Annotated in this window: 52 protein-coding genes and 1 pseudogene (1 of these 53 running past the window's edge); 27 read left to right on the forward strand and 26 right to left on the reverse strand. The window is 73.3% G+C overall.

Going from position 1 to position 55,016, the window contains the following annotated elements; translation table 11 throughout:
• Positions 1-1,093: L-lactate permease (locus ACWEOZ_RS26105; protein ID WP_451913296.1), on the forward strand; the 1,093-nt coding region annotated here is incomplete at its 5' end.
• On the opposite strand, the gene ACWEOZ_RS26110 is transcribed toward ACWEOZ_RS26105, so the two are convergent.
• The 3 genes from ACWEOZ_RS26110 to ACWEOZ_RS26120 all read right to left on the reverse strand — a co-directional run bounded on the left by ACWEOZ_RS26110 (position 1,068) and on the right by ACWEOZ_RS26120 (position 4,936).
• Positions 1,068-1,736: an HAD family hydrolase gene (locus ACWEOZ_RS26110; protein WP_451913297.1), complete on the reverse strand. Its 669-nt coding sequence runs from the start codon at positions 1,734-1,736 to the stop codon at positions 1,068-1,070. The genes ACWEOZ_RS26105 and ACWEOZ_RS26110 overlap by 26 nt on opposite strands.
• A gap of 46 nt (positions 1,737-1,782) precedes the next feature.
• The gene (locus tag ACWEOZ_RS26115) at positions 1,783-2,922 is read right to left on the reverse strand and encodes an MFS transporter (protein ID WP_451913298.1); all 1,140 of its coding nucleotides are present in this window, start codon (positions 2,920-2,922) and stop codon (positions 1,783-1,785) included.
• A 157-nt stretch (positions 2,923-3,079) separates the two neighbouring features.
• Complete coding sequence (locus ACWEOZ_RS26120) at positions 3,080-4,936, reverse strand: sensor histidine kinase (RefSeq protein WP_451913299.1); 1,857 nt, start codon at positions 4,934-4,936, stop codon at positions 3,080-3,082.
• Between the two features lie 86 nt (positions 4,937-5,022).
• On the opposite strand from ACWEOZ_RS26120, the gene ACWEOZ_RS26125 reads away from it, so the two are divergent.
• A complete protein-coding gene (locus ACWEOZ_RS26125) occupies positions 5,023-5,496 on the forward strand; it encodes an aminoacyl-tRNA deacylase (RefSeq protein ID WP_451913300.1) in 474 nt (157 codons plus the stop codon).
• Positions 5,497-5,516: 20 nt separating this feature from the next.
• Here the strand turns inward: ACWEOZ_RS26125 and ACWEOZ_RS26130 are convergent, their stop codons facing one another.
• Complete coding sequence (locus ACWEOZ_RS26130; RefSeq protein WP_451913301.1) at positions 5,517-5,882, reverse strand: DUF4406 domain-containing protein; 366 nt, start codon at positions 5,880-5,882, stop codon at positions 5,517-5,519.
• Between the two features lie 56 nt (positions 5,883-5,938).
• Here ACWEOZ_RS26130 and ACWEOZ_RS26135 point away from each other — a divergent pair, with 56 nt between their 5' ends.
• The 4 genes from ACWEOZ_RS26135 to ACWEOZ_RS26150 all read left to right on the forward strand — a co-directional run bounded on the left by ACWEOZ_RS26135 (position 5,939) and on the right by ACWEOZ_RS26150 (position 9,249).
• On the forward strand, positions 5,939-6,694 hold the full coding sequence (locus ACWEOZ_RS26135; protein WP_451913302.1) for a DeoR/GlpR family DNA-binding transcription regulator: 756 nt from the start codon (positions 5,939-5,941) through the stop codon (positions 6,692-6,694).
• Positions 6,695-6,816: 122 nt separating this feature from the next.
• Positions 6,817-7,593, forward strand: coding sequence for an SAM-dependent methyltransferase (locus tag ACWEOZ_RS26140; RefSeq protein ID WP_451913409.1), 777 nt, complete (start codon positions 6,817-6,819; stop codon positions 7,591-7,593).
• 18 nt (positions 7,594-7,611) lie between these two features.
• Complete coding sequence (locus ACWEOZ_RS26145; protein WP_451913303.1) at positions 7,612-8,484, forward strand: helix-turn-helix domain-containing protein; 873 nt, start codon at positions 7,612-7,614, stop codon at positions 8,482-8,484.
• Positions 8,485-8,502: 18 nt separating this feature from the next.
• Positions 8,503-9,249 carry a TIGR03089 family protein gene (locus tag ACWEOZ_RS26150; protein WP_451913304.1) on the forward strand — a complete coding sequence of 249 codons (747 nt, stop codon included), beginning with the start codon at positions 8,503-8,505 and terminating at the stop codon, positions 9,247-9,249.
• Between the two features lie 3 nt (positions 9,250-9,252).
• Here ACWEOZ_RS26150 and ACWEOZ_RS26155 read toward each other — a convergent pair whose 3' ends face one another.
• Together ACWEOZ_RS26155 and ACWEOZ_RS26160 are read right to left on the reverse strand one after the other, a co-directional pair.
• Positions 9,253-10,017 (reverse strand): class I SAM-dependent methyltransferase, encoded by a 765-nt coding sequence (locus tag ACWEOZ_RS26155; RefSeq protein WP_451913305.1) that lies wholly within the window; start codon positions 10,015-10,017, stop codon positions 9,253-9,255.
• Between the two features lie 23 nt (positions 10,018-10,040).
• On the reverse strand, positions 10,041-12,290 hold the full coding sequence (locus ACWEOZ_RS26160) for a putative bifunctional diguanylate cyclase/phosphodiesterase (RefSeq protein ID WP_451913306.1): 2,250 nt from the start codon (positions 12,288-12,290) through the stop codon (positions 10,041-10,043).
• Between the two features lie 214 nt (positions 12,291-12,504).
• Between ACWEOZ_RS26160 and ACWEOZ_RS26165 the strand changes: the two genes are divergently transcribed.
• Together ACWEOZ_RS26165 and ACWEOZ_RS26170 are read left to right on the forward strand one after the other, a co-directional pair.
• Positions 12,505-14,556, forward strand: a complete 2,052-nt coding sequence (locus ACWEOZ_RS26165) for a peptidoglycan D,D-transpeptidase FtsI family protein (protein ID WP_451913307.1) — start codon at positions 12,505-12,507, stop codon at positions 14,554-14,556.
• A 71-nt stretch (positions 14,557-14,627) separates the two neighbouring features.
• Complete coding sequence (locus tag ACWEOZ_RS26170) at positions 14,628-15,638, forward strand: LacI family DNA-binding transcriptional regulator (protein WP_451913308.1); 1,011 nt, start codon at positions 14,628-14,630, stop codon at positions 15,636-15,638.
• Between the two features lie 17 nt (positions 15,639-15,655).
• Here the strand turns inward: ACWEOZ_RS26170 and ACWEOZ_RS26175 are convergent, their stop codons facing one another.
• Complete coding sequence (locus ACWEOZ_RS26175) at positions 15,656-17,068, reverse strand: serine/threonine-protein kinase (RefSeq protein ID WP_451913309.1); 1,413 nt, start codon at positions 17,066-17,068, stop codon at positions 15,656-15,658.
• A 123-nt stretch (positions 17,069-17,191) separates the two neighbouring features.
• Here ACWEOZ_RS26175 and ACWEOZ_RS26180 point away from each other — a divergent pair, with 123 nt between their 5' ends.
• Complete coding sequence (locus ACWEOZ_RS26180; RefSeq protein WP_451913310.1) at positions 17,192-18,151, forward strand: AraC family transcriptional regulator; 960 nt, start codon at positions 17,192-17,194, stop codon at positions 18,149-18,151.
• A gap of 7 nt (positions 18,152-18,158) precedes the next feature.
• Here ACWEOZ_RS26180 and ACWEOZ_RS26185 read toward each other — a convergent pair whose 3' ends face one another.
• Genes ACWEOZ_RS26185 through ACWEOZ_RS26195 form a run of 3 tightly spaced genes read right to left on the reverse strand, consistent with a single transcriptional unit; the run spans position 18,159 to position 21,560 of the window.
• Positions 18,159-19,523 carry a transaminase gene (locus ACWEOZ_RS26185; RefSeq protein ID WP_451913311.1) on the reverse strand — a complete coding sequence of 455 codons (1,365 nt, stop codon included), beginning with the start codon at positions 19,521-19,523 and terminating at the stop codon, positions 18,159-18,161.
• Positions 19,524-19,580: 57 nt separating this feature from the next.
• The gene (locus ACWEOZ_RS26190) at positions 19,581-20,603 is read right to left on the reverse strand and encodes a 5'-3' exonuclease (protein ID WP_451913312.1); all 1,023 of its coding nucleotides are present in this window, start codon (positions 20,601-20,603) and stop codon (positions 19,581-19,583) included.
• A 9-nt stretch (positions 20,604-20,612) separates the two neighbouring features.
• The gene (locus tag ACWEOZ_RS26195) at positions 20,613-21,560 is read right to left on the reverse strand and encodes a helix-turn-helix transcriptional regulator (protein ID WP_451913313.1); all 948 of its coding nucleotides are present in this window, start codon (positions 21,558-21,560) and stop codon (positions 20,613-20,615) included.
• Between the two features lie 88 nt (positions 21,561-21,648).
• Here ACWEOZ_RS26195 and ACWEOZ_RS26200 point away from each other — a divergent pair, with 88 nt between their 5' ends.
• From ACWEOZ_RS26200 to ACWEOZ_RS26210, 3 genes are all read left to right on the forward strand, one after another.
• Positions 21,649-22,077, forward strand: a complete 429-nt coding sequence (locus tag ACWEOZ_RS26200) for a VOC family protein (protein ID WP_451913314.1) — start codon at positions 21,649-21,651, stop codon at positions 22,075-22,077.
• A gap of 138 nt (positions 22,078-22,215) precedes the next feature.
• The gene (locus ACWEOZ_RS26205) at positions 22,216-22,386 is read left to right on the forward strand and encodes a hypothetical protein (protein WP_451913315.1); all 171 of its coding nucleotides are present in this window, start codon (positions 22,216-22,218) and stop codon (positions 22,384-22,386) included.
• A gap of 91 nt (positions 22,387-22,477) precedes the next feature.
• Positions 22,478-22,921: a nuclear transport factor 2 family protein gene (locus tag ACWEOZ_RS26210; protein WP_451913316.1), complete on the forward strand. Its 444-nt coding sequence runs from the start codon at positions 22,478-22,480 to the stop codon at positions 22,919-22,921.
• 34 nt (positions 22,922-22,955) lie between these two features.
• On the opposite strand, the gene ACWEOZ_RS26215 is transcribed toward ACWEOZ_RS26210, so the two are convergent.
• Positions 22,956-23,501 (reverse strand): DUF4232 domain-containing protein, encoded by a 546-nt coding sequence (locus tag ACWEOZ_RS26215; RefSeq protein WP_451913317.1) that lies wholly within the window; start codon positions 23,499-23,501, stop codon positions 22,956-22,958.
• A 105-nt stretch (positions 23,502-23,606) separates the two neighbouring features.
• A complete protein-coding gene (locus ACWEOZ_RS26220) occupies positions 23,607-24,317 on the reverse strand; it encodes a DinB family protein (protein WP_451913318.1) in 711 nt (236 codons plus the stop codon).
• Positions 24,318-24,670: 353 nt separating this feature from the next.
• On the opposite strand from ACWEOZ_RS26220, the gene ACWEOZ_RS26225 reads away from it, so the two are divergent.
• Both ACWEOZ_RS26225 and ACWEOZ_RS26230 read left to right on the forward strand, forming a co-directional pair.
• A complete protein-coding gene (locus ACWEOZ_RS26225) occupies positions 24,671-25,945 on the forward strand; it encodes an MFS transporter (RefSeq protein WP_451913319.1) in 1,275 nt (424 codons plus the stop codon).
• Positions 25,945-26,808 (forward strand): P1 family peptidase, encoded by an 864-nt coding sequence (locus ACWEOZ_RS26230; protein WP_451913320.1) that lies wholly within the window; start codon positions 25,945-25,947, stop codon positions 26,806-26,808. Before ACWEOZ_RS26225 ends, ACWEOZ_RS26230 begins: the two co-directional genes overlap by 1 nt.
• Positions 26,809-27,056: 248 nt before the next feature.
• Here ACWEOZ_RS26230 and ACWEOZ_RS26235 read toward each other — a convergent pair.
• The 3 genes and pseudogenes from ACWEOZ_RS26235 to ACWEOZ_RS26245 all read right to left on the reverse strand — a co-directional run.
• A pseudogene (locus ACWEOZ_RS26235) lies at positions 27,057-27,842 on the reverse strand (glycosyltransferase family 87 protein); the annotation flags it as partial.
• A 92-nt stretch (positions 27,843-27,934) separates the two neighbouring features.
• Positions 27,935-28,996, reverse strand: a complete 1,062-nt coding sequence (locus ACWEOZ_RS26240; RefSeq protein ID WP_451913321.1) for a hypothetical protein — start codon at positions 28,994-28,996, stop codon at positions 27,935-27,937.
• A complete protein-coding gene (locus ACWEOZ_RS26245; protein ID WP_451913322.1) occupies positions 28,993-29,550 on the reverse strand; it encodes an RNA polymerase sigma factor in 558 nt (185 codons plus the stop codon). The genes ACWEOZ_RS26240 and ACWEOZ_RS26245 overlap by 4 nt, the downstream gene beginning before the upstream one ends.
• Positions 29,551-29,708: 158 nt before the next feature.
• Here ACWEOZ_RS26245 and ACWEOZ_RS26250 point away from each other — a divergent pair, with 158 nt between their 5' ends.
• Positions 29,709-30,992, forward strand: coding sequence for a methyl-accepting chemotaxis protein (locus ACWEOZ_RS26250; protein WP_451913323.1), 1,284 nt, complete (start codon positions 29,709-29,711; stop codon positions 30,990-30,992).
• A 27-nt stretch (positions 30,993-31,019) separates the two neighbouring features.
• On the opposite strand, the gene ACWEOZ_RS26255 is transcribed toward ACWEOZ_RS26250, so the two are convergent.
• Entirely contained in the window at positions 31,020-32,090 is a 1,071-nt protein-coding gene (locus tag ACWEOZ_RS26255; protein ID WP_451913324.1) for a hypothetical protein, read from the reverse strand.
• Positions 32,091-32,332: 242 nt separating this feature from the next.
• On the opposite strand from ACWEOZ_RS26255, the gene ACWEOZ_RS26260 reads away from it, so the two are divergent.
• Positions 32,333-33,592: a vanadium-dependent haloperoxidase gene (locus ACWEOZ_RS26260; protein WP_451913325.1), complete on the forward strand. Its 1,260-nt coding sequence runs from the start codon at positions 32,333-32,335 to the stop codon at positions 33,590-33,592.
• On the opposite strand, the gene ACWEOZ_RS26265 is transcribed toward ACWEOZ_RS26260, so the two are convergent.
• Both ACWEOZ_RS26265 and ACWEOZ_RS26270 read right to left on the reverse strand, forming a co-directional pair.
• Complete coding sequence (locus tag ACWEOZ_RS26265) at positions 33,589-34,017, reverse strand: ester cyclase (RefSeq protein ID WP_451913326.1); 429 nt, start codon at positions 34,015-34,017, stop codon at positions 33,589-33,591. The two genes, ACWEOZ_RS26260 and ACWEOZ_RS26265, sit on opposite strands and share 4 nt — an antisense overlap.
• The gene (locus ACWEOZ_RS26270; RefSeq protein ID WP_451913327.1) at positions 34,014-34,508 is read right to left on the reverse strand and encodes a molybdenum cofactor biosysynthesis protein; all 495 of its coding nucleotides are present in this window, start codon (positions 34,506-34,508) and stop codon (positions 34,014-34,016) included. Before ACWEOZ_RS26270 ends, ACWEOZ_RS26265 begins: the two co-directional genes overlap by 4 nt.
• A gap of 81 nt (positions 34,509-34,589) precedes the next feature.
• Between ACWEOZ_RS26270 and ACWEOZ_RS26275 the strand changes: the two genes are divergently transcribed.
• A complete protein-coding gene (locus tag ACWEOZ_RS26275; protein ID WP_451913328.1) occupies positions 34,590-35,573 on the forward strand; it encodes a lamin tail domain-containing protein in 984 nt (327 codons plus the stop codon).
• Between the two features lie 24 nt (positions 35,574-35,597).
• Here the strand turns inward: ACWEOZ_RS26275 and ACWEOZ_RS26280 are convergent, their stop codons facing one another.
• From ACWEOZ_RS26280 to ACWEOZ_RS26290, 3 genes are all read right to left on the reverse strand, one after another.
• Complete coding sequence (locus tag ACWEOZ_RS26280) at positions 35,598-37,130, reverse strand: glycosyltransferase family 39 protein (RefSeq protein WP_451913329.1); 1,533 nt, start codon at positions 37,128-37,130, stop codon at positions 35,598-35,600.
• Positions 37,131-37,246: 116 nt separating this feature from the next.
• Positions 37,247-37,870, reverse strand: a complete 624-nt coding sequence (locus ACWEOZ_RS26285; protein ID WP_451913330.1) for a maleylpyruvate isomerase N-terminal domain-containing protein — start codon at positions 37,868-37,870, stop codon at positions 37,247-37,249.
• A 5-nt stretch (positions 37,871-37,875) separates the two neighbouring features.
• Complete coding sequence (locus ACWEOZ_RS26290; protein WP_451913331.1) at positions 37,876-38,211, reverse strand: STAS domain-containing protein; 336 nt, start codon at positions 38,209-38,211, stop codon at positions 37,876-37,878.
• A 104-nt stretch (positions 38,212-38,315) separates the two neighbouring features.
• On the opposite strand from ACWEOZ_RS26290, the gene ACWEOZ_RS26295 reads away from it, so the two are divergent.
• Positions 38,316-38,912 carry a dihydrofolate reductase family protein gene (locus ACWEOZ_RS26295; RefSeq protein WP_451913332.1) on the forward strand — a complete coding sequence of 199 codons (597 nt, stop codon included), beginning with the start codon at positions 38,316-38,318 and terminating at the stop codon, positions 38,910-38,912.
• On the opposite strand, the gene ACWEOZ_RS26300 is transcribed toward ACWEOZ_RS26295, so the two are convergent.
• Positions 38,902-40,335 carry a dihydrolipoyl dehydrogenase family protein gene (locus tag ACWEOZ_RS26300; RefSeq protein ID WP_451913333.1) on the reverse strand — a complete coding sequence of 478 codons (1,434 nt, stop codon included), beginning with the start codon at positions 40,333-40,335 and terminating at the stop codon, positions 38,902-38,904. The genes ACWEOZ_RS26295 and ACWEOZ_RS26300 overlap by 11 nt on opposite strands.
• A gap of 156 nt (positions 40,336-40,491) precedes the next feature.
• Between ACWEOZ_RS26300 and ACWEOZ_RS26305 the strand changes: the two genes are divergently transcribed.
• The gene (locus ACWEOZ_RS26305; protein WP_451913334.1) at positions 40,492-41,367 is read left to right on the forward strand and encodes a helix-turn-helix domain-containing protein; all 876 of its coding nucleotides are present in this window, start codon (positions 40,492-40,494) and stop codon (positions 41,365-41,367) included.
• 162 nt (positions 41,368-41,529) lie between these two features.
• A complete protein-coding gene (locus ACWEOZ_RS26310) occupies positions 41,530-41,778 on the forward strand; it encodes a hypothetical protein (RefSeq protein WP_451913335.1) in 249 nt (82 codons plus the stop codon).
• Positions 41,779-41,800: 22 nt separating this feature from the next.
• Here ACWEOZ_RS26310 and ACWEOZ_RS26315 read toward each other — a convergent pair whose 3' ends face one another.
• Positions 41,801-42,703 (reverse strand): ABC transporter substrate-binding protein, encoded by a 903-nt coding sequence (locus tag ACWEOZ_RS26315; RefSeq protein ID WP_451913336.1) that lies wholly within the window; start codon positions 42,701-42,703, stop codon positions 41,801-41,803.
• Entirely contained in the window at positions 42,700-44,733 is a 2,034-nt protein-coding gene (locus ACWEOZ_RS26320) for a putative bifunctional diguanylate cyclase/phosphodiesterase (protein ID WP_451913337.1), read from the reverse strand. The genes ACWEOZ_RS26315 and ACWEOZ_RS26320 overlap by 4 nt, the downstream gene beginning before the upstream one ends.
• Before the next feature lie 263 nt (positions 44,734-44,996).
• Between ACWEOZ_RS26320 and ACWEOZ_RS26325 the strand changes: the two genes are divergently transcribed.
• From ACWEOZ_RS26325 to ACWEOZ_RS26335, 3 genes are all read left to right on the forward strand, one after another.
• Entirely contained in the window at positions 44,997-46,616 is a 1,620-nt protein-coding gene (locus tag ACWEOZ_RS26325) for a flavin-containing monooxygenase (RefSeq protein WP_451913338.1), read from the forward strand.
• A 22-nt stretch (positions 46,617-46,638) separates the two neighbouring features.
• Positions 46,639-47,589 (forward strand): alpha/beta hydrolase, encoded by a 951-nt coding sequence (locus tag ACWEOZ_RS26330; RefSeq protein ID WP_451913339.1) that lies wholly within the window; start codon positions 46,639-46,641, stop codon positions 47,587-47,589.
• Positions 47,590-47,701: 112 nt separating this feature from the next.
• Positions 47,702-47,974, forward strand: a complete 273-nt coding sequence (locus ACWEOZ_RS26335) for a chaplin family protein (protein WP_451913340.1) — start codon at positions 47,702-47,704, stop codon at positions 47,972-47,974.
• 70 nt (positions 47,975-48,044) lie between these two features.
• On the opposite strand, the gene ACWEOZ_RS26340 is transcribed toward ACWEOZ_RS26335, so the two are convergent.
• On the reverse strand, positions 48,045-49,127 hold the full coding sequence (locus ACWEOZ_RS26340; RefSeq protein WP_451913341.1) for a hypothetical protein: 1,083 nt from the start codon (positions 49,125-49,127) through the stop codon (positions 48,045-48,047).
• A gap of 310 nt (positions 49,128-49,437) precedes the next feature.
• Here ACWEOZ_RS26340 and ACWEOZ_RS26345 point away from each other — a divergent pair, with 310 nt between their 5' ends.
• On the forward strand, positions 49,438-50,193 hold the full coding sequence (locus ACWEOZ_RS26345) for an AbfB domain-containing protein (RefSeq protein WP_451913342.1): 756 nt from the start codon (positions 49,438-49,440) through the stop codon (positions 50,191-50,193).
• A gap of 18 nt (positions 50,194-50,211) precedes the next feature.
• Here ACWEOZ_RS26345 and ACWEOZ_RS26350 read toward each other — a convergent pair whose 3' ends face one another.
• A complete protein-coding gene (locus ACWEOZ_RS26350) occupies positions 50,212-51,231 on the reverse strand; it encodes a LacI family DNA-binding transcriptional regulator (protein ID WP_451913343.1) in 1,020 nt (339 codons plus the stop codon).
• A gap of 137 nt (positions 51,232-51,368) precedes the next feature.
• Here ACWEOZ_RS26350 and ACWEOZ_RS26355 point away from each other — a divergent pair, with 137 nt between their 5' ends.
• The 3 genes in view from ACWEOZ_RS26355 to ACWEOZ_RS26365 are tightly spaced (each overlapping or abutting the next) and all read left to right on the forward strand, a layout consistent with a single transcriptional unit that may run on beyond the window.
• The gene (locus ACWEOZ_RS26355) at positions 51,369-53,351 is read left to right on the forward strand and encodes a beta-galactosidase (RefSeq protein WP_451913344.1); all 1,983 of its coding nucleotides are present in this window, start codon (positions 51,369-51,371) and stop codon (positions 53,349-53,351) included.
• The gene (locus ACWEOZ_RS26360) at positions 53,348-54,277 is read left to right on the forward strand and encodes a carbohydrate ABC transporter permease (protein WP_451913345.1); all 930 of its coding nucleotides are present in this window, start codon (positions 53,348-53,350) and stop codon (positions 54,275-54,277) included. Before ACWEOZ_RS26355 ends, ACWEOZ_RS26360 begins: the two co-directional genes overlap by 4 nt.
• Positions 54,274-55,016, forward strand: partial view of a carbohydrate ABC transporter permease gene (locus ACWEOZ_RS26365; RefSeq protein WP_451913346.1) — the 5' portion only. It continues 118 nt past the right edge of the window; the window shows 743 of its 861 coding nt (coding positions 1-743); it begins with the start codon at positions 54,274-54,276; its stop codon lies off the right edge, out of view. The genes ACWEOZ_RS26360 and ACWEOZ_RS26365 overlap by 4 nt, the downstream gene beginning before the upstream one ends.

Below are 55,016 nucleotides of genomic sequence, written 5' to 3' on the forward strand. Positions count from 1 at the left end.
GGCCGAGCCGGCCGCCCGCGCGGGTGCCGGGCTCGCCATGGTGGGCAACGAACCGGCCCCCGCGGCCGCGCACCCGGGCGCCGAACCGACCCGGGCGACCGGGTCGCCGGGCGCCGAACCGACCCGGGCGACCGGGTCGCCGGGCGTTGAAGCGGGCCGGGCGGCCGGGTCGCCGGGCGTTGAAGCGGGCCGGGCGGCCGGGTCGTCGGGCGTTGAAGCGGGCCGCGGCGCGGTGCCGCCGGGTGACGAGCCGGCGACGGTGGGAGCGGCGCCGAACAGCCGGGAGGGCGGGGCGGACAGGCAGCCGGCCCGCACGGACGCCGGCCTGGCCAGGCGCGACAGCGGGGCCGAGATCTTCCGCGCCTACGCCCCGTACCTGATCATCATCGTGATCTTCTCGATCGCGAACATCGGGGCGGTCAAGTCGGCCCTGGCCGGGCGGCCGTGGACGGTCACCTTCGGCTGGCCGGGACTGCACATCATCGGCACCAACGGCAAACCGCTGGCCTCGACCACCTTCACCCTGGGCTGGCTCGGCGCCGCGGGCACCCTGATGATCCTGGCCGGCATCCTGACCGCGGTGGTGCTGCGGATCCGGCCCGGCCGGGCGCTGCGGGCCTATGCCGACACTTATGTGGAGCTGCGGCACGCCATCGTCACCGTGATGGCGGTGCTGGCGCTGGCCTACGTGCTCAACCAGTCCGGTCAGACCAACACGCTGGGCGAGTTCCTGGCGCAGGCCGGTGGGCTGTTCATCTTCCTGTCCTCCATCCTGGGCTGGATCGGGGTGGCGGTGACCGGTTCCGACACCTCGGCGAACGCCCTCTTCGGCGCCCTGCAGGTGGAGACCGCGGCCCGCGCCGGGCTCGATCCGGTGCTGCTCGCCGCCGCGAACTCCTCCGGCGGTGTGCTGGGCAAGATGATCAGCCCGCAGAACCTGGCGATCGCCGCGTCCGCCGTCGGCCTGCCCGGCCGTGAGGGTGACATCTTCCGCAAGGTGGTCGGCTGGAGCCTGATGCTACTGCTGGTCATGTGTGTCCTGGTCACCCTGCAGGGCACGCCCGTGCTCAGCTGGATGGTGCCGGGCGGCTGAGCAGCAGCTCCACCGCGGCGGTCAGCGTCGCCACGACCGGCACGCCGGCGTCGGCGAAGTGGTCGCGGGCGTGCAGGGCGTCCTCGCCCGGGTGGTAGAGGACGCACCGCACGCCGCACTCGCGGGCCGCGCGGGCGTCGTCGAGGCTGTCCCCGACGATGACCGCGTGCTGCGCCGCGATGCCCTGCTCGTGCAGGTGCCGGCGCAGATGCGGGGCTTTGTGGGCCAGGTCCCGGCCGGTGCTGCCGTCGACGCGGGTGAAATGGTGGCCGATCCCCGCCGCGGCGATCAGCGGGACGAGCTGCTCGTGCGGATACATCGACAGCAACGACTGCCGGCCGCCGGCGGCCGTCCACCGGGAGAACGCGTCGATCGCGTCGGCGGTGAGGGTCACGGCCGCGCGGTGCCGGGCGTATGCGGCGCGGAAGCACTCGTCGAGCCGTCGTTGCTCGTCGTCGGTCAGCGGCCGGCCGGCGAGCCGCTCGTAGAAGGTGGTGATCGGCTGGGTGTGGTGGCGCTGGTAGGCCGCGCGGGTCACGGTGGGCAGCTCGCACGCGGCGAAGGCGTCGATGGTCGCGTCGATGAGCGCCCGGCTGTCGCCGAAGACCGTGCCGTTCCAGTCCCACACGATGTGGCCGGTCACGCGCCGACCGCCCGGGCCGGCGCCGAGTCTGCCCGGTACACGGCAGTCAGTACCGCCACGCAGGCCAGCGCGGCCAGGGGTGCGAGGCTGAAGCCGTACCGGATGCCGGCCGCGACCACGGGACCGGCCGCAGCCGAACCGATCGCGCTGCCGACCGCGAAGGCCGTCGCCACCCAGGCGAACGCCTCGGCAACCGTGCCCGCCGGGGCCAGCCGGTCGGCCGCGAGGAACACCGCCGTGAGCAGCGGCGGCAGGGCCAGGCCGCTGACGGCAGCACCGCCAGCACCGCCGGTCGCGGCGTGATCAGCAACGGCAGGAAGCCGGCCGTCAGCGCGGCGGCGAGCAGCGGCAGCCGGACCGGTCCGCCGGGCCGGGCCCGGGTGTAGACCAGGCCGCCGACCAGCGCCCCGGCCGCCTGGGCGGCGAGCAGCCAGCCGCTCAGCGACCGGGCCCCGGCGGCCTCGGCGTAGCCGGTCAGCGCCACCGGGATGCTGCCGAACGCCAGGCCCACGCAGAGCACCCCGACCAGCATCAGCGCCAGCCGGTGCGAGCGCAGCGGTCCGGCCCAGTGCCGTACGGCCGGCACCCCGCGCCACGAGCGCACGGCCGGCGTCAGCGCGAACACGGCGGTGCCCGCCAGTTGCAGCGCGGCCGCGGTGAGCAGGCCGGCGGTCGGGCCACCCAGGGCCACGGCCGCGACCGTGGTCAGCGGACCCACCACGAAGATCACCTCCTGGACGGCGATGTCCAGGGCGTACGCCGCGGGGACCACGTCCGGGGCCAGCAGGTCCGGCCACAGCGCACGCAGGCACGCCTCCAGCGGCGGGGTGCCCAGCCCGGCCAGCGCGGCCCCGGCGGCGGCGACCGGCACCCGGTGCCCGCCCGCCGCGACGAGGGCGAAACCGGCACCGGACACCAGCGCCGAGGCCCACAGCACCGGCGGCTGGCGCCGGCGGTCGACCGTGCGGGCCAGCAGGGGAGCGCTCACCGCCATCGCCGCCGTGTACGCCGCCACCAGCAACCCGGCGGCGGTCAGGCTCAGTGACTGGCGGGCGAACAGCAGCAGGGCGAGAGGGCCGGAGGCCAGCGGCAGGCGGCCGATCTGGCTGGCGAGCAGGACCCGGGAGACCTGCGGCGCACGCAGCACCGCGCGGACCCGGGGCGGAGAGGAACTGACAGCGGACATGACACATCGCTCCCTGTGCGATGAGGAATGGTGCTGGACGCGCCGGTGCCGGGGCTGCGTCAGGGAGCGAAGTCGGCCCGCTCGTGGTCGTTGCCGTACAGCGGCAGGGCGGGCGTGATCCAGTGGGCGTACGCCGCCGCGACTGCCTCCACCGGGATCACTGCCCGACCATAACCCAGCCGGCCGGGTCGGTGGGGGCCACGTCGGCGGGCCGGGGCACGACCGGCAGCGTGAACCAGAACCGGCTGCCGCCGCCCGGGTTGTCGTCGACGCCGGCCCGGCCGCCGTGGCGTTCGACGATCCGGGCCACGATGGCCAGGCCCAGTCCGGTACCCGGATAGCCCTCGCTGCCGGCCGCCCGGGCGAAGGCGGTGAAGACGGTGTCGCGCTGGTCCTCCGGGATGCCGATGCCGCGGTCGGCGACGTCGATCCGGACCGCGTCGCCCTCGGGCCGGCTGCTGATCCGCACGTACGGCTGATGGCCCTCCGCGGTGTACTTGACCGCGTTGCCGATCAGGTTGTCCAGCACCTGCCGCAGCAGCGTGGCATCCCCCGGTACGACGGGCAGCGGGTCCACGACGATCAGGGTGTCCGACTGCTGCGCCCCGCTGAGCCGTTCCTGGGCGATGTCGTCGGCGAGGGCCTTCAGGTCGACCGTCGTCGTGTTCAGCGTCCGGTTCTCGGCGGTGGCGTAGTCGAGCAGGTCGTCGATGAGGGTCTGCATGCGCTGGGCGCCGCCGTACAGCCGTTCCAGGAACTCGCGGTGCTGCGGGTCGAGCCGCGCCGCGGCCTCCTCGCGCAGGAAGTCCGCGTAGCCGGTGATCCGGGCCAGCGGGCTGCGCAGGTCGTGGGCCACGATGCCGGCGAAGCCGACCAGCTCCGTCTCGCGCTGCCGCAGCTGCTGTTCGACGGCTTCGCGCCGCCGGATGTCGTGCAGCAGCGCGGTGGTGGCCTGATCGACCCGGCGCAGCGCGCGGTTGCGGGAGGTGAGCACCGTACCGGTCAGCCCGGCGATCAGGGCGGTCAGCAGGGCGCCGATGATCCAGGCGGCGAGGTCCAGGTGCATGTCGGCACCGGGCAGCAGCCGTTGGGTGGGCTGGACGACGAGCCGCCAGGTGCGCTGCGGCACGGTGACCGGGACGTCGCTCGGGTCCGGGTGGTCGTGCAGCCGGGCCCGCGGCATCCAGCTGGCGACCGGGACCGGGGTGCCGGGGGCGGGGTCGAACAGGGTGACAGCCACGGCGTCGCCGGCCACCACGCTGATCGCCTGCCGCAGGAAGTCGCCGCCGCGCAGCCCCATGGTCAGCCAGCCGCGGAACTGCCCGGAGTCCGGGGCCGCCGGCGAGGTCGCGTAGACCGGGGCGGCCAGCACGAACGACAACTGCTGCAGCGTGGCCGGCAGGGACCGGTCCTTCATCAGCCGGTAGGTGCTGCTGGTCGCGACCCGGTGACTCTGCCGGGCCTGGCGCATCACCGCGACCGCCGCCGGTGACCCGGCCAGGTCGCGGCCCAGCAGCGACTCGCCGCGGTCGAGCGTGCGGTGCAGCACGATGAACAGGTGGTCGCCCACGGCGGCCGGCACCGGTTGCAGCACCAGCCCGGCGTCACCGCGGTCTCGCCAGAAACGCTGCACCTGCGGGATCCGCGACCTGCTCGCCGGCACCACGAAGGCCACCCCGCTGGCCCCGGGCAGCCGCTGCTGGTCGATCGCGGCGACGATGGCGGTGAACTCGGCCGACTCCAGCCGGGCCTGGGCGCCGACGGCGGCGGCCAGGTCGGTCAGGGAGGTGCTGTAGCGGCGGACCTCGGCGGTCACCGTCTGCGCGACTATCGCCGCTCGTTGCTCCAGGGCCCGGTGCGCCCGGTCGTCGTCGGCCCGCCGCAACGCCAGCGCGGCCAGCGTGGTGCCGAGCAGGCCGAGGGCGATGACCAGGGCGAGCACGCGTACCGAGCGACGCCCCGGCGACCGCGAGCCGGCGCCGGGGGAGGTGCTCGTGCCCGAACCCCCGCCCACGGCCCGACGCTACGCGCGTGGCCGGGACCCGGGTGGCGATTCCCGCGAGTGGCCGGGCTGTCCGGTGGCCTGGGTATGGTGATCTCATGTCAGGACCCGCCGTGCCGGCCGTCGAGGCGGCCGGGATCGCGCACCGCGTGCTGCGGCACGGGCCGGTCGGCAGCGTCGCCGAGGCCGCCGCCGCCCAGGGCATGGAGGTCCGCGACCTGGTCAAGACCCTGGTGGTACGCCGCGCCGACGACCAGTACGTCTTCGTGCTGGTGCCGGGCGACCGGGTGATCTCGTGGCCGAAGCTGCGCGCCCTGCTCGGCGTCAACCGGCTGTCGATGCCGGACGCCGCGACGGCCAAGCGGGTCACCGGTTACGAGCGCGGCACCATCACCCCGTTCGGGTCCTCCACAGCCTGGCCGGTGATCGCCGACGAACGGCTGCGCGGCCGCACGATCGGTCTCGGCGCCGGCGAGCGCGGGGTGGGTCTGCAGGTGGCCGCGGACGAGGCCGTCAAGGCGCTGGACGGCACCTTCGCCGACGTGACGGATCCCGAGCCGGCCCGGTCCTAGCGACCGAACCGGCGACCGGGTCAGACGGGCTGGGCGACGTGCCCGGGGATCTCCTCGATCCGGTGGTAGACCGGCAGGCCGCGCTCGCGGGCGATGGCCACGTCCTGGTCCGCCCCGGTGGACTCGCCGGGCAGCCGCAGGACCGCGTCGCAGTGCTGCAGCAGCCGCTGGGCCGTCGGGTAGAGCACGTCCTCGGCGGTGGCCGCGCCGCGCGCCCGGTCGAGCACCGGCAGGGCCACCCATTCGCCGATCATCGGCACGTGCCCGGCCTGGAAGATGGGCCACGCCGCCTCCTCGAGGCGGGCCAGGTTGGCCGCGATCAGGTCGGGGTCGCCGCCGGTGCCGGAGCGGTAGGGGCCGGCAATGAGGATCATCATGGGCTTCATGGCGCCAGATTAGCGCTAGACTCGGCAAAAACAAAGAAGAACGTGGAGAAACGTGCATGCTGGCTGCGCAACGTAAGGACTTCCTGCTCGCCCGGCTCGACCGCGACCGCCGGGTGGTGGCCAAAGATGTGGCCGCCGAGCTCGGAGTCTCCGAGGACAGCGTCCGGCGGGACCTGCGGGAGCTGGCCGCCGCCGGGCTCTGTCAGCGGGTCTACGGCGGTGCGCTGCCCGCCTCGCCGGCCGTGGCCGACTACGGCACCCGGCGCGAGGTCGAGGTGGACAGCAAGCAGCGGGTCGCCGTGGCCGCCGCGGCCCTGATCCGGCCGGGGAGCACCGTGATCCTCGACGGCGGCACGACCACACTGGCCGTGGCCCGGGCTCTGCCGGCCGGCCTGGAGGCCACCGTGGTCACCCACAGCCCGACCGTCGTCGCCGCGCTCGCCGAGCACCCCTCGGTCGAGGTCTACATCCTCGGTGGCCGGCTGTTCCGGCACTCGATGGTCGCGTGCGGCGCGGCGGCGGTCGAGGCCGCCCAGGTGGTGCACGCGGACCTCTTCCTGCTCGGGGTCACCGGCGTGCACCCGGACGCCGGGCTGACCACCGGCGACGCCGACGAAGCGGCGATGAAACGGGCCCTGGCCGGGCGGGCCGCCGACACCTACGTGCTGGCCAGCACCGAGAAGATCGGGGCCGCCTCCCGCTTCGCGGTGCTGCCGCTGAGTGCCGTCGCGGGGGTGATCACCGACGCGTCGTCACAGGACGAAACCGTACGGCGACTGAGTGCTGAAGGCGTACCGGTGCTTCCCGCTTAGGCCGCGGAGTATGACCGTTCGGCGCACGACTGCGCTCGATGGGCGGTTTATGCTTGCGCCGTTCCACCCGGCGTGGTTCCGCTCGAGCAAGGGATGTGCACGTGGCTGACGGCCAGCAGGAGATGCCCAAATTGGACACCAGCGTCCCGCAGACGGCCCGGATCTGGAACCACCTGCTGGGTGGCAAGGACAACTTCGCCGTCGACCGCGAGGTCGGCGACCAGATCATCGCGTCCCTGCCCCAGCTCGCCGAGAACGCCCGGCTCTCCCGGGCCTACCTGGCCCGAGCGGTGCGCTACCTGGCCGGCGAGGCGGGCGTGCGGCAGTTCCTGGACATCGGCACGGGCCTGCCCACCGCCGACAACACCCACGAGGTCGCGCAGCAGGTCGCCCCGGAAGCCAGGATCGTCTATGTGGACAACGACCCGCTGGTGCTCGCGCACGCCCGGGCCCTGCTGACCACCAGCCCCGAGGGCGCCACCGACTACATCGACGCCGACCTGCGTGACTCCGACACCATCCTGCGCGAGGCCGCCCGCACCCTCGACCTGGACCGGCCGGTGGCGCTGTTCCTGATGGGCATTCTCGGTCACATCGAGGACGACGCCGAAGCCAAGTCCATCATCGACAGGATCATGGGACGGCTCGCCCCGGGCAGCTATCTCGCGATGTACGACGGCAGCGACACCAGCGAGGCCAACAACGAGGCCGTACGGATCTGGAACATCTCGGCCAACCCGAAGTACCACCTGCGCAGCGCCGCCCGCATCGCCGGGCTGTTCGAGGGGCTGGAACTGGTCGAGCCCGGCGTCGTACCGGTGACCCGCTGGAAGCCGGAGCCGGGTGCCGAGAACGCGCCGGAGATCGACCAGTACTGTGCCGTGGGCCGCAAACCGTAAACGACGACGGGAACACCAGTGACGACCGCGCAGAACGACGGGCCCACGGTCCGCCGCTTGCAGCTCGGCGCCCGCCTGCGCACTCTGCGGCTGGCCAAGGGGGTCACCCGGGACAAGGCCGGCTACGAGATCCGGGCCTCCGAGTCGAAGATCAGCCGGATGGAGCTCGGCCGCGTCAGCTTCAAGGAGCGCGACGTCGTCGACCTGCTCAAGCTGTACGGCGTCGAGGACCCGGCTGAGCAGGACCGCCTGCTCACGCTGGCCCGGGAGGCCAACACCCCGGGCTGGTGGCACTCGTACGGCGACGTGCTCAGCACCTGGTTCCAGAACTACCTGGACCTCGAGCAGGCCGCCGAGCTGATCCGCACGTACGAGATCCAGTTCGTGCCGGGTCTGCTGCAGACCGACGCGTACGCCCGGGCGGTCATCATGCTCGGGCACGGCGGCGCGACGCCCGAGGAGATCGACCGCCGCGCCGACCTGCGGATGGCGCGCAAGCAGCTGCTGCATCGCCACGAGTCCCCGCGGCTCTGGGCGGTGCTCGACGAGGCGGTGCTGCGCCGCCCGATCGGCGGCAAGGAAGTGCTGCGCGAACAGATCGAGTCCCTGCTGGCGATGTGCGAGCAGCCCAGCGTCCGGCTCCAGGTGATCCCGTTCGAGTCCGGCGGGCACGCGGCGGCCGGCGGCGCGTTCACCATCCTGCGCTTCCCGTACCCCGACATGCCCGACGTGGTCTACCTCGAGCACCTGACCAGCGGTCTCTACCTGGACAAGCGCGAGGACGTCGACCACTACGCCGCCGCGATGGGCCGGCTGACCATCGAGGCGGAGCCCCCGGCGCGGACCCCGGCCCTGCTGCACAAGGCGCTGCGCGACCTGGACGCCGAGTAAGGAAGGACAGCTACCGCGATGCCCGAGCCGACCGCCGCGCTTTCCGTGCCGCTGCCGGAGACCGACCGTCCGCTGCTCACCTACTACGACGACGCGACCGGGGAACGCACCGAGCTCAGCGCCGCCGAGCTGGGCAGCTGGTCGGCCCGGACCGCGGCCCTGCTGCACGACGGCTGCGGCCTGCAAGCGGGCGGCAGCGCGGCGGTGCTGCTCCCGCCGCACTGGCAGACCGCCGTGGTGCTGCTCGGGGCGTGGTCGGCCGGGGTGGCCGTGTCGTTCCGCTCGTGGGCCACCGCGGGACTGCCCGCGCCGCCGCCCGAACGGCTCGACGCCGTCTTCGTCTCCCGCAAGCGGCTCGACAGCTGGCTGGAGGAGGTGCCGGCCGCCCGGCACCGCTTCGTCCTGGGCCTCGCGCCCGGGTTGCAGCCGCTGGCCGAGGTCCCGGAGGGCTACCGGGACTTCGCAGCCGAGGTGGTCCGGCACCCGGACGACACGCCGGCCTACGCGGCCCGGCGGCCCGGCGACGCGGCCAGTCCGGACGGCACGACGTACGCGCAGTGGAGCGACATCGCGCACAGCATCGCGGCCTCGCTGCAGCTGCGCCCCGGCGACCGGGTGCTGGTCGATGCGGCCGACCACGAGCAGCCCGTGCAGTGGCTGCTGGCGCCGCTGGCGGCCGGAGCGTCCATTGTGCTCTGCGCCAACCTGGACCGGGAAGCCCTGGACGCGCGGATCGCCGCCGAGGGCGTCACCCGGGTCCTCTGAGCATCACGCGGAGTCCAGCGCGGCGACCACGAACAAACGGTCCGCGGTACGGCGGCCGATACCGTCCACGATGTCCACATCCCGCATTCCGTGACGTCCCAGCACAGCGCTCAGCTCGCTCCTCGACCACGGCCGCATGGCGAAGTCGTAGCTGGACTCCTCCTCGGTCCGCCCGTCCACGACGAGTTCGTACCGTTCCTCGACGTGCAGCAGCCCGTGCTCCCATCGGCTGCGGGTGGAGACTCTCAGCTCGCGGTGGCCGCCCAGCTCCGCGACGACCGACCGGCTCGCGCCGTCGGCCCGGAGCCGGGACGCCTCCTGCTCGCGGACGTCGAGGAAGAGCAGGCCGCCCGGGCGCAGGCTTGCGGTCAGCGACGCGATCGCCGCTTCCCGGTCCGCGTCGGTGACCATGTCGTTGAGCACGCCCCGGCACGTCACGGCGTCGTACTCGGACACCAGGCCCAGCGCGCACAGGTCGGCCAGCAGGCTACGGGAGCCAGGGCAGCGTTCGGCGGCCAGCGCGAGCAGTTCGGCGGCGGCGTCCGCGATGTCGACCTCGTGACCGTTGGCGATCAGGGCCGCGGCGTGCCTGCCCGTGCCGCATCCGGCGTCCAGCACCCGGGCCGGCGAGCGGTCGGCCCGGACCAGGCGGTCGTGGACCGCGTCGACCCAGGGGGCGACCGGATCCGTGATCAGCAGGTCGTAGGCCTCGGCGTGCCGGCTGTAGAAGGGACGTTCGGCGCTGACCCGCGCGGACGATGACGTCACCCCGTCAGCCTAGGTGAGATCCCTCAGCCCGGTGGGCCCGTCTGCTCCGCGGTGCTCCACCAGTCCTCCGTGCCGGTGGTGTTGTCCGAGTGCCGCAGCAGGGCCTCGATCTGCGCCGAGCCGGCCGGCCGCGCGAACAGGTAGCCCTGGCCGTACGTGCAACCCAGCGCGCTGAGCAGCGAGTGCTGGTCGACGTTCTCGATGCCCTCGGCCACCGTCTGCAACCGCAGCGCCCGGCCCAGCTGCACCACGGCCTCGGCCAGGGTGGCGTCGTCCGGATCGGTGGCGATGCCGTCGATGAACGCCTTGTCGATCTTCAGGATGTCGATCGGGAACCGCCGCAGGTACGACAGCGACGAGTAACCGGTGCCGAAGTCGTCGATGGCGATGTGCACGCCCAGGTCCCGCAGCTCGCGCAGGGTGCTGATGGTGGCGTCGGTGTCCCGCATCAGCAGCGACTCGGTGATCTCCAGCACCACGCGGCCCGGATCGATCCCGGAGTCGCGCAGCACGCCCGCCACGTCCGCGACCAGATCCATGTGCTGGAACTGGCGCGCGGACAGGTTCACGCTGATCCGCAGCTGCTCGGCACCCGGGACGTCCCGGTGCCAGGCGGCCACCTGCCGGCACGACTCGGCCAGCACCCAGTGCCCCAGCGGCACGATCAGCCCGGTCTGCTCGGCCAGGCCGATGAAGGTGTCCGGGCCGAGCAGCCCGCGCTCCGGGTGCTGCCAGCGCACCAGCGCCTCGACACCGATCAGCCGGCCCGACGGCAGGTCGACGATGGGCTGGTAGTGCACCAGGAACTCGTCGTCGGTGAGAGCCTGCTCCAGCCGCAGGCGGGCCTCGGCCTCCTGCAGGGCGTCGGCGTACATCGACTCGTCGAAGACGACGTAGCGGTCGCGGCCGGCGGTCTTGGCGGCGTACATGGCCAGGTCCGCGTCGCGCAGCAGCTCGTGCGTGTCAGCCTCGGTCATGGTGTGGGTGATCTTGGCCGAGGCGATGCCGATGCTGGCCGTGGTGATCAGGTCGCGGTGGCCGACCCGGACGGGCAGCCGGACGATCTCCAGCAGGCGTTCGGCCAGCGCGGCCAGCTCCAGATCGTCGAGCCCCTCGACCAGCACCGCGAACTCGTCCCCGCCGAGGCGCGCCAGCGTGTCGGCGGGCCGGATGCAGCCGCTCATCCGGGCGGCGACGGCCTGGATCAGCTCGTCGCCGGCCGAGTGCCCGAGGGTGTCGTTGACCTTCTTGAAATCGTCCAGGTCGACCAGCAGCAGCTCCACCCGGCCGCCGCTGCGCAGGTTCCGGGCCACCGCCTGGTTCATCCGGTCACCGAGCAGGGCCCGGTTGGGCAGCCCGGTGAGCGAGTCCTGGAACGCCTGCCGGGTGAGCTCACCCTCCAGCGCCTTCTGCTCGCTCACGTCTCTTATGGTCAGCACGACCGCGTTGATGTGCGGGTCCGAGAGCCGGTTGGTCCCGGTCACCTGCACGTTGATCCACCGGCCGTCGGCGTGCTGGCACCGCGAGTCGATCCGCTCGGTGTGACCCGGGGCGGCCGCGCGCAGGTCGAGCATCCACGCGGAGATCCGGGCCAGATCGTCCGGATGGGTCATCGCGACCATGGTCTCGTTGGTGAACTGCGCCGCGTCGCGGCCCAGCACCCGGCCCGACGACGAGCTGGCGAAGACCACGCCGTTGTCCGAGATGGCGAGCACGGCGTCGGAGCCGTTCTCCAGCATGGCCTCGGTGCGCCGCTCGGCGACCGCGCGCTGGGTGTCCTGCTGCCGGCGGCTGTGCGCGGTCAGGGCACACAGCCCGGCCACCACGATCAGCACCATCGACAGCGACATCACCAGCACCGGGTTCGGCTGCGGCGTGGTCATGGCCAGCGTGAGATAGCCGGCCTGGGCGAACAGGCCCAGCCCGAGCAGGGTCTGCGGCTGGAACACGGCCGAGGCGGCCACCACGATCACGATGGCGCCGGCCGGGTAGATCGCCAGGCCGTCGTCGTCGAACTGGTTGAAGGCGTACAGGGCGACCAGGGCTGCCGCGTACCAGGCCGTGAGCCAGCCCCGTACGCCCGCGTGGCTCAGGATCCGCGTCCACGGGAGCGCGCTGGCGGCGAGCACGACGGCCACGGCGAGCCCGAGCGGGACCAGCCACCACCGGTACTGCGGCGCCCAGGCCACTTCGACGCGTACCGCGCCCATGAGAGTCAGCGCGGCGATGATCCACAAGTCGAGCCGGATCTGCCGTGCACGATATTGCGCCAACGTGGCGTCTGATCCGGCCCAAAGCTGCACGCCCCACTTGTCGGACGCCACAGGCCGGTCCGGAGACAAACCGCTGTTTTTGTTTCCCGCCGGACCCGTGCCGAGCGTCCCGACACGCTGACAGCGCTGCGGTCCTCCACGGCGGGGCCCGCCCGGTGGAGCGGGCCTGACAAGATCGCGTCAATCGATGCCGCTGATGCCAGGGACGCCCACCATGCCCCGCGACCGCCCGTACGTCCCGCGTGACCAGGCCACGCCCCGGGGCGCAGCCGGTGACCCCCTGCGCGACGCCCTCGACCTGCTGGGCATCCGGCGCGCGCCCCGCCACCCGGCCCCGCCGGCCTCTTCCGCCCCGACAGCCCCTCCCGTCCGGACGGCTCCCTCGCCGGACGGCCAGCCTGTCAACGTGTCCCCCGCGGAAAGGCAGCCGCCCCGGCAGCGGGACCATCGGCCGGATTCCCGAGCCGGCCGGCGTCCGCGAACTCCCCCTCCGTCCCGGCCACCCCGGCCTCAGCTACGGCTGGCCGGCAGCCGGCGCCGGATCCGGCTGGCCACCGTGTTCGCCCTGGCGCTGTTCACCGCCATCGGTGTGCGGCTGGTCGTGCTCCAGGTCGGCCAGTCGCCCGAGGCGCTGGGGCTGCTCCTGGCTCAGCAGCGCAGCCGGCTCGTCGAGATCGAATTGCCCGCCGCTCGCGGCAGCATCGTGGACCGGACCGGTGCCGTGCTGGCCCGCAGCGTCGAGTCCCGCTACGTGTACGCCGACCCCGAGCTGATCGACAATCCCCGGGCGGCCGCCGACCGGCTGTCCCCGCTGCTCGGCGTCGCCCCCTCCCGCCTCGCGCGGCTGATGGCCAAGGAGAAGCGGCCGGACGGCACCAGCTCTCGTTTCGCGTACCTGGCTCGCGGCGTCGGGATCCCGGCCGCGCACGCCGTCGCCGGGCTGGGGCTGGCCGGCATCGGCATCGGGCGCGACGAGCGCCGCGATGTGCCGGGCGCCGACCTGGCGGCCAACCTCATCGGTTTCACCGGCGAGGACCGCACCGGGCTCGAAGGCCTCGAGGCCCGCTACGACGAGGCGCTGCGGGGCCAGGACGGCCGGCTGATCTACGAGCGCGGCAATCCGGGGGTCGACGACGGGAAGCTGGCCAAGGAGATCCCCAGCGGCTACCACCGGCTGACCCCGGCCCGCCCGGGTGCCACGCTGCACCTGACCATCGACCGGGACCTGCAGTTCCAGACCCAGCGCGCGCTGTGCCCGGCCCTGGCCGAGGCGGGCGCGACCTTCGGCGCCGCGGTGGTCCTGGACGTGCGTACCGGCGAGGTGCTGGCCCAGGCCAGCTGCCCGGGATTCGACGCGGCGAAGCCGCTGCTGTCCGAGCCGGCCGAGCGGGCCGACGTCGCGAGCAGCGTCGCGGCCGAGCCGGGCTCCACCCACAAGGCCTTCGTCGTGGCCGCCGCGCTGCAGGAGGGCCTGATCACCGCGAAGACGACCGTGCCGGCGGGTGGGCCGCTGGTCCGCGGCGGTACGCCGTTCGTCGACGATCACCCGCAGCCGGCCGGCACCCGGCTCACCATCCCGCAGGTGCTGGCGTTCTCGTCGAACGTCGGCACCATCGCGGTCGCCGACCGGCTCGGCCCGCAACGGATCTTCGAGTACCAGCAGCGGTTCGGGCTGGGCAGCGCCACCGGCGAGGGGATGCCGGGCGAGAGCGCCGGCCGGTTGCTGGCGCCTCGCCAGTGGAGCCCGTCGGCCCCGGGTTCGGTGCCGATCGGTACGAGCGTGGACGCGACGCTGCTCCAGATGGCCGCCGGGTACGCGGCCATCGCCAACGACGGCACGTACATCGCGCCGCGGCTGGTGCACTCGACCGTCGACGCCGGCGGCACGGTGACGCTCGCCTCCCCGCCGGAGACCCGGCGGGTGCTCAGCCCCGGCGTCGCGGCCGAGGTGCGGCGCATGCTGGAGGCCGTCGTCGTACTGCCCGGCGCCACCGGGCGTCGGGCGGCCGTCCCCGGCTACCGGGTCGCGGGCAAGACCGGCACCGTGGACCGCCTCGTCGACGGGCAGTACACCAGCGCGAACGCGGTCTCGTTCATCGGCATGGCCCCGGCCGAGGCACCCCGCTACGTCGTCGCCGTGTCCGCCGCGGTGCCCGAGGGCGCCGGGGGTGACGTGGCGGCACCGATCTTCAGCGACGTCATGGGTCTGACCCTGAACCGCTACCGGGTGCCGCCGTCCACCACCCGCCCTCCGGCGTTCGAGTGAACCCGCAGGGTAGGTTGTGGCTGGCGGGACAGAACGGGCCCGGCGGGACGGTGAAGGGCAGGGGAGGACCGATGACGACGGAGCGGTCCCGATCCACCGGACGCCCGACCCTCGACCAGGTCGCGGAACGGGCCGGCGTCGGGCGCGGCACGGTGTCCCGGGTGGTCAACGGCTCGGCCCAGGTCAGCCCGGGGGCCAAGGCCGCGGTCGAGGACGCGATCGCCGAGCTGGGGTACGTGCCCAACCGCGCCGCCCGCACGCTGGTGACCCAGCGGACCGACTCCATCGCCCTGGTCATCTTCGAGTCCGGGGAACGCTTCTTCGCCGAGCCGTTCTTCGGCCGCATCGTGCAGGCCATCGCGTCGGTGCTGGTGGAGCGCAACCTCCAGATGGTCCTGATGATCTCCCAGTCCCCGCAGGAGCGGGAACGGCTGGAGGGCTACCTGACCCGCCAGCACGTCGACGGCGCCCTGCTGCTGTCGCTGCACGGCACCGACAACCTGATGGACAAGCTGGAGCAGCGCGGCGTGGCCACGGTCCGGGCCGGCCGGCCGGCCGCGGGGGAGTCGGGCTGTTACGTGGACGCCGACAACCGCGGCGGGGCCCGCGAAGCGGTGGAGTATCTGCGCCGTTCGGGCCGCCGGCGGATCGCCACGATCACCGGCACCATGGACATGGCCCCCGGCCAGGCCCGCCTCGACGGCTACCGCGACGTGGTCGGCGAGGGGATCGTCGCCCACGGCGACTTCAGCGAGGAGGGCGGCGCCGCCGCGATGCGGCAGCTGCTGGCCCGGCACCCGGACATCGACGCCGTCTTCGCCGCCTCGGACATGATGGCCGCGGGCGCCCTGCGCACGATGCGCGAGCAGGGGCTGTCGGCCCCGGGCGACATCGCGGTGATCGGCTTCGACGACTCGGTGATCGCCCGGCACACGGACCCGCCGCTGACCAGCGTGCACCAGCCGATCGAGGAGATGGGCCGGCAGATGGTCCGGCTGCTGCTGGCCAAGATCGATGGCGAGGACCCCGGACCGGGCGGCCCGGTCCTCAACACCCGCCTGGTCCTGCGCGGCTCGGCCTGACCCTCGGGGCCGGCCGTTCAGCTGGAGCGCAGCGCCTCGTCGAGATCGGCCAGCCGGGCTCGCAGGACCTTCGCGGCGGCGGCGTCCACGCTGCCCTCGGCGATCCGGTCGTTGAGCTTGCGCCGCAGCTCGCCCACCTGGTCGCCGGCCCGGCGGCCGTCCCCGCGGTCCAGCGGCCGGAGCAGGTTGAGCAGGTCGACCGCGATGTCCGGCCGGATCTGCCCGTCGGCCCGCGCGTCCTCCACCGCGGTGCGGAACCGGGCCTGCGCGACGCCGGCGTCCAGGGGCGCGGCCGCGGTGGTGACCGTCGCTCGCGGCGTTGTCTTCGTGGACGGCGGTGCCGAGGGGCGCGGGGCCGCCGACGGCGGAGCCGCGGGTCGTGGGCTCACCGGGGGCGGGCTCGCCGCAGGTGAGCGTCCGGCCTCCACGGTCGACCGTGACGTGCCGAGTGCGGCGAAGAGGGCCAGCGCCGAGACGACGAGCGCGACCAGGGACGACCAGAGCACCAGCCTGCGGCGCCCGGAACCCGGACGTCCACCACCACCCGGCTCGGCGCGGTGCCCGGTCACGGTGGCCGCGGGTACGAGCTGCTCCGGCTCCTCGGGCTCCGCCAGCTCCGCGAGTCCTTTCCCGACCTCAGCCGCGCTCGGCCGGCGATCAGGCTCGTCGACCAGGCAGCGGGTCACCAGCTCGCGGAACGGCGGCGGCAGGTCGGACGGCAGCGCCGCCGCTCCCTGCGCGCGGGCGCGCGCCAGCTCTTCCCAGGTGTCCACCGGGTACGGCGGTTGCCCCGTCACCATCTCGAACAGCAGCACGCCCAGCCCGTACACGTCGGTCGCCGGTTCCGCGGGCTTGCCGTCGAGCCGTTCCGGGGCAACGTACGCCGGCGTGCCGAACGTCGCCCCGGTCTCGTCGTCGTCCGGTTCGCCGGCGACCGCGCTGATGCCGAAGTCGAGGATCTTGACGCCGGTCGGGGTCAGCATCACGTTGCCCGGCTTGACGTCGCGGTGCACCACGCCGCTCGCGTGGGCCGCCGTCAGGGCGTCGGCCACGGCGGCCCCGATCCACGCCGCGTCCCGCCAGGGCAAGGGCGCGCGGGCCAGCCGGGCTGCCAGGGTCTCGCCGGCCAGCAGCTCCATCACCACGAACGGCGCCACCGAGCCTTCGGGGCGGACCGCCTCGTCGTAGTCGTGCACCGCGGCGATGTTGGGGTGGGACAGCCGGGCGCCCATCCGGGCTTCTTTCCAGGCGAGCTGGAGCACGTCGCTGCGGGCCCGGTCGAGGCCGGTGGGCAGCTTCAGCGCGACCGGGCGGGCCAGCAGCTCGTCCTGGGCGTGCCAGATCTCGGCCATCCCGCCGGTCTCCAGCCGCGACACCAGGCGGTAGCGGAACGCCAGGAGGGTGCCCGCCGCCGGCCAGTCGTCGCTCATCTCGGAACACTCGCCCAGCGCACGCGACGTGTCAACTCGTAACCAGCGCCGGATGCCGTCCTCCTCCGGGTGGCGCTCAGCCGCGCAGTAGCGGTTCGCTCACGGATCGGTGATGCTGTTGGCGTGCAAGCCATCAGCGTGACCACCTCCGACGTGGACGAGGCCCGGACGGTGCTCGGGGACCACTTCTACTCCAACACCGTCGACGTGCTCTGCCCGGGCGACTGGAAGGCCGGCTTCGACATCGCGCACAGTGGCCTGGTGACCTTCGGTGACCTGCACTTCGGCGTCGACGTGCGGATGTCGTTCGGCGAGCTGGGTTCGTACCACGTGGACGTACCCCTCAGCGGTGAGCTGGCCTGGCGCCAGGGCGGCGATGAGCCGCTCGTCGCCACCACCGCCAGCGCCGCGGTGTTCCAGCCGGTCGGCGACACCGTCCTCGAGCGGTGGAGCGGCGACTGCCGGCTGCTGGCCGTGAAGATCGACCCCGGGGCTCTGGAGGAGGAGCTGAGCCGGATGATCGACGGGCCGGTCCGCGGCCCGGTACGGCTGGTCCGGGAGCTCGACATCTCCGGCGGGCTCGGCGCCGCCTGGGCCCGGCTGGCCCGGATGCTGGCGGTCGACGCGGCCGAGCAGCACGGGCTCATCCGGCATCCGCTGCTGGGCCGGCAACTGCGGGAGAGCCTGATCGGCGGGCTGTTGCTGGCCGCGTCGCACAACTACCGCGACGCCCTGGAGAACCGGCGTCCGGGTATGGCCGCGCCCCGCGCGGTGCGCCGGGCCGCGGAGGCCATGCGGGCCGAGCCGGGCCGGTCCTTCACCGTCGCCGACCTGGCCCGGATCGCCTCGGTCAGCCCTCGCTCGCTGCAGGACGGTTTCCAGCGCTACCTGAACACGTCACCGATGGCCTACCTGCGGGAGATCCGGCTCTCCCTGGTGCACGAGGAGTTGCGGCGCAGTGGTCCCCGCGACGCCACGGTCACCGAGATCGCGTACCGGTGCGGCTTCGTGCACCTGGGCCGCTTCGCCGCCCTCTACCGCCGCCGCTACGGCGTCTCCCCGTCGGAGACGCTGCGCGGCTGAGCTTCGCTCAGGCGAGCAGCTCGCCCAGGGCGGCGGCGAAGACCTCATGGTGGCGGGCCACGTCGCCGGTCCCGGTCTGCGGGCACATCAAGGCCATGTTGTGGAACGGGGTCAGCAGCACCCCCCGGTTCATCAGGTACGTGTGCAGGAAGTCCTCCAGCTCAGGGTCGGCACCGGCGGCCGACTCCGTGCCGGTGCGCGGGGCCGGGGCGGTGAAGCGGTACTCCACCCGGGCCCCCACCTGGGCCACCGACCACGGCAGAGCGTACTCAGCGATGATCTTCCGGACGCCGTCGGCGAAGCCGGTCGCCACCTCGATCATCGAGGCGAAGGCGGCCTCGGTGAGCACCTCTTCCAGCGTCGCCCGGGTCGCCGCCATCGACACCGGGTTGCCGGCCAGGGTGCCACCGACCCCGCCCATGTCGATCAGGTCGAGGTCGGTGCGCCCGGTCAGCCGCGCGGCGAGCTCGGCGCTCAGCCCGTACGCGCCGACCGGGACGCCGCCGCCGATGGCCTTGCCGATGGTGACCACGTCGGGATCGAGGGCCCAGGCGGCGGTCGCGCCGCCGGGCCCGGCCGAGAAGGTGTGGGTCTCGTCGTTGACCAGGTACGTGCCGTGCTCGCGGGTCAGCGCCCGCACCCCGGCCAGGTAGCCGGGCTCGGGCAGCACGATGCCGATGTTGGTCAGCGCGGGTTCCATCAGCACCGCCGCAACGTCGCCGTGGGCCAGCTCCCGGGCCAGCCCGTCCAGGTCGTTGAACTCGGCGACCCGGCTGGTCAGGGTCACGTCACCGGGGGCGCCGACGTTGCCCTCGCGGCTGCGGGGCCGCCCGTCCGGCCCGACCACGATCAGGGACTCGTCGACCGAGCCATGGTAGCAGTAGCTGTTGACGAGGATGCGCGAGCGCCCGGTGACGGCCCGCAGCAGCCGGATGGCCCAGCGGTTCGCGTCGGTCGCGGTGAGCGCGAAACTCCAGGCCGGTACGCCGAAGCGCCGGCTCAGCTCCGCGCCGACCAGGGCGGCGTCCTCGGTGGGCACCATGGTGCTGGCGCCGCCCAGGTCGGCCAGGCGACGGGTGACCGCGGCGACGACCGGGGCGGGGGAGTGCCCGGCCATCGCGGCGGTGTCACCGAGGCAGAAGTCCACGTACTCGTGGCCGTCGATGTCGGTGAGGCGGGCCCCGCGGGCCCGGTCGAGGTAGACCGGGTAGCCGGCCGCGCTCTTGTTCATCCAGGTCATCGGCACCCGGCCGAAGAGGTGGCCGGCGCGGGCGTAGGCCGCCGCTGACCGGGGGTGCCGGTCGGCGAAGGCGGTCCGCTCACGCTCGGTCAGCGCCTGGAGGCGGGCACGGTCGATGGAATCCGTCGGCATGGCGCGACGCTACCAACGATCCGCGCGGGCAACGACCCTCCGGACGACCGATTCCGCTCAGAACAGCGCGAGCTGGCCCGGCGTCGGGTCGCGGCGGCTGGTCAGCCCGCCCCGGAGCCGCCACGGCTGGAGCTCCGGCATCGGCTCGGTGACCACCGCGGGCGGGCTCCCGCCGGTCAGCGCCCACAGCGAGGGCCCGAAGTTGATGCCGCGTCCGGACAGGACGGACCGCATGGCGCTCAGGCGCAGCGGCAGCCGGGCCGCACCCAGCTCCGGCATCGGCAGGTCGGCCCGCATCCGCATGAGCCGGCGGTTGCGCTCGACGATCTCCCGGGTCTCCGGCCGGCCCAGCTCGTCGGTGCACTGGGCACCCACGACGTCGCGCACCGACTGCGCGTCGCCCGCGTCGATGGCCGCCCAGGCGGCGTCCACGGTGTCGAAGGCGGCCAGCAGCCGGGCCGCGGTCGCCGAGCCGAAGCGGCGGACCCCGTGCAGGTTGTCCGAGGGGTCGCCGCGCAAGGCGGCGTAGTCGCGATACTGCTCCGGGCGTACGCCGCAGAGCGCCAGCAGGCCCTCGGGGTCGACCAGGACGGCCTCATCGAAGCCGCCGTTGCGGACCCGCAGCACCGACGTCGTGTCGTCGATCAGCGCGAACGCGTCCCGGTCGCTGGTCATCAGCACCGAACGCCAGCCGTGGCGCCGGGCGTGCGCCGCCGAGCTGGCCAGGACGTCGTCCGCCTCGTACGCCGGCGGCACCACCGTGCACACGCCGGCCGCGGCCAGCAGCTCAGGGGCGCCGGCGATCTGCTCGCTCAGGTCGGCCGGTTTGTCCGGCCTGTGGGCTTTGTAGGCCGGATACTCGGTGCGCCGCGCGGAATCCCGCGGGCAGTCGAAGCCCACCACCACGGCGTCGGGGCGCAGGTGCGCCGCGGCCCGGGCCAGATATCCGACGAGTCCGCGCAACGCCCAGACCGGCCGGCCGGCCTGGTCCACCAGCCCTTCCATCGCCGCGGCGTGGTAGGCGCGGTGCAACAGACTGTTGCCGTCGAGAACGAGCAGCAGGGGGGCCGGGGGCGACACCCGGACAGCCTATGCCGGACCGTACCGGGCGACGAGTTCCGCACCCAGCCGGGCGAGCTCGGCCCGGACCGGCTCCGGTTCGAGCACCTCGACGGCCGCGCCCCAGCCGGCGAGTTTCTCCGCGATGGACAGCGCCATCGGGGCCGCGACCCGGACCCGGACCCGCCCGTCGGCCAGGGTCTCCAGCGGCTCGCAGTGCCGGCCGAAGTGGTCCTGCAGCACCGGCAGCACCCGCTCGGCGATCAGGACCGTCGCGGACAGCAGGGATCGGCGCTGCTCAACGGCGCCGACCACCCGTTCCCATGCGCGGGCGAGGTCGAAGCCGGCCGGCCGCTCGGCCACCTGGTCGGTCACCTCGGCCCCGGTGATCCGGTCGACCCGGAAGGTCCGCTGTCCCTTAGCGGTGCCGGCCACCAGGTACCAGACCTCGTCCTTGTCGACGAGGCCGAGCGGGTCGACCAGCCGCTGCGACTCGGCGCCGCCGCGGCTCGCGTACCGGAAAGCGACCTTGCGCCGGCCCACCACGGCGTCCTGGAGCAGGTCGACGAGCTCGGGCCGGTCCCGGTCGCGCTCGCCCCAGCGGGCCGCGTCGACCACCACCACGTCGGCGGCGGCCTCGGCGTCGGCCCGGAACGTGTCCGGCAGCGCCCGGACCAGCTTGCGCAACGCCGAGCGGAGCGGCGGCGTCCCGGCAGCCGCCGGCCCGGCCAGCAGGAACAGGGCCCGGGCCTCGGCCGAGGTGAGCCCGCTCAGATCGGTGCGCGCGCCACCCACCAGGGACCAGCCGCCGCCCCGCCCGGGCTGCGGATACACCGGGACCCCGGACGTGGACAGGGCCTCCAGGTCCCGGCGGGCGGTGGCCACCGACACCTCCAGCTCGGCGGCCAGCTCGGCGGCGGTCACCCGGCCACGCGCCTGGAGCACCAACAGGGTGGCCACCAACCGGTCCGCTCGCATGTCGCGATCCTGTCAGGAAAAGTGCTCACTGGGTGAACACTTATACCCCGCATGATGAGGGCGTCCATCTAGCGCAGGGGAGAACACGATGTTCCGAGGATTCGCCACCATCAGCTTCTACGCCGACGACGTCAGCGCCGCGGCGGACTGGTACGCCGAGCTGTTCGGCGCGAAGCCGTACTACGCCTTCCCGCCCGCGCCGGCGGCTCCGGCGTACATCGAGTTCCGGATCGGCGACGACGAGGACGAGCTCGGCCTGATCGACCGCCGGTACGCCCCGGCCGGGGCAGCCACCACCCCCGGTGGCGCGGTGATGCACTGGCACGTCGACGACCTCGAGGGCACCGTGGCACGGCTGCTCGAGCTGGGCGCGACGGAGTACCAGCCGATCACCCACCACGGGTCCGGGGAGGGCTTCGCCACGGCCTCGGTGGTGGACCCGTTCGGGAACGTGCTCGGCGTCATGCACAACCCCCACTACCAGGAGATGCTCGCCGCGCGGGCGGGTGCGGCCTGACTCACGGCGGGAAGCCCTCAGCTCCGGCGGCAACCGTCCGATCGTCGGGGCCTGTTCGCCGGAGCAATCGTCGGGGCCTGTTCGCCGGAGTAGAGGAGCCGCCATGCACCGCACCTGTGTCAGCGCCGGAGGCGCCTGATGACCGCCGCCGCCGACGTGCTGGCCGCGGTGGCCGGCCTCGGCGTGCCGTGGTGGGGCTGGACCGCGCTGCTCGTCATGATCTTCTGGGGCCTGCTCGCGCCCGGCGATCAGCAGGACGAGGAAGGCCCGACACCGGAGGAGCAACTCGCCCTCGCCCGGCGGCGATGACCGGGCTCAGCCGGCGGTGGACGCTGTTGTCGGCCGGGCACGACGGCATTATCGTCGGCCGTCGCTTCCCACCGTCGTGTCTGGAGTTGTGATGAGCCTGAGCGCCGATGACCGCCTGGAGATCCACGAGACGATCGCCCTCCACGGTCACCTGAGCGACGCCGGAGCCTATGAACGGTTCGACGAGGTGTTCACGCCCGATCTGGTGGTCGACGCGAGCGATCTCGGCCGGGCTCCGCTGCCGGCATCCGACCCGTCCCGGCCGCGGCTCGACATGTACATCGCGGCCTCGCACCGGCTGGGGGCCGCCGGACCGCTCGCCCACCACGTGACCAACATCGTCGTCCGGGAGGACGGCGACGGTGCCCGGGCCTGGTCGAAGGGCTTCGCCCTGAATCAGGACGGTGCGGTGGCCAGCTTCACCTACGAGGACCAGCTGGTGCGCACGAGCCTGGGCTGGCGCATCCGGCAACGCAAGGTCTCCGCCCGTCGTCAGGCCGGGATCGGCGTCGAACCGCTCGTCCTGCCCGACTGAACCCGATCAGGGTGCACACGATCGGCCGGCTACCTCAACCAGCCACGGTGAAGGCCGCCACCGAACCTGCGGCACAAGCCTTGTGCGGCGCGCCGACGAAAGTCGTGTCGCTGTCCTCCGGTGCCGCGACCTGGTAGCCGGGAACCCGTACCGTCGTCTTGCAGGTCTTGGTGGCCGGCCGGACCGCGGCCCGGACGTGGTCGCCCGGCGCGAGCAGCATGGCCGGCGCCGCCGCGCCGGTGGGGGCGAACGCGCCGGCCGCGGTCTTGACGCCGGGGTGTCCCTGCAGCGAGCAGGCGTGTCCGGTGATGTTCTCGAAGACCAGGGAACCGGCATCGCCGGTGATGCGCAGCTCGCCGGTGCGGCACCGCGACGGCGGCTCACCCGTCGCGGGATCCACGTAGTCCGCGCCCTCGTCGGGCAGCACCAGCGTGTACGTCGTGGCGGAGACCGCCGCGAGGTCCAGCAGCCCGGGGGTGCCCGCCGCGAAGGTGCCGGCCGAGGCCCCGACGGGCGCCGCTGCGAGCGTGAGCCCGAGCGCGCCGGCCGCCAGCAGTGTTATCCGACCGATGGTGCGCATCCGTTGCTCCCCCGAGGTCGTGCTTCCGTGTCCCGGTAGACGCTAGGGGGATCGAGGAAGATCTTGCTCCTCCTTCTGTGCCACACCGGTAACCCGTGGCGAGGGTCATGATCGGAGCAGGTCGAGGTCACGGACGCAGAAGCCGTGATGTGCGAATTCCTCGTTCAGGACGACCTGCACGCACTTCAGCACCGGCTTCTTCGTGGCATACGGCGGCCAGCCCGGGCCCGCCGGCACCGGCGCGGGCGCCGAGAGCTGATCGGCCGTCACCGTCGACAGCCACCGCTCCAGCTCAGCGCCTTGCTCCTCACGCACGGCCAGCACTTCGTCGAGGCTAGGGGCGGCCGCGCGGTCCAGGCCCTGCTCCTCCTGGTCCGGGACGAAATCGGACGCCAGCCCGATCGCGGTGAACGGCTCGGTCGATCCCAGACAGCAGCGCCGGAACCATGAGTCGTGCACGAACACCAGATGGCGCAAGGTCTCCACCGCCGACCATTCGCCGCCGACGCGCTGGTGCTCCGACCCCGGGGGCATCGCCCGCAGCCGCTCGATCGTCGCCGCCCAGCCGGCTCGCAGCTGCCGGACCGCCTCCAGCAGGTCGGCCGGATCGGCTGAGCGCGACAGCAGCCGGACCGGATACCGGCGATCGAGCTCGGCTTCCACGTACGACGTCACCTCGATGCCGTTGACCACCAGATTGGTGACCAGCCCGTTGATCACCGCGTCCTGCATCACCACCCCGACCAGCCGGGCGCGGGTCAGATCACACTCGCGGAACTCGGCATCCGTCAGGTCCTGGTCCTGGAAGCTCGTCATGCCGGGCAGTATTCACCGGGGCACCGACAATTTCGGCGCCGTCCCGCGCTGCGCGCAGCGGCCGAGGGCATAGGGCCCGACCCGCGCAGCGGCTGGATCTCGCGTTCACCGAGGGCGGCGACCTGTTCGAGCCGGACCAAGCCGTCGGCGCCGCGGTCCGTGGCCGCCGACCACTCATAGCCACCCGCCGCCGTGTGGTCCGGCGACGGACAAAAGGCCTGGCCCGGGCGGGTGCCGTCCGCCTACGATCGCCTCATGACCTGGCGACATTGATCCACCCGTAGAGGCCACTCCCGTGGGCCGCCGCGGCCGCCGTGTGACCGGCGTCCGCTCCGACTTCACGGGAAGGCCTCATGACCCTCGACTCCGCACGCGTGCGCCGGCTGGCGGCCACGCTCTACGCGTACGCGTTCCTCGCCGACCTCGTCCTGCTCTACCCGGTGTACGCACTGCTGTTCAGTGACACCGGCCTGTCGGTTTCGCAGATCTCGTCCTTGTTCGTGATCTGGTCGGCCGGCAGCACCCTGCTGGAGGTGCCCTCCGGCGCCTGGGCCGACGCGGTCTCCCGGCGATTGCTGCTGTGCCTGGCCCCGCTGGCCGGCGCGGCCGGGTTCGCGCTGTGGGTGCTCGCGCCCTCGTATCCGGCCTTCGCCGTCGGGTTCCTGCTCTGGGGGGCCGGCGGGGCGCTCGCCTCCGGTTCGCTGGAGGCGCTCGTCCACAGCGAGCTGGCCCGCCTCGGCGCGGCGCACCGCTACGCCCGCACGATGGGCCGGGCCCGCACGGCGGAGACGGCCGGGGTGCTGGTGGCGACCGTGCTCGCCGGTCCGGTGCTGGCCGCGGGCGGTTATCCGGCGGTCGGTGCGGCCAGCGTGCTCGCCGGGATCCTGGCCGCCCTGGTCGCCACCCGCTTCCCCGAGCACCGCACAGCCGCGCCCGTCCTGCCGAACGACGGCGAAGGCGACGGCGACGGCGATGGGCACGGCGATGGCGAGGGCGACGGCGATGGCGAGGGCGATCTCGGCTGGTGGGCGAGCCTGCGTGCCGGCCTGACCGAGGTCCGCGCCGACCCCGCGGTCAGAACGGCGGTGCTCCTGCTCGCCGTGGTGACCGCGGTGTGGGGCGCGCTGGACGAGTACACCCCGCTGCTGGCCGCCGGCACCGGCGTCACCCGCGAGACCGTCCCGATGCTGCTCCTGCTGGTCTGGCTCGGGGTGACCGCGGGCGGTCTGCTCACCCCGCTGGGCGAGCGGCTCGGCAGCCGAGGTTACGCGGTCCTCCTCGCCGGTTCCGGCGTGGCGCTCGCCGCCGGAGCGCTGTCCGCCCACCCCGCCGGGTTCGTCCTGGTAGCGGTCGCGTTCTGCGGCTTCCAGCTGGCCACTGTCCTCGCCGACGCCCGGCTCCAGGACCGGATGACCGGGAACAGCCGCGCCACCGTCACCTCCCTCGCCGGGACGGCGACCGACGTGGCCACTATCGGCGTCTACGGCGCCTACGCGTTGGTCGCCGCCGGTGCCGGCAACGGAGTCGCCTTCGCGGTGCTGTCGGCGCCGTACCTGATCGTCGCTCTGGCGGTGACGGTCCGCCGGACCGCGCGCGTGCCCGCCGGCGCGGCAGGAAAGATGGGGTGATGAGCGCACCGCAGTTGTTGTCCGCCTGGGCCGGCCATTGGACCGGGGCCGGCACCGGTGTGACCGTCGTCCTGCCGCCGGCCGGCACCGTCGGATCCGGCGAGGTCCGCGGCGGGGCGCCGGCCACCCGTGAGTTCGCGCTGCTGGAACCGACCCGGCTGGTGGACCGGGTCGACGCGGTGGTGCTCTCCGGCGGGTCCGCGTTCGGTCTGGCCGCGGCCGAGGGCGTGATGGCGCTGCTGCGGGAGCGGGGGAGCGGCTTCCCGACGCCCGCGGGTCCGGTGCCGATCGTCATCGGCATGTCGATCTTCGACGGTTCGGCGCGGACCGGACCGCCGGATGCGGCGAGCGGCCGGGCCGCCGCGCTGGCCGCGTACGCCGGCACAGAACTCACCACCGGCCGGGTCGGCGCGGGCACGGGCGCCGGGACGGGCACGTGGCGCGGCCGGCGCGACCCGGGCGGGCTGGGCCTGGCCGAACGGCAGGCGGGCGCCGCCCGGGTGGCCGCCGTGGTCGTGGTCAACGCCTGGGGCGACGTGCTGGCCCCCGACGGCGAGCCCCTCTTCGGCGGCCCGTCCGAGCCGGTGCCGCCGCAAGCCCCGTACGGGATGCAGAACACCACCGTGGCCGTCGTGCTCACCGACGCCCGGCTGTCCAAGAACGACTGCTACCTGCTCGCTCAGAGCGGCCACACCGGATTCGCCCGGTCGATCCACCCCGCGCACTCCCGCTACGACGGGGACGCGGTGGTGGCCCTGGCCACCGGCGAGTCCGAGGCCGACGCCGATCTCGACCTGCTCCGGGCGGTCACCGTGGACGCGGTCGCCGCCGCGGTCCGGGCCGCTGTCGCCCCGCCGGAGTAGGTCCGCCAGGGCAGCAGCACCACCAGCGTCAGCAGCAGGAGGGTGAAGGCGTTGCGCAGGACGAGGGCCCGGAGGCCGCCGCTGTCGTCCGGGACGAGCCAGATCGGGGAGACGACGCTGAGGGCGTAGACGGTGACCGCGGCCAGTGCCGGCCCGGGATCGCGGCGCCGGGCGGCGATGTCGGCCAGCACGAGCACCGCGACCGGCAGGAACACCAGGTGGTGGGTCCAGGACACGGGGCTGACCAGGTTGGCGGTGAGGCCGGTCAGGGTCAGCGCCGTCACGGTGTCGCCGGCCGCGTACGCCTGGCGGGCCCGGCGCAGCCCCACCACCAGGACCAGCACGCAGAGCGGGACCCACCAGCAAACCGGTGCGGCCGGCGTCCCGGCCACGCGGGCCAGCAGGCCGGTCAGCGACTGGTTGGTCAGTGCGGCCGCGGTGCCCACCCGGTCGGTCTGCCACAGCAGGTCGCCGAAGTAGCGCAACGACTCCGCCGGGGCCAGCAGGAACGCGCCGCCGGTCAGCGCCGCCATGGTCACCGTCGCCGTGCGCGCCGCCCGCCACTGCCCGGTGACCAGCAGATACACGATGAACAGGCCGGGCGTCAGCTTGATCGCGGTGGCGAGACCGACGCCGGCGCCGGTCCAGCGGGAGCCGGTACGGCCCAGCACCACCAGGTCGAGCAGCACGAGGGCGAACAGCCACAGGTTGACCTGCCCGAAGCCGAGCGTCTGCCGGACCGGTTCGGTGCACAGGGCGAGCGGCACGGCCGCCGCCAGCACGAGCCGCAACTTGCGGCCGTGCCGGGCCGCGATCGGGGCGGCGAGCACAGCGAGCACCACGGCCAGGGCCAGCACGCTGCCCACGGCGTTCAGCCAGCCCGCCGTCGCCGCCGGGACCCGGGCCACCGGCGTGAGCACGAACGCCGCGAACGGCGGGTAGGTGAAGCCCAGGTCGCCGCGGACCGGGGCGACGTAGTCGTACAGCTCCCCGCCGTTGCTCCACGACCGGATCGCGTCGTGGTAGATGACCATGTCGAAGAAGCGGTAGTGCGCGTCGAAGACCCGTACGACCAGGACCAGGAGGGCGGTCAGTGCGCCGACCGCGACGGTACGGACCCCCCGGTTCAAGGCTTGTCGCTCCAGGTGACCGCCGTGACGGCAGTGCTGTACTGGACGGCACCGGCGGGCAGGCCCGCGTTGGCCGCGCCCGGCTGCCGGACCACCGCCTGGGTGTACGTGATCCGGTCGGAGTCCGGCCCGAGATACACCTGCCACTCGACGAGCCCGTAGCGAGGTGTCGTCGCCGTGTAGGCCAGCGCTCGCGCCGGCCGGCCCAGCGGATCCGCGCCCGCCTCCAGCGTCCGCACCCCGGTCAGGCCGGCCAGCATCCGGTAGATCTTCGCCCGGTCCGCACCGCCCGCCACGGCGGTGAACGTGTCGAGCAGCTTCGTGCCGGTGCGGAACAGCCAGCCCTGCGGGTCCGGGGGAAGCTCCTGCCCGGCCTCGGCCAGCCAGGCGAGCATCGCCGGTCCGGTCCGCGCAGGGTCGTCCGGCAGGTCGCCCAGCTCACCCGCGTACGGTTCGTCGCCGGCCAGGTCCGGATACAGGGTCTGCTCGCCGTCGGTCGGTAACTCCGCCGGTCCCGGTGAGCCGTCCGCGGCGTACGCGGCCGCGTCGGCGGCGGTCAGCGGCCGCACACTCGATCCCTGCTCGCCGATCGTCAGCCAGCCCTCCCCGGGCAGCCCGGCCGCCGGTTGGACACTCCGGACGGTGTCGACGCGGATGACGTCGTAACCGGCGCCGGGGCCGAGGTGCACGATCCGCGCGACGGTGCCGGTGGCGTGCACGAACTGCCCGCGCGGGCCGTCGCGTCCGGCCTGTTCGGCCGCTGCGGCCAGGATGCTCTGCGGCGTGGCCGTGCTCGCCCCGGCCTGCAGCGGCGGCTGCGGCGGCGGGGGCGTCCGGTGCACGACGGCGAACGCGGCGACTGCCACGGCGGCCAGCGCGGCCGGCACGACGGCGTACCGCCACGTCGGGCCGGTGAGGCCCGGGCGGCGGCTGCGCGGCTGCGCCAGCACGGCCCGCTGCAGGAAGAGCGCGCGGGTCGAGGTCGCGGAGTCGCGCACGTCGGCATCCGGTACGGGATTGGCGGCGGCCAGCCGGGTCATGGCGTCCTGCTCGGTCATGCGGACTTCCCCCTCTGGCTCGCGGCATTGTGCAACTCGTACGGTCGGGGCAGCGGTGGCGCCTGATCCTGGTCGGCCGCCTCCAGCAATCGGGCGAGGCGGCGGCGGGCCCGGTGCACCCGTACCTTGAAAGCCACGGCCGTGCAGCCCAGCACGTGCGCGGCGGCGTCGTGGTCCAGGCCCTCCCAGCCGATCAGCAGCAACGCCTCGCGGTCGAGGCGCGACAACCGGCTCAGGGCTTCGCGCAGCCCGGCGTCCGCGACGACCGAGACGGCATGGTCCGGGGCCGACGGCACACCTCCGCCGGCCATCCGTTCGAACAGCCGGGCCCGGCGCCGTGCGGCCCGCTCCTCATTGGCCAGGCTGTTGCGGGCGACCCGGTATAGCCACGGCAGCGGCTCCGCCGGCAGCCGCGCGAAGTGCCGCCAGGCGGTGGCGAAGGTCTCGGCGACGACGTCATGGGCCCGGGCCTGATCGGTACGGCGGGACACGAACGCCAGCACGCGGGGATAGTGCCGGCGGAACAACGCCGTGAACTCCTCCTCGTCGCTCACGCCGGCCTTCTCCCCTCGTCGCGCGGCCTCGTCGAAACGTTCAGGTCCGGCACGGCCCGCCCGGTTACCGCATCGGCCGGCTTCTTTTCCCCGAGCCCCGGTCCGGCCGACTTCGACGATCCGCCTCGCCGGTCTGCCGCAGGCCGGATGATGGTGCCATGACCACGCTCGCGTCCCGGCTGCCGCGCGGTGCCCGGCTGTCCCCGGAGTCCTGGGCCGCGCGCCATCGGATCATCACCACCCTGCTGTGGCTGCACCTGCCGGCGCTGGTCCTGCTGGGACTGCTCGGGCCGATGCCCGGGTGGGAGGCGCTGGCCCTCCCGGCGGGCATCGGCGCGCTCGCCGTCACCGCCGCCGTGCTGCGCGACCCCCGGGCCAGGTCGTCGGTCACCAGCATCGGCCTGATCGCCTGTACGTTCGCGGCCATCGAGCTGTCCGGCGGCGAGATGGCCATGCACATCCACCTGTACGCCATCCTGGTCTTCGTCGCGCTCTACCAGCAGTGGACGCCGTTGCTCTGGGCCGTGGTCATCGTGGTGCTGCACCACGGCACCCTGGGCCTGCTGAACCCGGAGCGGGTGTTCGGCATGCACCACATGTCAGTGCTCGACGGCCTGGGTCAGGTCGCCCTGCACGCGGGGCTGGCCGCCCTCGAGGTGATCGGCATCATCGTGCTCTGGCACTTCGCCGAACAGGCTGAACGCGAGAACGAGGCACTGGCCGAGGCCGCCGAGGCCCAGCGCTCCGCCACCGCGTACGCCGAGCAGCAGGCCGCGGCCCGTGCGGCCGAGACGGATCGGGTCCGGTCCGCCGAGACGGCGGTACGCGCCGAGCGGCTGGCGTCCGACGCTCTGGCCATCGGTCACCAGGCCCGGGCCGCCCTCGCCGCCGTCAGCGCGGTCGACGCCGCCCTCGCGACGCTCGCCGGTGCGGTCCACGACATCGCCGGGCAGTCGCGGGACGCGGCCGGGAGTGCCGCCGCGGGCAAGGACACCGCCTCGGCCGCGGCGGACAAGGTGCGCGCCCTGGAGTCGTCGGTCGGCGAGATCGCCACGGTCAACGCGCTGATCGCGCAGCTGGCCGGGCAGACCAACCTGCTCTCCCTGAACGCCACCATCGAGGCGGCCCGCGCCGGGGAGGCCGGCCGGGGCTTCGGCGTGGTGGCCAACGAGGTCAAGCAGCTCGCCCAGCAGACGGCCGAGTCGGTGGAACGGGTCAACGGCGTGATCCAGGCGATCGTCGCGCAGACCGGCGACGTGGCCAGCACCTTCGGCTCGACCACGTCGGCGGTGGCGGGCCTCTACGAGGTCCAGACGGACATCGCGGCGGCGATGCAGGAGCAGGCCGCCGTGCTGGCCGAGGTCACCCGCCAGCTGGCCACGGCGACGTTTGCCTCGGAGCAGGTCCTCACCGGCCTGGAGGAGCTCACCGTCCCGGCCTGAGCCGTCCCGACCGTCGGCCGCCGGCCGTCAGATGGTGCGCAGGTCCAGGGCGTGCCAGACGACAGCGTCCAGGTTGCCGGTCGACCACCACAGCATGCCGTCCCGGTACGACACCGAGCCGGCGTCCGGGCTGATCTCCACCGTCCGGCGGGTGGCGATCTCCACCGCGATCAGCTCGTTGTTGCCGGTCAGCTCCGAGTTCGGGCCGATCCGGGAGAGCACCTCGAAGCGGTCCAGCGGCGCCACGTCGACGATCACGGTCGCGGCGGTGTCCCCGGCGATGCGGTGCCGGTCGCTGCCGTCGGGGCGCATCAGCTCGATGCGGCTGAGCCCGTCCCCGGTCAGTGACGCCACCCGGCACCAGGCCGGGCTGCAGGCCGTGATGGCCCGGTCCCGGGCGTGGCCGACCGTACTGTCCCGGCCCGTGCCCAGGTTGCGCAGCAGGGTGCTGCCCGCGCTGTCGTTGACCCCGTTGACCAGCCACGGCCAGGCCGACAGCTTCCACGTGCCGGGCTCGCGGCGGACGTCCACCGGCCCGCCGGTCAGCGCGACGGAGCGGAGCTGGGTGACCTCGCCGGTGTCCGCGGCGACCCAGTGCACCCGGCCGTCGGCGATCACCAGGTCGTACTGCGACTGGTAGAACTCGGCGCGGCCCAGGTCGGCGGTCAGCTCCCGGGGTGGCCGCGCGTCGCGCGAGCCGGCCGTGAAGAGCCGGAGCTTGCCGCCGTCGGTGCTCTCCACCCAGGCCAGCACGTCACCGGCGACGGTCAGGGCCTGGAAGGACGGGTGTTCCGCGCGGGGCAGCCGCCGGAGCTCGCGGACCGTGCCGTCCGCGCCGACGCGGACCAGGCGCAGGTAGCGGTCGTCGGTGCTCGCCGCGGTGCCCAGGGACGTGCGGGCGTCGAGGAAGAGGCCCGGGCGATACTCGGCGCCGTCCGGCAGGGCCGCCTGCACGGTGCCGCGTTGCGCCTGCGGCCAGGCCACCGCCGCGGTGACCGGCGCTGCGGGCTGCGCGTTGCCGCCGGCCGGCAGCGCCAGCAGGGCTGCGCCGGCCACGAGCGCGACCGCCAGGCCGAGCCGCGTGCGCGTGGTGCTCATGTCGCGTCGACCTCCACCGGCGTCCGTGGCTGCCGATGATAGCCACGGTTCCGGGCTCACGGATTCCGGTGGCCCGCTGCAGGATGCAGACGGCATCCGCGCCTCGCCGGGTAAAGAGCCAAAAGCCGCCCGGGCTGATACCCGAGACATTTCCGCATTTCGATCTCTTGTCCGCCCGCTGGGCCGGGTCGCAGGCTGTACCCGGCCGGCGGCTTCCGGCGGCCTCGTCGACGGGGGAAACGATGTTCTCGAGGACTCGGGCCGCGGCCGTGCTGGCCGCGCTCACTCTGACCGGGCCGGCCGTGCTCACGCCCACACCGGCCCTGGCCGCGTCCACACCCAACGCGGTGATCACGTGGAACGTCCACGCGCAGACCGCCATCTACGAAGTCGCCCGGCAGTCACCTAACGTGACCGGGCGCAGCTTCGCGATGGTGCAGGGAGCGGTGTACGACGCCGTGAACGCGGTCGCCGGAACGCCGTACCAGCCGTACCTGATCGCTCCGCGCAGCCGGCGCGGCGACTCGGCCGACGCCGCCGTCGCCGGCGCGGCCTACCGGGTGCTGCTCTCGCTCTTCCCCGCCCAGGCGGCCGCTCTGACGGCCCAGTACGACCAGGCGCTCGCCGCGATCCCCGACGGTCGCGCGAAGCGCGGCGGGCTCGCCGTGGGCGAGCAGGCCGCGGCCGCGATGATCGAGGCCCGCCGCGACGACGGCGCGTTCGGCACCGGCACCTGGAACGTCAGCACCGCGCCCGGGCAGTGGCGGCCCACCCCGCCCGCGTTCGCCCAGGACGGCGCCTGGCTCGCGGACCTGCGGCCGTTCGTCGTCGACGATGCCACCGCCTACCGCACCGCCGGCCCGCCCGCCCTGACCAGCGCCGCCTGGGCCCGCGAGCTCAACGAGGTGAAGGCCCTGGGCTCGGCCGCCAGCACCGAGCGCACCGCGGACCAGACGCAGGCCGCGCTGTGGTGGCACGACCGGCGTCTCGGGGAGTGGCAGATCAAGCGGGACCTCGCGCAGAGCCGGCGGCTCGGCCCGCTGCAGACGGCCCGGATGTTCGCGATGGCCGACATCGCGAACGCCGACGCCCTGACCGCCTGCTTCGCCGAGAAGAAGCGCTGGAACTTCTGGCGTCCGGTGACCGCGGTCCAGCTGGCCGACACCGACGGCAACCCGGCCACCACCGCCGACCCGGCCTGGACCCCGCTGGTGGTGACGCCTCCGTTCCCGGACCACACGTCCGGCCACACCTGCTCGACCTCGGCGGTCATGCTGGCGCTGCGCACCTTCTTCGGCCGTGACGACCTGGCGTTCAGCGCCTACAGCGCCGACTCGGGCACCACCCGCTCGTTCACCAGCTTCTCGCAGGCGCTGGCCGAGGTGGTGGAGGCCCGGATCTGGGCGGGCGTGCACTTCCGCAGCGCGGACGTGCAGGGAGCCCAGCTCGGCACCCGGGTGGCCCGGGACGTCCTGGCCCGGGAATTCCGCCCCCGCCGCTAGTCGTGCGCCGGTTTGCGGAGCACCGCGTCCAGGCCGAGCAGCATTCCCAGCTCGTCGGAGACCGCCCGCACCTCGGTGATCAGTCCGGCGTGGACCGTGAAGATGTCGATGACGTGCATCTCCACGGTCCGCCCGGACGGTGGCACGGGACCGAGCCGGGTGGCGAGCACCCCGGTCTGCCGGCCCCGCACCACGAAGGCCACCGCGAGCTTGTCCGCCGACGGAGCCACGACTTCGAGAATCTCCCGGCTCTGCCCGGTGATCGCCGCATGCAGCGCGCGCGACATCGCGGCGAGTGCGGCCGGGGTGGACTCGGTGCCGTTCAGCCGGAACGGGTCCTGGTAGAGCGCGGCGAAGTCCGCCTCCGCCGTGGGCCCGGGAGGGGCGTCCCACAAGCGCATGAGGCGGTCCAGATCGAGGGTCATGCGAACAGTCTGCCCTCCACCGTGGCTGTCACCGGCCCCCGGCGCAGGGTGCCGTCGTTGAGCGGGGTGCAGCGGATTCCGCCCTTGTGGCGCAACGCCCGCCACGTCCCGGGGCCGATCGTGGTGTCCAGCCATGCGCACGGGTTGGCCCGGCGGCGTACCTGCAGCGCCACCGGGCCGTCGCCGGAGTCCAGGACCAGCACCGCGCCGACCAGGTCGTCGACCGCGATGCCGCGGACCAGGATGTTGCGCCGGACCTGGACCAGGTCGGCGCCCGCGGGCAGCGACTCGGCCGCGATGACGGTGACGCTCGCGTCGCGGTGCGCCTGCTTGCCGAAGTAGCGGTCGCCGACGATGCCGAGGCCGGCCCGGATGCGGACCTCGTCGACCACTTCACCGTCGGGGGCCGGCGACGGGCCGTCCGACGGGCGGCCCTCGAAGCGATGGACGGGCGAGGCGAGCAGCTGGACGATCTCCGGCGGGGTCGGCACGACCGAAGCTTAGGGCGTCGCACCACCACCGGGTGTGGGCGATCTCCTCACCCGCGGGCGCGGGCGGTCGATGGGTCAGGCATGCTCCGTCGCCTGGTCTCCGCTCTCGCCGCCGCCGTCACGGCCGGCGCCCTCGCCGTCGCGCCGGCGACGCCGGCCGCGGCCGCGACCACGCCGTGCCTGCCGAGCGCCCCGAGCCCGACGTGCCTGGTCTGGTCCGGCAAAGTCGTCCTGGTCAACGACGGCGACACCCTGTCGGTGGACGTGGCCGGGGACGGCACGACCACACCCCGCTCGATCCGCCTCATCAACGCGCAGGCGATGGAACAGACCGTCTACTCCTCCGTGGTGCAGCGCCGCCGCGGTGAGTGTCACAGCCTCGCCGCCACCGCCCGCCTGGAGCAGCTCGTGAAGGCCGGCGGGGGAGTGGTCCGCCTGACCGCCCAGCAGGCCTCCAGCAGCAGCCGGTCCCGTCCGCTGCGCAGCGTCGCGGTGCGGATCAACGGCACCTGGCACGACGTCGGCCTGGACCTGCTGCGCCACGGACTGGCGCTGTGGCAGCCGTTCGGCGCGGAGTGGGCCTGGAACTCCCGCTACCGGCTGGCGCAGGCCCAGGCGGCCCGCGACGGCGTCAACCTCTTCGACACCGACGCGTGCGGGAGCGGGCCGGCCCAGAGCAGCCCGCTCGGCGTGGTGGTCAACTACGACGCCGACGGCGCCGACGACCGCAATCTCAACGGCGAATGGGTCCGGATCGACAACGGGTCGGCCGCGCCGGTCCCGGTCGCCGGATGGTGGGTGCGCGACTCGGCCCTGCGCCGCTACACCTTCCCGGCGGGCACGGTCCTGCCCGCGCGGGGCGCGGTCTACGTGCACGTCGGATCCGGTACGCCCACAGCGACGCACAAGTACTGGGGTCAGACCGCCCCCGTCTTCGACAACCCGACCTTCGACCAGCAGGCCCACGGCGACGGCGCCTACCTCTTCGACCCGCGCGGCGACCTGCGGGCGTGGATGCAGTACCCCTGCGTGCTGTCCTGTCCCGTGACACCGGCCCGTCGCTGACCGCCCGCCCGGCCGGTCCGGTGGTCAGCGCCGCTCGAACAGGACCAGGTTGGCCTTGGTGGCGCGCCAGACGCCCGCCACCTTGTATCGGCCGGTGAGCACGGGACCGAGAGCGCCGGCGCCCGACAGCGGAGCCTCGGCGGTCAGTTGCCGGCCGGCCGGTTGCCAGCGGAACAGCCACACCCGCCGCGCCGAGCCGAGGCACGCCACCTGGTCGGCGCACTGCACCGCGTCGAGCTCGCCCACCTCGGCTGCCGGGGTGCGCAGCAGCACGTCGCGGGGCTTCTCCCGGCCGCGCAGCTGATAGTCGATGCCCGCGCGCAGTGACCAGGTGCCCGAGGTGCCGTAGACGATCACGTCGCCGGGCTGCTGGTGCTGCTGCAGCTGGCGCGCCACCGTGCGGAAGTCCGGGCCCATGTGGCTGGTCTGGGCGCGCAGCCGCTGCTGGGCCGGCGCACCGACCGCGGCCAGCAGCACGAGAGCCGCGACGGCCCGCAGCGGCACGACCCGCAACGAGACGGCCGCGCACAGGCAGACCGCCGGCACCACGACGAGCACGTAGCGCGGGACCCACAGCGACGAGGTGACGAACGAGACGGCCATCAGCACCGCCGGTGGCGCCACCGCCAGCACGGCGAACTCGCGCAGCAGGCGGGCGTCGCGGTGCCGGGCCACCAGAGCCAGGCCGATCAGCAGCAGGCCGACAGCCGCGGCCCCGAAGATGTCGCCCGGCGCGTCGAGCACCTGACGCACGGTCATCGGCGGGAGCCAGTCGAGCTGCGAGCCGCGCTGGGTCAGGCCGAGATAGACGAACGGCAGCACGGGCAGCACGGCGACGGCGGTCACCACGAACCAGCGCACCGGCCGGACCGCGGCCGGGTCCCGGCGGGCCCGGGTCACCACCGCGTACGCGTGCCCGATCAGCACGAGCAGCGCCAGGATGTGCGAGAGGCCGAGCAGCGTGACGGTGACGCCGTACGCGATCCAGTGCGCCCAGGACGGCTGCCGCAGCGCCCGGTGCAGCAGCAGGGTCGCGAGGGTGGCGAAGAGGAAGGCGAGGCCGTACGCCCGGGCGTCCTGGGCGTAGCGGGAGAGCTGGGGCACGGTGACCAGCAGCAGGCCGGCGAGCAGGCCGGTGGCCGGGCCGAACAGCCGGCGGCCCAGCTCGGCCGAGATGCCCACACCGAGCGCCACCGCGATCAGCGACGGCGCGCGCAGCCAGAACTCCGAGTCGCCGAAGACACCCGTCCAGAAGTGCATGAACAGGTAGTACGGGGAGATCACGCCGTCGAAGTGCCGCGCCAGGTCGACGATCTGCCCGGGCGTGCGCCGGCTGGCCAGCCAGGTCGCGTTCTCGTCCCAGCCGACGGCGGGCCGGCGCAGCCCGATGCGGCCGACGACCAGCATGAGCAGCGCGGGGAGCACGGCCGGCCCCCAGACGAGCAGCGGTCGCGGGATCCGGATCCGCGCGCCGGGCACCCGCGGGCCGTCGTCGCCGTCCTCCCGGGGTGGTGCCCCGGGGGCGGCGTCCGTGGTCGCCGGGGCCACCAGGGTCACGTCACTCCTCGTGCGCGGAGAGGGAATCGAGCCGGATCGAACTGCCACTGTAGAGGGCGGGACGACCGGCTGCGAAGTGTGCACCTGGTCACGTTCCGGGCGGTCGGCCATCGGACTCAGACGACCGAGAACTTCTCCGGCAGGCCGGCCCGGCCGGTGAGGGCCCGCAGCACCAGCTCGCCGTCGCCCACCGCGGCGGCGACCCGGGCGGCCAGCGTGACGGCCTCGGCCACGGCGTCCGGCGGCGCGTCGAAGGTCACCCCGGTGGCGGCGGCGATGTCGGTGCCGTGCACGACCAGCTCGAAGGTGCGCGTGGGCAGCCAGTCCCGGACCCGCATGCCGCCGGCGGCCGTGGTCACCACGTCGTCGTCGTGGGCGGCGGCCAGCGCCGCGGTGGCCTGCCCGGCGAGCTCGCCGACCCGGACGGCCGCGTCGTCGCCGAGCCACGCGCCGGTCTCCCGGGCGTCGGCCGACGAGGCCGCCGTCGCCGCGGCGTGCAGCTCCGGCGGCGCGGAACGTGCGAAGGCCCAGTAGTCCTCCGGTGCGTGCAGCGTCGCCACACCGCCGGTGGTCGTGAGCACCGGCGGCACCTGGCGCAGGGCGGAGCTGACTGTGTGGCCGATCAGCTCGCGCAGGCTCCAGTCGCCGGCGCCCGGGCCGTCCCAGCGGTCGGCCGGCAGCCGGGACACGAGGTCGGCGAAGGAGACGGCGGCGGCCCGGTAGGTGCGGCGGTAGTCCATGGCCCTCACTCAGTCGTGGCGGGCAGGCCGAAGACGTGACTGAGGCCGGTCACCTGGATGGCCTTGCGGACCGGCTGCGACGGGTTGGTCAGGGTCAGCGACACCCCGGTGCTGGCCGCGGTGTTGCGCGCGCTCACCAGCGCACCCAGCGCGTACGAGTCGATGAAGGTGACCTCGCTGACGTCGACGTTCAGATACCGGCACTCGCCGCTGGCGGCGGCGGCCGCCAGGCTGTCGCGGACCGCGTCCGCGCGGTCCAGGTCCATCTCCCCGGCGAGGGCGGCGACCACCAGACCATCGGCGTCCACCTGCTGATACGTGACCACGGCGTCGTTCGGCATTCACCACACGATAGTCGCCGCCCCAAGATTGTCGATCCGAGGACCGCCCGTTCGTGTAACCGGTGCAGGCCCGCGCCGGGCGGGCCCGGGGAAAGGAGAACGCCATGGGCGAGATCGTGGTCGTGGAGCAGCTGAGCCTGGACGGCGTGATGCAGGCGCCGGGCAGTCCCGACGAGGACACCAGGGGCGATTTCGGGTACGGCGGCTGGGCCCGTCCCTACGCCGATCACGTCGCGGCCGCCACCATGGGCAAGGGGATGGGCGACGACGGCGCGATGCTGTTCGGGCGGCGGACCTACGTCGACTTCCACGGGTTCTGGGCCCGGCAGACCGACGGCAACCCGTACACCGAGGTGCTCAACCGCAAGACCAAGTACGTGGTCTCGCGCACCTTGACCGGGCCGCTGCCCTGGCAGAACTCGGTCCTGGTGACCGGCGAGGTCACCGGGGCCGTGGCCAAGCTCAAGGCCGAGGTCGACGGGGCCCTGGTGGTGCTGGGCAGCGGCATGCTCGTCCGGGCCCTGGCCGCCGCCGGCCTCGTCGACGAGTACGTCCTGTCGATCCACCCGCTCGCCCTGGGCGCCGGGACGAAGCTGTTCGGCGAGGGGCCCGCGGCGCACCGGGCGATGACCCTGGTCGACACCGTGACCACGACCACCGGAGTGATCATCGCCCGCTACCGCCCGGCGGTCACCGGGTAGGCCGGCCGTAGGTCTCCAGCAGCCGCAGCCAGATCTCGCTGACCGTGGGGTACGCCGGCACCGCGTGCCACAGCCGGGACAACGGCACCTCACCGACGACCGCGATCGTCGCCGACTGCAGCAGCTCGGCGACGTCCGGTCCGGCGAAGGTCACGCCGAGCACCACCTCGCGCTGCTCGTCGACGACCATCCGCGCGGTGCCGGCGTACCCGTCCGCGTGCAGGCTCGCCCCGGCGACCCGGCCGATCTCGTAGTCGACCACGCGGATCTGGTGCCCGGCCTCGCGCGCGGCCGCCGCGGTGAGCCCGACCGAGGCCACCTGCGGGTCGCTGAAGACGACCTGGGGGACCGCGCGGTGGTCGGCGGTCGCGACGTGGGTGCCCCACGGCCCGTCCGAGACGGGCGCGCCCGCCGCCCGGGCCGCGATGACGTCGCCGGCCGCCCGGGCCTGGTACTTGCCCTGGTGGGTGAGCAGCGCGCGGTGCGTCACGTCACCGGCGGCGTAGAGCCAGTCGGACCCGGGCACCCGCATGGTGTCGTCGGTGGTGATCCAGTCACCCGGCGTGAGCCCCACGGTCTCCAGACCGATCCCACCGGTACGCGGGGTGCGCCCGGTCGCCACCAGCACCTCCTCGGCCGTGACCGTGGCGCCGTCGCCGGTGCGGATCTCGACGCCGTCGGCGGTCCGGGTGACCTGCGTGGTGGCGGTGTGCAGCAGGACCGTGGCGCCCTGCTCGCGCAACGCCGCGGCGACGAGCTCACCGGCGAACGGCTCCATGCCACCCAGCAGGCCGCCGCGGGCGATCACGGTCACCTTCGTGCCGAAGCCCGCGTACGCCGTGGCCATCTCCGTGGCGACCACCCCGCCGCCGATGATCGCCAGGCTGCCCGGCACCTTGCGGGCGCTGGTCGCCTCCCGGCTGGTCCAGGGCCGCGCCGCGCGCAGCCCGTCGATGTCCGGCACGGCCGCGTCGGTGCCGGTGGCGACCGCGACGGCGTGGCGGGCGGTGAGCACGGTGGTGGCGCCGCCGGCCGCGGTGACCGTGACCTCGCGGACGCCGGTCAGGGCGCCGTGGCCGCGGATCACCGAGATGCCCGCGCCCTCGGCCCACTCCACCTGACCCGCGTCGGACCAGTCGTTGGAGAAGGAGTCCCGCCGGGCGAGCACCGCCGGCACGTCCAGGGCGCCGGTCACGGCCTGGGACGCCCCACCGACCTGCCGGGCGGCCCGCACGGCCTCGGCCGGGCGCAGCAGGGCTTTCGACGGCATGCAGGCCCAGTACGAGCACTCGCCGCCGACGAGCTCGTGTTCGACCAGGACGGCGGTCAGCCCGCCCTGTACGGCCCGGTCCGCGATGTTCTCCCCGACCGGACCCGCGCCCAGCACGATGACGTCGTAGGTGGTCTCGGTGCTCTGTGTCATGCGCTCTGCGTACCACTCTCCCGGGGGCGGTGGGGGGCCGGGGGCTGATCCGTACCCCGCGGGCTCGATGATCGTGCAGAAGGTTGCGCATCTTCCATGGACACTGCACGGTTGTATGCACGTGCAGCGGGGCACAAAGGTGACAGGGAGGAGACAATGACTTCGACGGATCAGGACTACCGCAGCGGACCCACGGCGCTGCGCATCCAGCTCGGCGTGCAGCTGCGGCGTCTGCGCCAGGCCCGCGGCATCTCACGCGAGGCGGCAGGCTGGGAGATCCGCGGCTCGGAGTCCAAGATCAGCCGGATGGAGCTCGGCCGCGTTCCTTTCAAGGAGCGCGACGTGGCCGATCTGCTCACCCTCTACGGCGTCGGGGAGCGGGAGAGCAAGGCCCTGCTGGAGCTGGCCCGGCGGGCGAACGCCCCGGCCTGGTGGCGGCAGTTCGGCGAGGTCGTGCCGCAGTGGTACCTGTCCTATCTGGGCCTGGAGGAAGCGGCTTCGCTGATCCGGGCATACGAGGCGCACTACGTGCCGGGTCTGTTGCAGACCGCCGACTACGCCCGGGCCGTGCTGCGCCGCGAGCACGTGACCGCGCCGGCCGCGGAGATCGAGCGGCGCATCGAGCTGCGGCGCAGCCGGCAGCGGGTGCTCACCCGGCCGGACCCGCCGCAGTTCTGGGCCGTGCTCGACGAGGCGGTGCTGCGGCGTGAGATCGGCGGTCCGGACGTGATGCGGGCCCAGGTGCAGGCCCTGCTCGAGGCCGCCCAGCGGCCGAACGTCCGGTTGCAGATCGTGCCGTTCCATCAGGGAGCCGCCGGGCCGGCCGATTTCCCGTTCGCCATCATGCGGTTCTCGGAGCCCGAGCTGCCCGACGTGGTCTACGTCGAGCAGCTGACCGGGGCGATCTATCTGGACAAGCCCGGTGACGTGGAGCATTACCTGATCGCGATGGAGCGGGCCTGCCTGGAGGCGGAGCCTCCGGAACGCACCGTGGCCCTCCTCGACGACGCGCTGCATCAGATCGCGCGCTGAGAGTCACGCCGACACGCCGGACATCGTCCGAACGGCGGAGCAGCCCGGCGGATCTTCCACTTTTCGTCCCGTGTGCATATGCACGTGCATCCGGCCTTGCGTCGGTCCGCGCATATGGCGATGCTTGGGCACGTGCACGGTTACCGGACGAGGAGTGAAATCATGGACGCCAATCGCGGCCCGAACCGGCCGGTGAGTCACTTCGCGGAGACGGACTACTGCTTCGGCACCGGCTCCCTGGACCTGCGGGTCGAACGCGTCGACTGGAACAGACCCATCCAGCGCGACGGCGAGAACTGGTACGAGGTGGAGGGCGTCGAGTTCACCCCGGACGGCCGGGAGATCGGCCGCCGGCAGGCCCTGATCCGGGGCCGCCGGCTGTCCGCGTTGCCGCGCAACTCCCGATCCTGAGCCGCCCGGTCCTGAGCCCGCGTCAGCTGCCCGCGTTGATCGACGACGTGGCCAGCGCGCCGTTCGCCAGGCCCCAGCGCTGCAGCAGCTCGGTGTAGCGGCCGGAGCGGATGAGCGAGTCCAGCGCGGCGCGCAGCGCGTCCCGCAGGCGCGTGTTGTCCTTGGCCACGGCCAGTCCCATCAGGCCCGGCTCGTACTGCACGGTCGAGGCGAGCTGGTAGTACGAGCGGGTCCGGCCGTCGGTGGCGAGGTGGGCGGCCGGCGGATAGTCGTTCAGGATGGCGACCGCCCGCCCGGTGCGGACCTGCAGCAGGGCGTCCGCATTGGTCTTGAAGTTCTTGATGATGATCTTGTCTGCTCCGCAGCTGGGCTGGGAGCGGCGCAGCAGGTCGGCCTGCACGGTGGACTTCTCCACCGCCACGACCTGGCCGCACAGGTCTTTGAGGTCCGAGATGCCGCGCGGGTTGCCCCGTTGCACGACGATCGCGGTGCCGGCGGAGAAGTAGTCGACGAAGTCCACCAGCTTCTCGCGTTCCGCGGTGTCGGTCATCGAGGAGAGCACGCCGTCGTAGGTGCCCTTGACGGTCTCGTCGATGGCCGAGCTGAAGTCGGCCGCCACCATCTCCACCCGGATCCCGGTGATCGAGCCGAGCGCCGCGGCCAGATCCGCGTCGAAGCCGATGATGGTGCGGCCGTCGGGCGCGTAGGACTCCATCGGCGCGTAGCTGGGGTCCGTGGCGAGCTGGATGCTGCCCCGGTCGCGGACCGCGTCCGGCAGCATGGCCCGGATCTGCTGGTCCACCGCTACCTCACCGGTCGCCGCTTCATCGGTGCCGGCCGGGGCCGGCCCGCAGCCGCCGGCGGCCAGGGCCAGGGTGATACCGGTGGCGGCCAGTCGGACGCGACGGCTCAGGGACTGCTTCATCGGATACCTCCGGTATTGAGGAACTCGGGTTCGACGGGTGCGGCGGCCGGGGCGGCGTCGAGCTCGGCGCGGGCGTGCCGGCCGCTGCCACGCGGGTTGAGGTAGAGGTCGAGCAGGTGCGGCCAGGCTGTGGGCCGGGCGAAGTGGAAGCCCTGCGCGTCGTCGCAACCGGCGTCCGCGAGCCAGCCGCTCACCGCCGGGGTCTCCACGCCCTCGGCCGTGACCCGCAGACCGAGCCCGTGCGCCAGGGCGATCACCGAGCGGACGATCGCCTGGTTGGGCGCGTCGGTGTCCAGGTCGGTGACGAAGCTGCGGTCGATCTTGACCTCGGCGACCGGGACGGACCGCAGCTGCGACAGGCTCGTGTAACCGATGCCGAAGTCGTCGACCGAGACCCCGATGCCCAGGGCGGTCAGCTCGACGACCGCGTCGGCGGCCGTCGCGGCGTCCCCGGCCAGCGCGGTCTCGGTGATCTCCAGCAGCAGCCGCCCGGGCGGCGTGCCGTGTTCGGCCAGCAACCCGGCCACCACCCGCGGGAAGCCGGGGGCCTCGAGGTTGCGGGCGGAGACGTTGACGGCCACCGGCCACTGCTGGCCGAGCGCCGTCCAGCCGGCCTGGTCCTGCAGGGCCCGGCGCAGCACCCAGGCGGTCAGCGGCTCGATGAGCCCGGACTGCTCGGCCGCGGGCAGGAACTCGGCCGGTGAGAGCAGCCCGCGCCGCGGGTGCTGCCAGCGCACCAGGGCCTCCAGGCCGCTGATCCCGTCGTCGGCCAGGCGCACCTTCGGCTGGTAGTGCAGGACGAGCTCGTCGCGTTCCAGCGCGTGGCGCAGCTCGGTCTGCACCATCAGCCAGTGCGCGGGCTGGGCGACCTGGCTGCGGTCGTACAGGACGATGTCGGCGGTGCCGCGCTTGCCCTGGTACATCGCGGCGTCGGCGTGCTGCAGCAGCTCCTCGACGTCGGTGCCGTGCTCCGGGTACAACGCCACGCCGAAGCTGGCCTCGATGCGCAGCGCGACCCCGTCGAGCAGGGTCTCCCGCACGAGCTCGCCCCGGGCCGTCTCGAGCAGGTCGAGCACCGCGTCGCGGGGGAGCGCCGGCAGGATCAGACCGAACTCGTCGCCGCCCAGCCGGGCGACGATGCCGGCGCCGCCGAGCGCGCCGGACAGCCGGGACGCGACCACTCTGAGCAACTCGTCCCCGGCGTGGTGACCCAGCGTGTCGTTGACCTCCTTGAAGCGGTTGAGGTCGACCAGCACGATCGCGCCGCGGGGGCCGTCCGCGGCGACGGTCTCCCGGGCGCGCGAGCGGAAGGCGGCGCGGTTGGGCAGGCCGGTCAGCGCGTCGTGCAGCGCTTCGTGCTCCTGCCGGGAGGCGTAGCGGCGCAGCGACCGCGAGGTGGACCACGCGATCAGGGCGAGCACCAGGTACAACGCGGCCAGGGCGGCACCGAGCCGCCAGTAGGTGACGTACATCTGCCGGTGCAGGTGCGCGGCGATCGCGTCGTACGGCAGATAGAGCTCCAGCACGCCCACCGCCTGCCCGGAGGCGCCGGCGATGACCGGCTGCAGCACCCGGATGACCATGCCGGAGCTGCGCCGGGAGTCGGCCACCACGGCGACGTCGGTACGGCCGGCGGCCGCCTCGCGGAAGGCCGGGGCGGACACCGGGATGCCGCCGGCGGTGGAGCCGTCGTCGGAGAAGGCGACCTGCCCGGCGAAGCTGCGCAGCCGCAGGCTGAGCACCGAGCCGTGGAAGATCGCGAGGTCGGTGGCCTCCTGCAGCCGCTGCCGCTGGATCGCGGTGAGCCCGGCCGCGAGGTCGGCGCCGTCCAGGGCGGGCGCGACGGCCATCTCCTCGATGACCGAGGCCTGGGCGCGGCCCTGGTCGGCGCTCTGCCGGGCGGCGTCGTCGCGGTAGCCCTGCACGAGCAGGACGCCGAGCAGCCCGACGAGCACCAGGCTGGCGACGGCATAGGCGAGGAACACGCGCGAGCCCGCGCTGGTGCCCCGGCTGTTCCGGCTCCGCCTCATGGTTGCTCTATCGACCCCGGCGGGGCCGACTGAAGCGGTTGGCCGGGTGGGCCGCTCTGTCGTGACCGGGCGGAAACATTGACGCGCTGCAGGATGCATTCTAGCTTGTGTGGCAGGTCACATTGACCGCACAGATTTCCCGTCCGCGCTGCCCCCAGCGCGCGTTCCGCACCGCCGGTCGCGCCGCGATGACGCACGCACTGCGGGGCGTGCGCCCGCCGCCGGCACCGGCACCTCGTACGCAGCCGTACCCGGGAGGCATGATGTCCGCTTCCGAAGCCCAGCCCACCCCACGGTCCGTCGACGCCGTCGTCGTCGGGGCCGGTTTCTCCGGCATGTACCTGTTGCACCAGCTCCGCGAGCAGGGCCTGTCCGTCGTCGTCTTCGAAGCCGGCACCGACGTCGGCGGCACCTGGTACTGGAACCGCTATCCCGGTGCCCGGGTCGACGTGGAGAGCCTCGCCTACTCGTACTCCTTCTCCCCGGACCTGGAGCAGGAATACCAGTGGGAGGAGCGCTACCCGACCCAGCCCGAGATCCTCAAGTACGCCCGCCACGTCGCCGACCGCTTCGACCTGCGCCGCGACATCGTCTTCCGGACCCGGGTGACCGCCGCGACCTGGGAGGAGGACGCCGGCACCTGGCTCGTGCGCACCGAGCACGGCGACGCCGTCAGCGCCCGGTTCTTCGTGATGGCCACCGGCTGCCTGTCCGCGGCCAAGATGCCGGAGATCCCGGGCCTGGAGTCGTTCAAGGGCGCGACCTACCACACCGCGCACTGGCCGCACGAGGGCGTGGACTTCACCGGCAGACGGGTCGCGCTCATCGGCACCGGCTCCTCGGGGGTGCAGTCGATCCCGGTCATCGCCGAGCAGGCCGCGGACCTGACCGTCTTCCAGCGCACCCCGGCGTACTCCCTGCCGGCGCGCAACCGGCCGCTGCGCCCGGACGAGATCGCCGAGCGCAAGGCCGGCTACCGGGCGTACCGGCAGGCCCAGCGCGAGTCCGCCGCCGGTATCCCGGTGACCGTGCCGACGAAGTCCGCGCTGGAGGTCTCCGACGCGGAACGCGACGCGATCTACGAGGCGGCCTGGGAGAGCGGCAGCCTGGTCAACCTGCTCTCCACCTTCACCGACCTGGCGACCGACCAGGCAGCCAACGACACGGCGAAACAGTGGATCCACCGCAAGATTCACGAGATCGTCGAGGACCCGGCGGTCGCCGACGACCTGTGCCCGGACTATCCGGTCGGCACCAAGCGGCCGTGCCTGGACACCGGCTACTACGAGACGTACAACCGGCCCGGCGTGCACCTGGTCAACCTGCGGCGGACCCCGCTGGTGGAGATCACCGAGAAGGGTGTGCGGACCGCCGAGCGCGAGTACGAGGCCGACATCATCGTCTACGCCACCGGCTTCGACGCGATGACGGGCGCGCTGACCAACGTCGACATCCGCGGCCGGGACGGTGTCTCACTCAAGGAGACCTGGCAGGCCGGGCCGCGGACGTACCTGGGCATCGGGTCGGCCGGCTTCCCGAACATGTTCATGATCACCGGGCCGGGCAGCCCGTCGGTGCTGTCCAACATGGTGGTGTCGATCGAGCAGCACGTCGACTGGGTGGCCGGGGTCATCCGGCACCTGGACTCCGAGGGCCTGCGCACCATCGAGGCCATCGCTCAGGCCCAGGACGACTGGGTGGCGCACGTCAACGAGATCGCCGGCTACACGCTCTACCCCAAGGCGAACTCGTGGTACATGGGCGCCAACGTGCCCGGCAAGCCGCGGGTGTTCATGCCGTACGCCGGTGGGGTGGGCGCGTACCGCAAGCGTTGCGACGAGGTCGCCGCCAAGGGTTACGAGGGCTTCGCCCTCACCGTCTGACGATCCGCGAAGGAGAGCACCCGTGTCCCGACGTCATCTGATCGACCCCGAGGTCGCCGTACCGCTGGAGGGTCTGCTCGAGGCCCTGCCCGGTGGTTTCAACGCCATCCCGGACATCGTCCAGCGCCGCGCCACCGTCGAGGCGCTGCTCAGCGCCATCGAGGTGCCGGAGAACCCGAACGTGGTCAAGGAGGACCGCACGGTGCCGGGGCCGGTCGGCGACCCCGACATCACCGTACGGATCTACCGGCCGCGCAACGCCACGGGCACCCTGCCCGGCATCTACTTCATCCACGGCGGCGGGATGATCCTCGGCACCGTTGCCGGGGAGGACCCGACCGCCACCCTGCTCTGCGACGAGGTCGGCGCGGTCGTGGTCTCGGTCGAGTACCGGCTGGCCCCGGAGCATCCGCACCCGGCCCCGGCCGAGGACTGCTACGCCGGTCTGGTGTGGACCGCGGCGCACGCGAACGAGCTCGGTGTCGACCCCGGCCGGCTGGCCCTCTACGGCGGCAGCGCCGGCGGTGGCCTGGTCATCGCCACCGCCCTGATGGCCCGCGACCGTGGTGGCCCGGCGCTGCGGTTCATGATGCCGATCTACCCGATGATCGACGACCGCAACGAGACGGCGTCCAGCCACGAGATCACCGACATCGGCATCTGGGACCGGGCCGGCAACATCGAGGCGTGGGCCTGGTACCTGGGCGGCAAGGAGGCCGACCAGTATGCCGCCCCGGCCCGCGCCGAGGACCTGACCGGGTTGCCGCCGGCCTTCATCGACGTCGGCACCGTGGACATGTTCCGGGACGAGGACATCGCCTTCGCCCAGCGGCTGATGGCGGCCGGGGTGCCCACCGAGCTGCACGTGCACCCGGGCAGCTATCACGCGGCCGAGACCTTCGCGGCTGACGCGGCGCTGTCCCGGCGTACCTGGGCACTGCGGACGGACGCGTTGCGGCGGGCCCTGGCCTGACCCTCTCCCGTGGCCCGTGCTGAATCTTGGCGGATTTTCCTAAAACGGGCGAAACACCTCAAAGGGGCCGCTAGGTTGATCTCAGTACCTGTCCGCAAGAGAAGGGTTCGTCATGAAACTGGTTCGAGGCTTCGCGTTGATCGTGGGAGTGGCCACCGCTGCCCTGGCGTTCTCGGCCCCCGCGAGCGCGCACGGCTGGGACGACGACTACAACAACCACCACCACCACAAGGGTCACCACGGCAGTCAGTACAGCAGTGGCAACGTCGGCCTGCTGAACGGCAACCAGGCGTACATCCCGGTGCACATCCCGCTCAACGTCTGCGGCAACAGCATCGCGATCCTCGGCCTCGCGAACAGCAACGCCGGCTGCGTCAACAACTGATCACCCGACCCGGGTAGGTGCCGGCCGTCGCCCACGGACGGCACCTACCACGCCGGGTGCGGCCACCGGCTCAGCCGCGGCCCACCCGCAACGTACCGACGCCCGCCACGGCGTCCAGGTCGATGCGGTTCTTGCTGTCGGCCCAGTGCGGCGACAGGAACGAGGCACCGCGGGCCACCCCGTCGTCGGTGCGCCCGTCCAGCTTGACCTGACCGGCGCCGCCGCGGGCCCGTACCCGTACCGGGACACCCTGGTCCGTGGAGACCTCGAAGCGGTTCACCCCGCCCGACAACCGGATCGGCAGCGTGCCGTCCGGCCGCGGCAGCGTCAGATCGATCCGCGCCGCGTCGCCGGCGAGATCCACCGCGTCCACCTTGGCGTCACCCAGGTCGAAGACCCCGGCCTTGATGCCACCGGTGATCCGCATGCTCCACCGCACGTCGGCGTTGAGCAGCACGGTGACCGCCGCGTCGGGCCGCTTGCCCTTCTCGTCGAGGAACAGCCGCACTCCCTTGGAGTTGACCTGCGCGCGGGGGAGCACGCTGCCGTCCTGCGGCGTGGTGATCCGGTACAGGTCCCTGCCGATGTCCCCGGTCCGCAGGTCGATCACCGCGGTGTCGCTGACCAGTTCGAACACGGCTTCGGCGCGGCCCCGCGCGGGCGCGGAGATCACGTTGGCCGGGGCCGGCGCCGAGGAGGGCGGGTCGGTCTGCGGCTCGATGGGCTGTGGCTCGACGGGCTGCTGCGGCGCGGTCGCCGGCGGTGGTGCGCCGGCATCGGACTGCGGGGCCTGGGCGGCCGGGGGTGAGTCCTGGCCGACGAAGACGTACCCGGCGAAGCCGGCCCCGGCCACGAGGACGACGGCCAGCGCGACGACCGGCAGGAAGGACCGCTTCGACCGGCGGGGCGGCGGCGGGAACGTCAGGTGGCTCGTGCTGTCCCGGCGGCCGGTGTCGTCGCCGTCGCGGGTGCCGGAGCGCAACAGCGCGTCGACCGCCGCCTCCGTCGGTTCGTCGGTGTAGTGGTCGGCGGGCGGGCCGATGCGGTGCGGCGCGTCGGGCCAGTAGTCCGAGATCGACGGCAGCGTGGGCGGCGTCGGGTCGGCGGGACGCCGGTACGGGGCGTCCGGATCTGCCGGTACGGGGTTGTCCACTGCGCGTTGCTCCCTCGAGGGCAAGCACCGCCGGCCGCGGGTCGTCACGGTCGTCGGCGCGTGGTGATTCCCTCGTGACTACGGATGGGAGTGCGGTTCGGATCGACCACGGACGGTGAACCGAGGATTGCCTCTTGCCACCGGCCGCTTTTGCCCCGAATATTGCTGCTGCACCCGCCCGCGCGGCGTCCCGCACCATGTGACCAGTGAACGGATCCGGATGTCGCCAGAGGATGGCCCGCTCGCCGACGAGTGGGTACCACCGCCGCAGCACTTCGCCCCGCCCCCGCGCACGTCCGCCAGCGTCCCGATGGCCGCCGTGTCTGCGCCCGCGCCGCACCGGGCCACCGCGCCGGGCCGGACGCGTACCGTCGTGGTCGCCGCCGCCGTGATCGCGCTGCTCGCCGCGGTCGGTCTGGCCGTCACCTCTCGCGAGGAGAAGCGCCCCGGGCCACTCTTCGTGGCCCTGCCGACCGTGCCGCCGGTGACCGTCGAGCCGAGCGAGCCGTCACCGGCCGCCTCACCGGTGGACCGCCCCGCACCCCCGGCGACCAGCCGGGTTCGCGACGTGCTGCCGGCGCCCCGCACCCCGGCCGGCAGTCCGGGGCGGGCGACATCGGCCGCGCCCGTCGTCGCTCTACCGGTGGTGGGCCAAGAATTCGGGCTGGAGCCGGTGGGGGAGCCCGGCCGGCGGGTCCGGCACCGCGACTTCGTGGCCCGGATCGACCCGGTGGGACCGGGCAGTCGGGCGCTGGACCGGGCCGACTCCCGCTTCACGGCGCGAGCGGGCCGCGGTGACCCCGCCTGCCTGTCGTTCGAGTCGTTCAACTACCCGGGCTACTTCCTGCGCTCGCGGGAGTCGGCTCTGCGGCTGGAACGGGCGGACGGCAGCCGCGGGTACGACGCCGAGGCGACGTTCTGCGCGGTGCCGGCGGGCAACGGCGGGTTCGTGCTGCGCAGCCGCAGCGCTCCGGACCGCTACGTGACGGTGAGTGATTCAGTGTTGTCACTGGACCGGGTGGCGCCGGTCGCGGCGAAGGCTTTCGTCACCCGACCGCCGCTCTGAGCCGTCCCGCGGGGCCGGTCAGGCTGAGGCGCGCCAGACGATCGGGGTCGGGAGCAGCACGTTGCCCGGCGCCGGCTCCTCGCCGCGCAGCTGCCGCAGCACCAGATCCGCCGCGTTCCGGCCGATCTCGCGCGCGGGCTGGTGCACCGTCGACAGTGGTGGCTGCGTGCGCGACGCCCAGGAGCTGTCGTCGAAGCCGACCACCCCGATGTCCGCCGGCGCGCTGCGGCCCGCGTCGCGCAGCACCTCCAGTGCCCCCGCCGCCAGCGCGTCCGAGGCGGCGAAGAGCCCGTCGATGCGGGGCTCGCGGGCCAGCAGCTCCCGCATGCCCTTCACTCCGGACGCGTAGTCGTACAGCGGCACCTCGGCGACGAGGCGGGGATCGAAGCGATCACCCAGCGCCGCCCGGAAGCCGGTCAGGCGGTCGGCGCCGGAGTCGCGGTCCAGCGCCGCCGCGATCATCGCGATGTGCCGGCGGCCGGTGGCGGCCAGCCGTTCGGTGATGGCGCGGGCCGAGCCGACGTTGTCGATGCCCACGTACGGGATGCTGCGGTGCAGGTCCGGTGGGTGGCCCACGAAGGTCGCGGGGAGGCGGAGCTCGGCGATGACCCGGGTGATCGGGTCGTGGCTGCGGGCCGAGACGATGATCGCCCCGTCGACGAAGCCGCCGCTGAGGTAGCGGGCCACGCGTTCGGTGTCGCGGGCCGAGTCGACGACCAGGTTGACCATCTGGTGGTCGGCCACCGAGAGGACCTCGTTGGCGCCCAGCATGATGGCGCCGATGTTGGGGTCGTCGAGCAGCAGCGAGTGCGGCTCCAGGGCCAGGAAGCCGACCGCCTGGGAGCGGCGCATCACCAGGTTGCGGGCGGCGGTGTTGGGCACGTAACCGACCTCGGCGATGGCGGCCTCGATGGCGGCGCGGGCCTCGGCCGACACGTAGCCGCCGTTCAGGACGCGGCTGACCGTGCCACGCGAGATCCCGGCCGCCGCGGCGACATCGTGGACCGTGGCGCGTCTGGGCTTGCTCGGCGGGGCCACGTCAGCAGTGTAGGGCCGGCCTCTTGACCTGGTCCGCGGGCCGTGCTTAGTGTGTGCACGTTCACACATCCGACACGGTCCTGTTTCCGCGGCGCAATGTGTGCACGTGCACACACATGGCATGGGAAGGGGATCCGATGGCGGGCATCAGCCTCGGTTGTGACTACAACTTCGAGCAATGGGCGCCGGAGGTGTGGGCCGAGGACGTCGCGTTGATGCGGACGGCGGGTATCGACCTGGTGGCCGTCAACATCTTCGGCTGGGCGAGCATCGAGCCCCGGCCCGGCGAGTACGACTTCAGCACCCTCGACACCGTCATCGCCCTGCTGCACGACAACGGGATCCGCGTCAACCTCGGCACCGGTACCTCGTCCCCGCCGCCCTGGCTCACCACCCGGCACCCGGAGATCCTGCCCGTGGCCGCCGACGGCACCACCCGGTATCCCGGCGGCCGGCAGGCCTGGTGCCCCAGCTCGCCGGTGTTCCGCGAGCACGCCCTGGCCCTGGTCGAGCAGGTCGCCCGCCGGTACGGCGACCACCCGGCGATCGCCCTCTGGCACGTCTCCAACGAGCTGGGCTGCCACAACGCGCTCTGCTACGACGAGGCCAGCGCCGAGGCGTTCCGGGCCTGGCTGGTCCGCCGCTACGGCAGCATCGACGCGCTCAACCAGGCCTGGGGCACCTCGTTCTGGAGCCAGCGCTACACCGGCTTCGCCGAGGTCCAGCCGCCGCGGCTCGCGCTCTCGCTGCGGAACCCGGGTCAGCTCGTGGACTTCCAGCGGTTCAGCTCCGACGCGCTGCTGGACCACTACCGGGCCGAGGCGGCCGTGCTGCGCCGGCACAGCAGCGCGCCGGTCACCACCAACTTCATGGTCACCGCGCACATCCGCGCGCTGGACTACTGGAGCTGGGCGCCGGAGATGGACGTCGTCGCCAACGACCACTACCTCGACGATCGACTCGGCGACCCCGACGCGGAGCTGTCCTTCGCGGCCGACCTGACCCGGGGACTGGCCGGTGGACGGCCCTGGATGCTCATGGAGCAGTCCACCGGCGCGGTCAACTGGCAGCCGTACAACCTGGCCAAGGTGCCCGGGCAGATGCTGCGCAACTCGCTGACCCACGTCGCCCGCGGCGCCGACTCCGTCTGCTTCTTCCAGTGGCGCGCTTCGGCCCAGGGCGCGGAGAAGTTCCACTCGGCGCTGGTGCCGCACGCCGGCACCGACACCGCCGGCTGGCGCGAGGTGCTCGAGCTGTCCGCGACGCTGGACGCGCTCGCCGAGGTGGCCGGCACGACGGTGCGGGCCGAGGTGGCGATCCTGTTCAGCTGGGAGTCGTGGTGGGCCACCGACACCGAGGCCCGCCCGTCGCAGGACGTGCGGTACCTCGACCAGGTGCACGCGGCCTACCGAGCGGTGCGCCGGCTCGGCGTGACCGCCGACGTGGTCGCTCCCGGTACGGACCTCAGCCCGTACCGCCTGGTCATCGTGGCCTGCCTGCACATGGTCTCGGACGGCGACGCGGAAGCGATCAACACGTACGTGGCCGGCGGTGGGCACGCGGTGGTGACGTTCTACAGCGGCATCGTCGACCTGGCCGACCGGGTCCGGCTCGGCGGCTACCCGGGCGCGTTCCGGGAGATGCTCGGCGTCGTCTCCGAGGAGTTCTTCCCGCTCCGGCCCGGCCACCAGGTCACGCTGGCCGGGGGAGCGACCGCCACGCTCTGGACCGAGCACCTGCGGGCCACCACCGCCGAGATCGTCGACAGCTACGCCGACGGGCCGCTGCCGGGCGTCCCGGCGGTCACCCGCAACAGCTACGGCCAGGGCACTTCCTGGTACGTGGCCACCGCGCTGGACGACGACGGCCTGCGGGATCTCCTGCGCGCCGCCGTCCGTGCGGCCGGGGTCCGGGCCACCGGTCCGGAGAGCGACGGCTCCGTCGAAGTGGTCCGCCGCACCGGCGGCGACCGCAGTTACGTCTTCGTCATCAACCACGGCCGGCAGGACATCGAGCACACCGTCACCGGACGCGACCTGCTGACCGGGGAGGCCGTACCCGGATTGCTCAAGGTCGGTGCCGGTGCCGTCCGTGTCGTCAGAGAGGAACCGGTCGGATGACCGTGACCGAAAGCCGGGTCGCCGGGGCTGCTGCGCCCGCGGCCGGGCTCCCGCGCCCGCGCCGCTCGCGGCACACCCGGGCAGTGCTGTTCTTCGTGGTGCCCTTCGGGGTGCTGTTCGTCCTCTTCTACCTGGTGCCCATCGGGTACGCGATCGTGCAGTCGCTCTACAAGCTGGAGCGCACCGGCACCTTCGGCCCGGCCCGCGAGGTCTTCGGCGGCCTGGCCCAGTACCAGCGGGTCTTCTCCGACGGCCCGTTCTGGGCGTCGGTCGGCCGGGTGCTGTTGTTCGGCGTCGTCCAGGTGCCGGTGATGCTGGGCCTGGCGTTGCTGCTGGCCCTGCTGCTCGATTCCGGCCTGGTCAAGGGCCGGCGGTTCTTCCGGCTGGCGTTCTTCGTGCCGTACGCGGTGCCCGGGGTGGTCGCCGCGATCATGTGGGGCTACCTGTACTCGCCCAACCTGTCGCCGTTCACCGCGCTCACGGCCAACGTCGACTTCCTCAGCGCCGACCTCGTGCTGTGGGCCATGGCCAACGTCGTGACCTGGGTCTACGTCGGCTACAACATGCTGATCATCTACTCGTCGCTGCTGGCGATCCCCACCGAGATCTACGAGGCGGCCCGCATCGACGGGGCGGGGCAGTTCCGGACCGCCTGGTCGGTGAAGATCCCCCTGGTCATGCCGGCGATCGTGCTGACCACGGTCTTCTCCATCATCGGCACCCTGCAGCTGATCGCCGAGCCGCAGGTGTTCCGCAGCTTCAGCTCGGCGGTGTCGAGCACCTACACGCCCAACCTGACCGTCTACTCCACCTCGTCCATCCCGAACTTCAACCTGGCGGCGGCGTTCTCCGTGGTGCTGGCCCTGGCCACGTTCGCCCTGTCCTTCACCTTCCTCAAGGCCACCCAGCGCCGGAGCGAGCGGTGAGCGCCCCCGGTCTGAAGGTGCGCGAGAGCCTGCTCTCCCGGACTGCGGCGATGATCGTCATGGGGGTCTGCACCGTCTACTTCCTGGTGCCGATCTGGTGGCTGCTCGTGGGCTCGTCCAAGAGCCGGGCGCAGATCACCGGGACCAACCCGCTCTGGTTCGCCGACTTCAACCTGGGCGCCAACATCCGCGAACTGCTGGCCTACCGCGACGGGGTGTTCCTGCGCTGGATGGTCAACAGCCTGCTCTACACCGGCGGTGCCGCGTTGCTGGGCACCCTGCTCGCCGCGATGTGCGGCTACGCCATCGCCAAGTACCGCTTTCCCGGCCGCGAGACGCTGTTCAACGTCGTTCTGGGTGGCGTGCTGGTGCCGGCCAGCGCCCTGGCCCTGCCGCTGTTCCTGATCTTCAGCAAGGTCGAGGCGACCAACACCTTCTGGTCGGTGTTCCTGCCCAGCGTGGTCAATCCGTTCGGGGTCTACCTGGCCCGGATCTACGCCACCGCCAGTGTGCCGGAGGAACTGCTCGAGGCCGCCCGGCTCGACGGCTCCGGTGAGGTGCGCAGCTTCTTCACCGTGTCGGTCCGGCTGATGTTCCCGGCGCTGGTGACGATCTTCCTCTTCCAGTTCGTGGCGGTCTGGAACAACTTCCTGCTGCCGCTGGTGATGCTCAGCGACGAACGGCTCTTCCCGGTGACGCTCGGTCTCTACTCCTGGAACAGCCAGGTGAGCACCATCCC

The sequence above is a fragment of the Actinoplanes sp. NPDC004185 genome, assembly GCF_053603475.1.

Bases quoted from the DNA above. Each gene is read 5' to 3' on its own strand.
- ACWEOZ_RS26315 (WP_451913336.1), bottom strand. From the start codon at position 42,703: ATGAAGCAGTCCCTGAGCCGTCGCGTCCGACTGGCCGCCACCGGTATC.
- ACWEOZ_RS26220 (WP_451913318.1), bottom strand. From the start codon at position 24,317: ATGACGAGCTTCCAGGACCAGGACCTGACGGATGCCGAGTTCCGCGAG.
- ACWEOZ_RS26305 (WP_451913334.1), top strand. From the start codon at position 40,492: ATGACTTCGACGGATCAGGACTACCGCAGCGGACCCACGGCGCTGCGC.
- ACWEOZ_RS26325 (WP_451913338.1), top strand. From the start codon at position 44,997: ATGTCCGCTTCCGAAGCCCAGCCCACCCCACGGTCCGTCGACGCCGTC.
- ACWEOZ_RS26290 (WP_451913331.1), bottom strand. From the start codon at position 38,211: ATGCCGAACGACGCCGTGGTCACGTATCAGCAGGTGGACGCCGATGGT.
- ACWEOZ_RS26215 (WP_451913317.1), bottom strand. From the start codon at position 23,501: ATGCGCACCATCGGTCGGATAACACTGCTGGCGGCCGGCGCGCTCGGG.
- ACWEOZ_RS26185 (WP_451913311.1), bottom strand. From the start codon at position 19,523: ATGCCGACGGATTCCATCGACCGTGCCCGCCTCCAGGCGCTGACCGAG.
- ACWEOZ_RS26255 (WP_451913324.1), bottom strand. From the start codon at position 32,090: ATGAGCACCACGCGCACGCGGCTCGGCCTGGCGGTCGCGCTCGTGGCC.
- ACWEOZ_RS26265 (WP_451913326.1), bottom strand. From the start codon at position 34,017: ATGACCCTCGATCTGGACCGCCTCATGCGCTTGTGGGACGCCCCTCCC.
- ACWEOZ_RS26125 (WP_451913300.1), top strand. From the start codon at position 5,023: ATGTCAGGACCCGCCGTGCCGGCCGTCGAGGCGGCCGGGATCGCGCAC.
- ACWEOZ_RS26230 (WP_451913320.1), top strand. From the start codon at position 25,945: ATGAGCGCACCGCAGTTGTTGTCCGCCTGGGCCGGCCATTGGACCGGG.
- ACWEOZ_RS26150 (WP_451913304.1), top strand. From the start codon at position 8,503: ATGCCCGAGCCGACCGCCGCGCTTTCCGTGCCGCTGCCGGAGACCGAC.
- ACWEOZ_RS26275 (WP_451913328.1), top strand. From the start codon at position 34,590: ATGCTCCGTCGCCTGGTCTCCGCTCTCGCCGCCGCCGTCACGGCCGGC.
- ACWEOZ_RS26300 (WP_451913333.1), bottom strand. From the start codon at position 40,335: ATGACACAGAGCACCGAGACCACCTACGACGTCATCGTGCTGGGCGCG.
- ACWEOZ_RS26295 (WP_451913332.1), top strand. From the start codon at position 38,316: ATGGGCGAGATCGTGGTCGTGGAGCAGCTGAGCCTGGACGGCGTGATG.
- ACWEOZ_RS26115 (WP_451913298.1), bottom strand. From the start codon at position 2,922: ATGTCCGCTGTCAGTTCCTCTCCGCCCCGGGTCCGCGCGGTGCTGCGT.
- ACWEOZ_RS26355 (WP_451913344.1), top strand. From the start codon at position 51,369: ATGGCGGGCATCAGCCTCGGTTGTGACTACAACTTCGAGCAATGGGCG.
- ACWEOZ_RS26360 (WP_451913345.1), top strand. From the start codon at position 53,348: ATGACCGTGACCGAAAGCCGGGTCGCCGGGGCTGCTGCGCCCGCGGCC.
- ACWEOZ_RS26320 (WP_451913337.1), bottom strand. From the start codon at position 44,733: ATGAGGCGGAGCCGGAACAGCCGGGGCACCAGCGCGGGCTCGCGCGTG.
- ACWEOZ_RS26195 (WP_451913313.1), bottom strand. From the start codon at position 21,560: ATGCGAGCGGACCGGTTGGTGGCCACCCTGTTGGTGCTCCAGGCGCGT.
- ACWEOZ_RS26210 (WP_451913316.1), top strand. From the start codon at position 22,478: ATGAGCCTGAGCGCCGATGACCGCCTGGAGATCCACGAGACGATCGCC.
- ACWEOZ_RS26175 (WP_451913309.1), bottom strand. From the start codon at position 17,068: ATGAGCGACGACTGGCCGGCGGCGGGCACCCTCCTGGCGTTCCGCTAC.
- ACWEOZ_RS26345 (WP_451913342.1), top strand. From the start codon at position 49,438: ATGGCCGCCGTGTCTGCGCCCGCGCCGCACCGGGCCACCGCGCCGGGC.
- ACWEOZ_RS26260 (WP_451913325.1), top strand. From the start codon at position 32,333: ATGTTCTCGAGGACTCGGGCCGCGGCCGTGCTGGCCGCGCTCACTCTG.
- ACWEOZ_RS26250 (WP_451913323.1), top strand. From the start codon at position 29,709: ATGACCACGCTCGCGTCCCGGCTGCCGCGCGGTGCCCGGCTGTCCCCG.
- ACWEOZ_RS26165 (WP_451913307.1), top strand. From the start codon at position 12,505: ATGCCCCGCGACCGCCCGTACGTCCCGCGTGACCAGGCCACGCCCCGG.
- ACWEOZ_RS26335 (WP_451913340.1), top strand. From the start codon at position 47,702: ATGAAACTGGTTCGAGGCTTCGCGTTGATCGTGGGAGTGGCCACCGCT.
- ACWEOZ_RS26200 (WP_451913314.1), top strand. From the start codon at position 21,649: ATGTTCCGAGGATTCGCCACCATCAGCTTCTACGCCGACGACGTCAGC.
- ACWEOZ_RS26285 (WP_451913330.1), bottom strand. From the start codon at position 37,870: ATGGACTACCGCCGCACCTACCGGGCCGCCGCCGTCTCCTTCGCCGAC.
- ACWEOZ_RS26135 (WP_451913302.1), top strand. From the start codon at position 5,939: ATGCTGGCTGCGCAACGTAAGGACTTCCTGCTCGCCCGGCTCGACCGC.
- ACWEOZ_RS26225 (WP_451913319.1), top strand. From the start codon at position 24,671: ATGACCCTCGACTCCGCACGCGTGCGCCGGCTGGCGGCCACGCTCTAC.
- ACWEOZ_RS26205 (WP_451913315.1), top strand. From the start codon at position 22,216: ATGACCGCCGCCGCCGACGTGCTGGCCGCGGTGGCCGGCCTCGGCGTG.
- ACWEOZ_RS26240 (WP_451913321.1), bottom strand. From the start codon at position 28,996: ATGACCGAGCAGGACGCCATGACCCGGCTGGCCGCCGCCAATCCCGTA.
- ACWEOZ_RS26140 (WP_451913409.1), top strand. From the start codon at position 6,817: ATGCCCAAATTGGACACCAGCGTCCCGCAGACGGCCCGGATCTGGAAC.
- ACWEOZ_RS26310 (WP_451913335.1), top strand. From the start codon at position 41,530: ATGGACGCCAATCGCGGCCCGAACCGGCCGGTGAGTCACTTCGCGGAG.
- ACWEOZ_RS26130 (WP_451913301.1), bottom strand. From the start codon at position 5,882: ATGAAGCCCATGATGATCCTCATTGCCGGCCCCTACCGCTCCGGCACC.
- ACWEOZ_RS26170 (WP_451913308.1), top strand. From the start codon at position 14,628: ATGACGACGGAGCGGTCCCGATCCACCGGACGCCCGACCCTCGACCAG.